The 55,659-nt window shown below is 68.5% G+C and carries 50 protein-coding genes, 1 tRNA gene and 1 riboswitch (2 of these 52 cut by a window edge); of the genes, 19 read left to right on the top strand and 32 right to left on the bottom strand.

What is annotated here, in order from left to right:
- Positions 1–349 carry the 3' portion of an NUDIX domain-containing protein gene (locus tag ACILR4_RS02430; RefSeq protein WP_395699227.1) on the top strand. Its footprint begins 194 nt before the window's first position, so only the last 349 of its 543 coding nucleotides appear in the window; its start codon lies off the left edge, out of view; it ends in the stop codon at positions 347–349.
- A gap of 26 nt (positions 350–375) precedes the next feature.
- On the top strand, positions 376–603 hold the full coding sequence (locus ACILR4_RS02425) for a sulfurtransferase TusA family protein (RefSeq protein WP_395699226.1): 228 nt from the start codon (positions 376–378) through the stop codon (positions 601–603).
- Between the two features lie 4 nt (positions 604–607).
- On the opposite strand, the gene galU is transcribed toward ACILR4_RS02425, so the two are convergent.
- Positions 608–1,474 (bottom strand): UTP--glucose-1-phosphate uridylyltransferase GalU, encoded by an 867-nt coding sequence (gene galU / locus ACILR4_RS02420; RefSeq protein WP_395699225.1) that lies wholly within the window; start codon positions 1,472–1,474, stop codon positions 608–610.
- 87 nt (positions 1,475–1,561) lie between these two features.
- On the opposite strand from galU, the gene ACILR4_RS02415 reads away from it, so the two are divergent.
- Positions 1,562–2,542, top strand: a complete 981-nt coding sequence (locus tag ACILR4_RS02415) for an NAD(P)-dependent oxidoreductase (protein WP_395699224.1) — start codon at positions 1,562–1,564, stop codon at positions 2,540–2,542.
- Here the strand turns inward: ACILR4_RS02415 and ACILR4_RS02410 are convergent.
- The 4 genes from ACILR4_RS02410 to ACILR4_RS02395 all read right to left on the bottom strand — a co-directional run bounded on the left by ACILR4_RS02410 (position 2,478) and on the right by ACILR4_RS02395 (position 9,841).
- Entirely contained in the window at positions 2,478–5,336 is a 2,859-nt protein-coding gene (locus ACILR4_RS02410) for a valine--tRNA ligase (RefSeq protein ID WP_395699223.1), read from the bottom strand. The genes ACILR4_RS02415 and ACILR4_RS02410 overlap by 65 nt on opposite strands.
- A 108-nt stretch (positions 5,337–5,444) precedes the next feature.
- A complete protein-coding gene (locus ACILR4_RS02405; RefSeq protein ID WP_395699222.1) occupies positions 5,445–7,673 on the bottom strand; it encodes a TonB-dependent receptor in 2,229 nt (742 codons plus the stop codon).
- Positions 7,674–7,858: 185 nt separating this feature from the next.
- Positions 7,859–8,836, bottom strand: coding sequence for a GMP reductase (locus tag ACILR4_RS02400; RefSeq protein WP_395699221.1), 978 nt, complete (start codon positions 8,834–8,836; stop codon positions 7,859–7,861).
- A gap of 297 nt (positions 8,837–9,133) precedes the next feature.
- Positions 9,134–9,841, bottom strand: a complete 708-nt coding sequence (locus ACILR4_RS02395) for a hypothetical protein (RefSeq protein ID WP_395699220.1) — start codon at positions 9,839–9,841, stop codon at positions 9,134–9,136.
- Positions 9,842–9,898: 57 nt separating this feature from the next.
- On the opposite strand from ACILR4_RS02395, the gene ACILR4_RS02390 reads away from it, so the two are divergent.
- Together ACILR4_RS02390 and ACILR4_RS02385 are read left to right on the top strand one after the other, a co-directional pair.
- Positions 9,899–12,316 carry a UvrD-helicase domain-containing protein gene (locus ACILR4_RS02390; RefSeq protein ID WP_395699219.1) on the top strand — a complete coding sequence of 806 codons (2,418 nt, stop codon included), beginning with the start codon at positions 9,899–9,901 and terminating at the stop codon, positions 12,314–12,316.
- Entirely contained in the window at positions 12,316–14,220 is a 1,905-nt protein-coding gene (locus ACILR4_RS02385; RefSeq protein ID WP_395699218.1) for a CHASE domain-containing protein, read from the top strand. Before ACILR4_RS02390 ends, ACILR4_RS02385 begins: the two co-directional genes overlap by 1 nt.
- A gap of 60 nt (positions 14,221–14,280) precedes the next feature.
- Here ACILR4_RS02385 and ACILR4_RS02380 read toward each other — a convergent pair whose 3' ends face one another.
- Both ACILR4_RS02380 and ACILR4_RS02375 read right to left on the bottom strand, forming a co-directional pair.
- Entirely contained in the window at positions 14,281–15,105 is an 825-nt protein-coding gene (locus tag ACILR4_RS02380) for a BPSS1780 family membrane protein (RefSeq protein WP_395699217.1), read from the bottom strand.
- A gap of 25 nt (positions 15,106–15,130) precedes the next feature.
- Complete coding sequence (locus ACILR4_RS02375; protein WP_395699216.1) at positions 15,131–16,099, bottom strand: homoserine kinase; 969 nt, start codon at positions 16,097–16,099, stop codon at positions 15,131–15,133.
- A gap of 56 nt (positions 16,100–16,155) precedes the next feature.
- Between ACILR4_RS02375 and polA the strand changes: the two genes are divergently transcribed.
- Positions 16,156–18,936, top strand: coding sequence for a DNA polymerase I (gene polA / locus ACILR4_RS02370; protein ID WP_395699215.1), 2,781 nt, complete (start codon positions 16,156–16,158; stop codon positions 18,934–18,936).
- A gap of 9 nt (positions 18,937–18,945) precedes the next feature.
- Here polA and ACILR4_RS02365 read toward each other — a convergent pair whose 3' ends face one another.
- Positions 18,946–19,299 carry an EF-hand domain-containing protein gene (locus ACILR4_RS02365; RefSeq protein ID WP_395699214.1) on the bottom strand — a complete coding sequence of 118 codons (354 nt, stop codon included), beginning with the start codon at positions 19,297–19,299 and terminating at the stop codon, positions 18,946–18,948.
- Positions 19,296–20,882 carry a S10 family peptidase gene (locus tag ACILR4_RS02360; RefSeq protein WP_395699213.1) on the bottom strand — a complete coding sequence of 529 codons (1,587 nt, stop codon included), beginning with the start codon at positions 20,880–20,882 and terminating at the stop codon, positions 19,296–19,298. Before ACILR4_RS02360 ends, ACILR4_RS02365 begins: the two co-directional genes overlap by 4 nt.
- Before the next feature lie 146 nt (positions 20,883–21,028).
- Between ACILR4_RS02360 and ppk1 the strand changes: the two genes are divergently transcribed.
- Positions 21,029–23,113, top strand: a complete 2,085-nt coding sequence (gene ppk1 / locus ACILR4_RS02355) for a polyphosphate kinase 1 (protein ID WP_395699212.1) — start codon at positions 21,029–21,031, stop codon at positions 23,111–23,113.
- 19 nt (positions 23,114–23,132) lie between these two features.
- Positions 23,133–23,606, top strand: coding sequence for a SixA phosphatase family protein (locus ACILR4_RS02350; RefSeq protein ID WP_395699211.1), 474 nt, complete (start codon positions 23,133–23,135; stop codon positions 23,604–23,606).
- Between the two features lie 40 nt (positions 23,607–23,646).
- Here the strand turns inward: ACILR4_RS02350 and ppx are convergent, their stop codons facing one another.
- Complete coding sequence (gene ppx, locus ACILR4_RS02345; RefSeq protein WP_395699210.1) at positions 23,647–25,158, bottom strand: exopolyphosphatase; 1,512 nt, start codon at positions 25,156–25,158, stop codon at positions 23,647–23,649.
- Between the two features lie 88 nt (positions 25,159–25,246).
- Between ppx and ACILR4_RS02340 the strand changes: the two genes are divergently transcribed.
- The 3 genes from ACILR4_RS02340 (at position 25,247) to ACILR4_RS02330 (ending at position 28,179) form a co-directional block, all read left to right on the top strand.
- Entirely contained in the window at positions 25,247–26,122 is an 876-nt protein-coding gene (locus ACILR4_RS02340; RefSeq protein WP_395699209.1) for a dienelactone hydrolase family protein, read from the top strand.
- Positions 26,123–26,138: 16 nt separating this feature from the next.
- Positions 26,139–26,915, top strand: a complete 777-nt coding sequence (locus ACILR4_RS02335) for a ZIP family metal transporter (protein WP_395699208.1) — start codon at positions 26,139–26,141, stop codon at positions 26,913–26,915.
- A 94-nt stretch (positions 26,916–27,009) separates the two neighbouring features.
- Complete coding sequence (locus tag ACILR4_RS02330; RefSeq protein ID WP_395699207.1) at positions 27,010–28,179, top strand: HD-GYP domain-containing protein; 1,170 nt, start codon at positions 27,010–27,012, stop codon at positions 28,177–28,179.
- On the opposite strand, the gene ACILR4_RS02325 is transcribed toward ACILR4_RS02330, so the two are convergent.
- Positions 28,172–28,522: a universal stress protein gene (locus ACILR4_RS02325; RefSeq protein WP_395699300.1), complete on the bottom strand. Its 351-nt coding sequence runs from the start codon at positions 28,520–28,522 to the stop codon at positions 28,172–28,174. The genes ACILR4_RS02330 and ACILR4_RS02325 overlap by 8 nt on opposite strands.
- Before the next feature lie 29 nt (positions 28,523–28,551).
- Positions 28,552–29,439 (bottom strand): DMT family transporter, encoded by an 888-nt coding sequence (locus tag ACILR4_RS02320; protein ID WP_395699206.1) that lies wholly within the window; start codon positions 29,437–29,439, stop codon positions 28,552–28,554.
- A 95-nt stretch (positions 29,440–29,534) separates the two neighbouring features.
- Between ACILR4_RS02320 and ACILR4_RS02315 the strand changes: the two genes are divergently transcribed.
- Positions 29,535–29,611: transfer RNA gene (locus ACILR4_RS02315), tRNA-Asp, on the top strand.
- Between the two features lie 219 nt (positions 29,612–29,830).
- Positions 29,831–30,049: a hypothetical protein gene (locus ACILR4_RS02310; RefSeq protein ID WP_395699205.1), complete on the top strand. Its 219-nt coding sequence runs from the start codon at positions 29,831–29,833 to the stop codon at positions 30,047–30,049.
- 14 nt (positions 30,050–30,063) lie between these two features.
- Here ACILR4_RS02310 and ribD read toward each other — a convergent pair whose 3' ends face one another.
- The 10 genes from ribD to ACILR4_RS02260 all read right to left on the bottom strand — a co-directional run bounded on the left by ribD (position 30,064) and on the right by ACILR4_RS02260 (position 39,378).
- Positions 30,064–31,194: a bifunctional diaminohydroxyphosphoribosylaminopyrimidine deaminase/5-amino-6-(5-phosphoribosylamino)uracil reductase RibD gene (ribD, locus tag ACILR4_RS02305; RefSeq protein WP_395699204.1), complete on the bottom strand. Its 1,131-nt coding sequence runs from the start codon at positions 31,192–31,194 to the stop codon at positions 30,064–30,066.
- 27 nt (positions 31,195–31,221) lie between these two features.
- On the bottom strand, positions 31,222–32,712 hold the full coding sequence (locus ACILR4_RS02300) for a prepilin-type N-terminal cleavage/methylation domain-containing protein (RefSeq protein ID WP_395699203.1): 1,491 nt from the start codon (positions 32,710–32,712) through the stop codon (positions 31,222–31,224).
- Positions 32,712–34,064: a PilX N-terminal domain-containing pilus assembly protein gene (locus ACILR4_RS02295; protein ID WP_395699202.1), complete on the bottom strand. Its 1,353-nt coding sequence runs from the start codon at positions 34,062–34,064 to the stop codon at positions 32,712–32,714. The genes ACILR4_RS02300 and ACILR4_RS02295 overlap by 1 nt, the downstream gene beginning before the upstream one ends.
- Entirely contained in the window at positions 34,061–34,765 is a 705-nt protein-coding gene (locus ACILR4_RS02290; RefSeq protein WP_395699201.1) for a PilW family protein, read from the bottom strand. Before ACILR4_RS02290 ends, ACILR4_RS02295 begins: the two co-directional genes overlap by 4 nt.
- On the bottom strand, positions 34,756–35,343 hold the full coding sequence (locus tag ACILR4_RS02285; RefSeq protein WP_395699200.1) for a GspH/FimT family pseudopilin: 588 nt from the start codon (positions 35,341–35,343) through the stop codon (positions 34,756–34,758). Before ACILR4_RS02285 ends, ACILR4_RS02290 begins: the two co-directional genes overlap by 10 nt.
- The gene (locus ACILR4_RS02280) at positions 35,328–35,774 is read right to left on the bottom strand and encodes a type IV pilin protein (RefSeq protein ID WP_395699199.1); all 447 of its coding nucleotides are present in this window, start codon (positions 35,772–35,774) and stop codon (positions 35,328–35,330) included. The genes ACILR4_RS02285 and ACILR4_RS02280 overlap by 16 nt, the downstream gene beginning before the upstream one ends.
- Before the next feature lie 100 nt (positions 35,775–35,874).
- Positions 35,875–36,435, bottom strand: a complete 561-nt coding sequence (locus tag ACILR4_RS02275) for a GspH/FimT family pseudopilin (protein WP_395699198.1) — start codon at positions 36,433–36,435, stop codon at positions 35,875–35,877.
- 108 nt (positions 36,436–36,543) lie between these two features.
- Positions 36,544–36,987, bottom strand: a complete 444-nt coding sequence (gene nrdR / locus ACILR4_RS02270) for a transcriptional regulator NrdR (RefSeq protein ID WP_395699197.1) — start codon at positions 36,985–36,987, stop codon at positions 36,544–36,546.
- Between the two features lie 41 nt (positions 36,988–37,028).
- Positions 37,029–38,276, bottom strand: a complete 1,248-nt coding sequence (glyA, locus tag ACILR4_RS02265) for a serine hydroxymethyltransferase (protein WP_395699196.1) — start codon at positions 38,274–38,276, stop codon at positions 37,029–37,031.
- Positions 38,277–38,349: 73 nt separating this feature from the next.
- A riboswitch (ZMP/ZTP riboswitch) is annotated at positions 38,350–38,462 on the bottom strand.
- Between the two features lie 22 nt (positions 38,463–38,484).
- Complete coding sequence (locus tag ACILR4_RS02260) at positions 38,485–39,378, bottom strand: transglycosylase SLT domain-containing protein (RefSeq protein ID WP_395699195.1); 894 nt, start codon at positions 39,376–39,378, stop codon at positions 38,485–38,487.
- Between the two features lie 226 nt (positions 39,379–39,604).
- Here ACILR4_RS02260 and ACILR4_RS02255 point away from each other — a divergent pair, with 226 nt between their 5' ends.
- Positions 39,605–41,167, top strand: a complete 1,563-nt coding sequence (locus tag ACILR4_RS02255) for a UbiD family decarboxylase domain-containing protein (RefSeq protein WP_395699194.1) — start codon at positions 39,605–39,607, stop codon at positions 41,165–41,167.
- A gap of 229 nt (positions 41,168–41,396) precedes the next feature.
- Here ACILR4_RS02255 and ACILR4_RS02250 read toward each other — a convergent pair whose 3' ends face one another.
- Positions 41,397–42,209 (bottom strand): YdcF family protein, encoded by an 813-nt coding sequence (locus ACILR4_RS02250; protein WP_395699193.1) that lies wholly within the window; start codon positions 42,207–42,209, stop codon positions 41,397–41,399.
- 137 nt (positions 42,210–42,346) lie between these two features.
- On the opposite strand from ACILR4_RS02250, the gene msrA reads away from it, so the two are divergent.
- Positions 42,347–42,877 carry a peptide-methionine (S)-S-oxide reductase MsrA gene (gene msrA, locus ACILR4_RS02245; protein ID WP_395699192.1) on the top strand — a complete coding sequence of 177 codons (531 nt, stop codon included), beginning with the start codon at positions 42,347–42,349 and terminating at the stop codon, positions 42,875–42,877.
- Positions 42,878–42,956: 79 nt separating this feature from the next.
- A complete protein-coding gene (locus ACILR4_RS02240; RefSeq protein WP_395699191.1) occupies positions 42,957–45,533 on the top strand; it encodes a PAS domain-containing protein in 2,577 nt (858 codons plus the stop codon).
- Between the two features lie 13 nt (positions 45,534–45,546).
- On the opposite strand, the gene pdxH is transcribed toward ACILR4_RS02240, so the two are convergent.
- Entirely contained in the window at positions 45,547–46,188 is a 642-nt protein-coding gene (gene pdxH, locus ACILR4_RS02235) for a pyridoxamine 5'-phosphate oxidase (RefSeq protein ID WP_395699190.1), read from the bottom strand.
- A gap of 157 nt (positions 46,189–46,345) precedes the next feature.
- On the opposite strand from pdxH, the gene ACILR4_RS02230 reads away from it, so the two are divergent.
- Positions 46,346–46,978: an NTP transferase domain-containing protein gene (locus tag ACILR4_RS02230; RefSeq protein ID WP_395699189.1), complete on the top strand. Its 633-nt coding sequence runs from the start codon at positions 46,346–46,348 to the stop codon at positions 46,976–46,978.
- Position 46,979: 1 nt separating this feature from the next.
- On the opposite strand, the gene ACILR4_RS02225 is transcribed toward ACILR4_RS02230, so the two are convergent.
- On the bottom strand, positions 46,980–47,573 hold the full coding sequence (locus ACILR4_RS02225) for a gamma-glutamylcyclotransferase (RefSeq protein WP_395699188.1): 594 nt from the start codon (positions 47,571–47,573) through the stop codon (positions 46,980–46,982).
- A 105-nt stretch (positions 47,574–47,678) separates the two neighbouring features.
- Here ACILR4_RS02225 and edd point away from each other — a divergent pair, with 105 nt between their 5' ends.
- Both edd and eda read left to right on the top strand, forming a co-directional pair.
- Positions 47,679–49,493 carry a phosphogluconate dehydratase gene (gene edd / locus ACILR4_RS02220; RefSeq protein WP_395699187.1) on the top strand — a complete coding sequence of 605 codons (1,815 nt, stop codon included), beginning with the start codon at positions 47,679–47,681 and terminating at the stop codon, positions 49,491–49,493.
- Between the two features lie 23 nt (positions 49,494–49,516).
- Positions 49,517–50,140 carry a bifunctional 4-hydroxy-2-oxoglutarate aldolase/2-dehydro-3-deoxy-phosphogluconate aldolase gene (gene eda / locus ACILR4_RS02215; protein WP_395699186.1) on the top strand — a complete coding sequence of 208 codons (624 nt, stop codon included), beginning with the start codon at positions 49,517–49,519 and terminating at the stop codon, positions 50,138–50,140.
- A 47-nt stretch (positions 50,141–50,187) separates the two neighbouring features.
- Here eda and ACILR4_RS02210 read toward each other — a convergent pair whose 3' ends face one another.
- The 7 genes from ACILR4_RS02210 to ACILR4_RS02180 all read right to left on the bottom strand — a co-directional run.
- Positions 50,188–51,159 carry an MBL fold metallo-hydrolase gene (locus tag ACILR4_RS02210; protein ID WP_395699185.1) on the bottom strand — a complete coding sequence of 324 codons (972 nt, stop codon included), beginning with the start codon at positions 51,157–51,159 and terminating at the stop codon, positions 50,188–50,190.
- Positions 51,156–52,364 (bottom strand): tetratricopeptide repeat protein, encoded by a 1,209-nt coding sequence (locus ACILR4_RS02205; protein ID WP_395699184.1) that lies wholly within the window; start codon positions 52,362–52,364, stop codon positions 51,156–51,158. The genes ACILR4_RS02210 and ACILR4_RS02205 overlap by 4 nt, the downstream gene beginning before the upstream one ends.
- A gap of 7 nt (positions 52,365–52,371) precedes the next feature.
- A complete protein-coding gene (locus ACILR4_RS02200) occupies positions 52,372–52,794 on the bottom strand; it encodes an ExbD/TolR family protein (RefSeq protein ID WP_395699183.1) in 423 nt (140 codons plus the stop codon).
- Between the two features lie 33 nt (positions 52,795–52,827).
- A complete protein-coding gene (locus ACILR4_RS02195; RefSeq protein WP_395699182.1) occupies positions 52,828–53,262 on the bottom strand; it encodes an ExbD/TolR family protein in 435 nt (144 codons plus the stop codon).
- 74 nt (positions 53,263–53,336) lie between these two features.
- A complete protein-coding gene (locus ACILR4_RS02190; RefSeq protein WP_395699181.1) occupies positions 53,337–54,179 on the bottom strand; it encodes a MotA/TolQ/ExbB proton channel family protein in 843 nt (280 codons plus the stop codon).
- 110 nt (positions 54,180–54,289) lie between these two features.
- Entirely contained in the window at positions 54,290–54,970 is a 681-nt protein-coding gene (locus ACILR4_RS02185; RefSeq protein ID WP_395699180.1) for an energy transducer TonB, read from the bottom strand.
- A gap of 325 nt (positions 54,971–55,295) precedes the next feature.
- Positions 55,296–55,659 carry the end of a class I adenylate-forming enzyme family protein gene (locus tag ACILR4_RS02180; RefSeq protein ID WP_395699179.1) on the bottom strand. It continues 1,208 nt past the right edge of the window, so 364 of the gene's 1,572 nt are visible here — the last part of the coding sequence; its start codon lies off the right edge, out of view; the stop codon is at positions 55,296–55,298.

Here is a 55,659-nt window from a genome sequence, read left to right as displayed (position 1 = left end):
TGCCGCCTGGGGTGGCCGGCTGTTCGGCCTGATCACCGGCTTCATGGAAGCTGGCGAGACGCCCGAGGAGGGCCTGACGCGCGAGGTGGCCGAGGAGACCGCGCTCGAGGCACTGAGCACGAAGCTGATTGGCGTCTACGACTTCCAGCGCATGAACCAGGTCATCATCGCCTACCATGTGCTCGCGCGTGGCGAAGTGCGCCTGTCGCCCGAACTGGCCGAGTACAAGCTGTACGCGCCGTCCGAGGTGCTGTGCTGGCCCGCCGGCACCGGCTACGCGCTGGCCGATTGGCTGACATCGCGCGGGCATGAGCCGCGCTTCATGGAATGGCCGCCGAGGCGCGGCTGAGAGACACCTGCAAGGCAGATCCGACGATGCAAGCCCAGAAGGAAATCGACACCCGCGGCCTCAACTGCCCGCTGCCCATCCTGAAGGCCAAGAAGGCGCTGGCCGAGATGACCAGCGGCGAGGTGCTGAAGGTGCTGGCCACCGATCCCGGCTCGGTGCGCGACTTCCAGGCCTTCGCGCGGCAGACCGGCAACGAACTCGTCGAGCAGTCGAACGCCGGCGACGAGTTCGTGCACTACTTGCGCAGGCGATAGCCCTTCACAGCGCCAGCGATTTCAGGAACTCGCGCGTGGTCTCGCCGAGTTCCGGGTGCTGCAGCGAGAGTTCGATGTTGGCCTGCAGGAAGCCTTCCTTGCTGCCGCAGTCGTAGCGCTTGCCCTCGTAGCGGTAGGCGAACACCTTTTCGCGGCGCAGCAGCGAGGCAATGCCGTCGGTCAGCTGAATCTCGCCGCCCACCCCCCGCGGCTGGGTGGCGATCTCGTGGAACACGCCGGGCGTCAGGATGTAGCGGCCGGCCACGCCCAGGCGCGATGGCGCTGACGCGGGGTCGGGTTTCTCGACGATGCGGGTGATGTCCATCAGGCGCTCGTTCACCGGCGTGCCGGCGACGATGCCGTAGCGCTTGGTCTGGTCGGCCGGCACTTCCTGCACCGCCAGGATCGAGGCCCGCCACTCGGCAAACTGGTCCACCATCTGCTTGAGCACCGGCGGGTTGCCCACCATCAGGTCGTCGGCCAGCAGCACCGCGAACGGTTCGTTGCCGACCAGCCGCTGGCCACACAGCACCGCATGGCCCAGGCCCAGCGCCTGGGCCTGGCGCACGTAGATGCATTCCATGTCGGCCGGTTTGACGCTGCGCACCACCTCCAGCAACGCGGTCTTGCCCGCTTGTTCGAGGGCTACCTCGAGTTCGAAGGTCATGTCAAAGTGGTCTTCGATCGGTCGCTTGTGGCGGCCTGTCACGAAGATCATCTCGCGCACGCCGGCGGCGTAAGCCTCCTCCACCGCGTACTGGATCAGCGGCTTGTCGACCACCGGCAACATTTCTTTCGGCTGGGCCTTGGTGGCGGGCAGGAAACGGGTGCCCAATCCGGCTACTGGAAAGATCGCCTTCTTGATCAACATCTGCTTACATAGAATGGGGGTTGCGGATCAAAACCATTCTGGCACGCCCTGTGCTGTGAATGCGTGGCAGTGATCCCGCGAAAGCAGATGGATGTCCTGATCGTCGAGCCGCTGGACCCGGAGGTGATGCACTGGCTGGTGGCCCGTCACGCCGTGCGCTATGCACCGGACCTCGCGCGGGACCCACGCGCCTTCCGCCAGGCGCTGTACAACGTGCGCTCGCTGATCCTGCCGCCCTCCGTGGCGCTGGACGCTGACGCGCTGCGCCATGCGCCGATGCTGCGCGCGGTCGGGCGCATCAGTGCCGGTGCCGAGAACATCGACCTCGATGCCTGCTCGCGCGCCGGGGTCGAGGTGGTGCGGCCGAGCAATGCCACCGCGGCCGCCGAGGCCGAATTCGTCATCGGGGCGATGCTGCAGATGCTGCGCCGGGTGCCGGTGGTCAACGCCGAGGGGCTGCTGGTCGGCCGCGAGCTTGGCGGTTCGACGATCGGCCTGATCGGCATGACGCCGACCGCGCGGCCGCTGGCCCAGCTGCTGGGCGCCTTCGGCGCGCGCGTGGTCGGCTACGACCCGGCGGTGCACGCCAGCGATCCGCTGTGGCACCGCTGGAAGGTCGAGCCGGTTGGCCTGCGCGAGCTGCTCGAGGAAAGCGAGGCCACCAGCGTGATGCTCAGCTACTTCAGCCGCTACCACGGCCTGCTGGGCGAGCGCTTCCTGCCGTTCTGCCGGCCGAATCAGGTGATGGTGTGCATCGCCCCTTCGAGCGTGTTCGACGAAGCGGCGTTGGCCGAGGCGTTGGCCACCGGCCGCATGGCTGCTGCCTGGTTCGACAGCATGGAGCCCGGCATGCTCGAGCCCGGCCGGCCGCTGCACGACATCGACACCTTGCAGATCACGCCGCGCGTGGCCAGCACCACGCGCGAGTCGCGCGTGCGCAGCGCCTGGGGCGTGGCGCGGCGCATCGACGAGCTGCTGTCGCAGCCCGCCGGCCGCGCCGACATCAGGTCGGCTGACCCTGCTTCAGGCGAGCCGCTTGATCTTGCAGCCGGCGGAGCGTCTGCTTGAAATCGGCCAGGCGCTGACGCATCTCGGCCACCACGGTTTCCGGCGCCCGCGCGACGAAGCGTTCGTTGCCCAGCTGGGCCTCGGCCTTCGTGATCTCGCCTTCGAGGCGGGCGGTCTCCTTGCCGATGCGCGCCAGTTCGGCCGCGACATCGATCTCGACGTGCAGCGCGAGCCGGATGTCGCCGACCACCGCCACCGGGCTCAAGGCACTGGCTTGGTCGAAAGCCGCCTCGTCCTCGAAGGACTTCAGCTCCGACAGCTTGGCCAGGGCCTTCAGCACCGGCGCAGCCTGCACGACGAAGGCGTAGTCGCCGATCGCGTACAGCGGCTTGCGGTCGCCCGGCGACAGGTTCATCTCGCTGCGCAGGCTGCGCACCGCGGCCACCAGCGACTTCATCTTCGCGACCCAGGCATCGGCCGCCGGGTCGATCTTCTCGAGCTGCGCCTGCGGGTAGGCCGCCGCGGCGATGGTGCCCTCGGTCGGGCGCCCCGCCACGGGTGCCACGCTCTGCCACAGCTCGGCGGTGATGAAGGGCGCGATCGGGTGCAGCAGGCGCAGCACGGTTTCCAGCGTGCGGATCAGCGTGCGGCGCGTCGCGCGCTGCTCGGCCTCGGTGCCGTTGGCGATCTGCACCTTGGCGATTTCCAGGTACCAGTCGCAGTACTCGTCCCACACGAACTGGTAGATGGCGTTGGCGACCAGGTCGAGTCGATAACCCGCGAAGCCCTCGGCCACCGCGGCCTCGACGCGCTGCAGTTCGCCGGCAATCCAGCGGTCGGCCGGCGAGAAGCGCATGTAGCCGTGGAACGGGCCGCCGGGCGCGCACTCGGCTTTCGTGTGCTCCTTCAGCCCGCAGTCCTGGCCTTCGCAGTTCATCAGCACGAAGCGCGTCGCGTTCCAGAGCTTGTTGCAGAAGTTGCGGTAACCCTCGCAGCGCTTGGAGTCGAAGTTCACGCTGCGGCCCAGCGTGGCCATCGCCGCGAAGGTGAAGCGCAGCGCATCGGCGCCGTAGCCTGGAATGCCTTCGGGGAATTCCTTCTCGGTCGCCTTGCGCACCTTCGGCGCGGTCTCGGGCTTGCGCAGACCGGTGGTGCGCTTGTCCAGCAGCGGCGCCAGTGCGATGCCGTCGATCAGGTCCACCGGGTCGAGCACGTTGCCTTCGCTCTTGCTCATCTTGTGGCCGTGCGCGTCGAGCACCAGGCCATGGATGTAGACGTCGCGGAACGGCACCTGGCCGGTGAAGTGCTTGGTCATCATGATCATCCGGGCGACCCAGAAGAAGATGATGTCGTAGCCGGTGACCAGCACGCTCGAAGGCAGGAAGAGATCCTGCTCGATGGTCTTCTCGGGCCAGCCCAGCGTGGAGAAGGGCACCAGGGCCGACGAGTACCAGGTGTCCAGCACGTCCTCGTCGCGCTTGAGCGGGCCGCTGTAGCCGGCGGCCTGCGCCTTCAAGCGCGCCTCGGCCTCGTCATGCGCGACGAACAGCTCGCCGCCCGTGCCGTACCAGGCCGGGATCTGGTGGCCCCACCACAGTTGGCGGCTGATGCACCAGTCCTGGATGTTCTTCATCCACTGGTTGTAGGTGTTGACCCACTGCTCGGGCACGAAGCGCACCTCGCCCGCGGCCACCACCTCGATCGCTTCCTGCGCGATCGACTTGCCATTGGCGCCTGGCTTGCTCATCGCGACGAACCACTGGTCGGTCAGCATCGGCTCGATCACCTGGCCGGTGCGGGCGCAGCGCGGCACCATCAGCTTGTGCTTCTTGGTGTCGACCAGCAGGCCCTCGGCCTCGAGCTGCTCGACGATCTTCTTGCGCGCGACGAAGCGGTCCAGGCCGCGGTAGGCCTCGGGCGCCTCGTCGTTGACCTTCGCGTCGAGGGTGAAGATCGTGATCATCGGCAGCCGGTGCCGCTGTCCGACCGCGTAGTCGTTGGTGTCGTGCGCCGGCGTGACCTTCACGACGCCGGTGCCGAAGCTCTTGTCGACGTACTCGTCGGCAATCACCGGGATCAGCCGGTCGGCGATCGGCAGGCGCACCTGCCGGCCAATGAGATGCGCATAGCGCTCGTCCTCGGGGTGCACCATCACCGCGGTGTCGCCAAGCATGGTCTCGGGCCGGGTGGTGGCCACCACCAGGTCGCCCGTGCCGTCGGCCAGCGGATAGCGGATGTGCCACAGGAAGCCGTCTTCCTCCTCGCTCTCGACCTCGAGGTCGGACACGGCGCTCTTCAACACCGGGTCCCAGCTCACCAGGCGCTTGCCGCGGTAGATCAGGCCCTCGTCGTACAGCTTCACGAAGGTGTCGGTGACGATGGCCGAGAGCTTCTCGTCCATCGTGAAGTACTCGTGCGCCCAGCTCACGCTGGCGCCCATGCGGCGCATCTGGCGCGTGATGGTCGCGCCCGAGCTCTGCTTCCAGTCCCACACCTGCTTCAGGAAGGCCTCGCGGCCCAGGTCGTGGCGCGACAGCCCGGCCTCCTGCAGCTGGCGCTCGACGACGATCTGCGTCGCGATGCCGGCATGGTCGGTGCCCGGCACCCACAGCGTATTGAAGCCGCGCATCCGGTGGTAGCGCGTCAGCGAGTCCATGATCGTCTGGTTGAACGCATGGCCCATGTGCAGCGTGCCGGTGACGTTCGGCGGCGGCAGCTGGATCGAGAACGAGGGCTTGCTGCGGTCGAGCGTGGGCGCGTACAGCCCCGACTGCTCCCACAGCGGGCCCCAATGGGCCTCGATGGCAGCCGGCTCGAAGGACTTGGACAGTTCGGACTTGGGCTGTTCGGACATGGCGGCGACGGTTCAAGCGACGAAGCCAGGGGATCGCCCTGGCTTCGGATCAAGGTCTAGGGGAGCCCGCAATTGTAGAGGCGGGGTCTCCCGGCGGCGCCGTGGCCGTCAGAGGTTCATCTTGAACTGGACGCCCCAGGTGCGCGGGTCGTTGATGAAGCCGGTGTTGTTGTTGAAGTCGATGCCGCCGACTGCGCGGATCTGGTTGGTGATGTTGCGGCCGAACAGCGCGGCTTCGTACTTGCCGTTGCCCCAGTTGTAGCCGACGCGCACGCCGCCTTCGGTCAGCGACTTGCCGGTGAACTCGACCGCTTCGTACAGGAAGAAATTGATCTTGCTGCGGTAGACCCAGTCGGTGTAGACGAACACCTCGGCGCCCGGGCCCACCGGGAAGGCGTAGCGCGCGGTGAAGTTCAGCGTGTACTTCGGCGCCTGCGGCAGCGCGTTGCCGTTGATGTAGTAGAAGTTGCCGGTGCCCGGGCGCTTCGGGTCGATCATCGTGCACTGCGAGCAGCCGGCCACCGCCAGGTCCGAATCCTTGATCTTGGTGTCGTTGACGCTACCGCCCAAAGTGACCAGCAGGTTTTCCATCAGGTAGGCGTCGAGGTTGAACTCGATGCCGTCGCCGGTGGCCTTCTTCGCGCTCTTCAACTCGGTGACGTTGGCCGCGCCGCCCACCGCGGTGAGCTGCAGGTTCTTCACGTCGTAGTGGAAGACGCCGATCGCGATGCGGGCGCGCTTGTCGAGCAGGTCGCCCTTCAGGCCGGCTTCATACGAGGTGGTGGTCTCGGGACCGGCCTGGGTCTGGCCGCCGAAGGCCGAAGCCGCCTGGATGCTGGAGCCGCGGAAGCCGGTGGCCACGCGTGCGTAGGCATTCAGTGCCGGGCTCAGCGCATAGCTGCCGCTGAGGTCGCCGCTGACCTTCGAGTCCTTGGTATGAGCGGTGAGCCCATTGCTGGTGTTCACCGTGCCGAGGATCGGCGTGGTCGCGAAGTCCTTCTTGTCGCTGGTGTAGCGCAGGCCGGCGCGCAGGTTCAGTTCCTTGCTCACCGCGTAGTTCACCGAGCCGAAGGCGGCCCAGGCATTGTTCTTCTGCTCCGTCACCACCAGGCCCTGCAGCGTGCCGCCGCCCAGCGTGTTGTAGTCGTAGCTGTCGATCGCGTACTTCTCGTGGAACAGGTAGACGCCGGCCTGCCACGCGAGCTGGCCGCCGGTGGGCGACTCGACCCGGAACTCCTGCGACACCTGGCGGTGGCCATGGATGCCGCCGGCGGTTTCGGACGGGAAGGGGATCAGGCCTGGCCCGCCGCCGCTGGGCAGGAAGGCGGCGCCGTAGCCGCCGTCGATGTCGCCGCGGCTGTAGGCGTGCACGGTCTCGAGGCCGGTGATCGAGTGCAGGCGCAGGCCGCCCAGGTCCCAGGTCAGGCGGGCGCTGGCGCCGGTGTTCTCGAGCTGCTGTTCATTCTTGCCGTCGGTCGAGATCTTGCGCTCGTCGAAACCGTCGACCAGGTCGTTGGTGCCCTTCTTGATGATGTTGGCGCGGAACAGGCGGGCCGATCCGTCGAGCGAGCGGTTGTGGATGTTGAACAGCGCGCTGAAGTCCTTGCTCGGGGCCAGCAGGGCCTGCACGCGGATCGCACGGTCGTCATAGCCCTCGAGATCGTGGGTCGGCGCGTTGGCGACGGTGTTGGTGACCCAGTCGTTGCGGTGCTGCACCTGCGCCGAGATGCGCATCGAGGCGCTGTCACCAAGCTGGATGTTGCCCGCGCCCTCGGCATTCACGGTGCCGAAGGTGCCGTAGGAGATGCTGCCGTAGGCGTTCTGCTTCTTCGAGGGCTTGACCGAATCGAACTTCACCACGCCGGCCGGCGTGTTGCGGCCGAACAGCGTGCCCTGCGGGCCGGCCAGCACTTCCACCGCCGCCAGGTCGAACACCGGGTAGCCCTTGAGAATCGGGTTCTCCTGCACCACGTCGTCATAGATCAGCGAGACGGGCTGCGAGGCATTGCTGCGGAAGTCGGTGTTGCCATAGCCGCGGATGTAGAAGCGCGGGAAGGCGCGGCCGAAGGACGACTCGATGTTCAGGCTGGGCACGCGGCCGGCGAGCATGCGCACGTCCTGGCCGCTGGAGTTGATGACGTCGAGCTTCTCGCCGGAGAGGGAGAACACCGAGCTCGGCACGTCCTTGATGTTCTCGGTGCGGCGCTCGGCGGTGACGGTCACCGTCTGCAGCTTGCCGGTTTCCACCGGTTCGGCGGACTGGGCGAAGGCCGGGGCCGCGAAGGCCAGCGCCAGCGCGGCGGCCAAAGGATGACGGGCAAGGGTGGGGCGCAACATCGTGGGGCTTCCTGGTTGGAAAAGGGTCGCCCACCGATGCAAGCCCTGTGCCGCTGACGAGGCGGGCCAGACCCGTGGGACATCACAGAAGCATTTCATTCTGCATGTCAGGTCGCCTCAAAAGATGACCAAACGGTCAGGTGTTGCGCGGGCAACACGCCGGCCCCGGCGGGCCGGCCCATGGGTCACATGAACAAGTGCTCGCCGGCGTTCTCGCCGCCCAGCACCACGTAGTTCACCTTGCGCAGGTCGGCCAGCGCCCGGCCGCCGGCATAGCTGATCGAGCTCTGCAGGTCCTCGCGCATCTCGCGCAGGGTGTCCTCCAGTCGTCCCTTCACCGGCTCGAGGATGCGCTTGCCCTCGACGTGCTTGTACTCGCCCTTGTTGAAGTCGCTGGCCGAGCCGTAGTACTCCTTGTACAGCTTGCCGTCGACCTCGACCGTCTGTCCGGGCGACTCCTCGTGGCCCGCGAACAACGAGCCGACCATCACCATCGCGGCGCCGAAGCGCACGCTCTTGGCGATGTCGCCATGGTGACGGATGCCGCCGTCGGCAATGATGGGCTTGGTCGCGACGCGCGCGCACCATTTCAGCGCGGAGAGCTGCCACCCGCCAGTGCCGAAGCCGGTCTTCAGCCGCGTGATGCACACCTTGCCGGGGCCGATGCCCACCTTGGTGGCGTCGGCCCCCCAGTTCTCGAGGTCGATCACGCCCTCGGGCGTGCCGACATTGCCGGCGATCACGAAGGCCTGCGGCAGCTTCTGCTTGATGTGCTCGATCATGCGGCGCACGCTCTCGGCATGGCCGTGCGCGATGTCGATCGTGATGTAGTCGGCGCCCACGCCCTCGGCCGCCAGCTGGTCGACGACCGCGATGTCGGCCGGCTTCACGCCCGAGCTGATCGAGACGAACAGCCCCTGCTCGCGCATGCGCCGCGCATAGGCCACGTTGTCGAGGTCGAAGCGATGCATCACGTAGAAGTGGCCGCTGCGGGCCAGCTGTTCGGTGATGGTCTCGTCGACCACCGTCTTCATGTTGGCCGGCACCACCGGCAGCTTGAAGCGGCGGCCGCCGAATTCCACCGAGGGGTCGCACTCGGCGCGGCTGTCGACGCGGCATTTGCGCGGCAGCAGCAGGATGTTGTCGTAGTCGAAGATTTCCATGGCTCGGGTCTCGTCAGTTGACGCGGCGGCGTTGGGGCAGTGCCGCCACTGGGGCTGCGAGCGCTTGACCTGGGAACCCGGCACGGGCTGCGAGAGCCGTCCAGCGGGGAACGGTGCGGCCACGGAAAACCGGGCGCCAGAATTTGGGCCCGGTGGCTGATTCTACGCGGCGCCCAGGGCCAGCGGCGGCTGCGGGTTATCGGTGCCGAACGAGGCCTCGATGCCTGCGCCGAGGGTCGGCCGTTGTCGGCGCCCGAGAGATCACGCGCCTAGCGCCCAAAAGACGCGTCACGGACCTCAGCGCCGGCCGATCCTGCTGCCGCAGCGCGCTTCCGTCACTGCCAGCAGCCGGCCGTCGCGATCCTCGACCCAGCCACGCGCCTCGAAGCGCGTGGGGTCGGCACCCGACGGCCAGCGCAGCGCCCGCAGGTGCTTGGTGCCCTGGGCGCCGGCGGCGCCTTCCACCGGCAGCGGGCCGACGACCGTGCGCATCAGCGAGCGCTCGATCGCCGACCCCTCGCTGCCGGCGGGGATCTTCTCCACCAGCGCCATCCAGGCGCTGCTGCCGGGCGGCAGCGGGCCGCGCAGCTCGATCTGCAGCCCGAAGTAGCCGTTCCAGGCCGGGCCGGACACCATACGCAGGCGCAGCTTCGTGCGCGGCAGCGGCTGCGGCGGCGCGCTGCGCTCACCGGCCGGTGGCGGCGGGCCGCCGAAGCGCTGCGCGCGCTCGAGCGCTTCGCCGGAGGCGGCGGCCGACAGTGCGGCCTCGTCGCCCTGCGGTGTCGGCACGATCCAGTCGAACACCCAGGCCCCGGCGGGGGCGGCGGCATCGGGGCGGGCGGCCCAGCACTCGGGGCAATCGGCGCCGATGAAGCGCTCGACCACCGGTGCACCGGCGCGCGGGCAGGCCGGCGCCACTGGCGCCGCTGGCGCGGCCGACACGGTGCTCGAAGCGAGGGCCGAACCGAGGACCAGCCCGAGGGCGGCGAAGGCATGTCTTGACATGCGGCGCATTGTGGCGCCGGCACCGGGCGCGCGGGGAGCGGCTCCTAGAATCCCCCGATGCACCCTGATGTTCCCGATCGGCAGGCCGCGCTGGACGGCACCGGCACGCTGCTGCACAACCTGAACCCCGAGCAACTGGCCGCGGTGACGCTGCCGGCCAGGCCCGCGCTGATCCTGGCCGGCGCCGGCTCGGGCAAGACGCGGGTGCTGACCACGCGCATCGCCTGGCTGCTGGCCACCGGCCAGGTCTCGCCTGGCGGGCTGATGGCGGTGACCTTCACGAACAAGGCCGCCAAGGAAATGCTGACCCGGCTGCAGGCAATGCTGCCGATCGCCGTGCGCGGCATGTGGATCGGCACCTTCCACGGCCTGTGCAACCGCTTCCTGCGCGCGCACTGGAAGCTGGCCAACCTGCCGCAGTCGTTCCAGATCCTCGATTCGGCCGACCAGCTCTCGGCCGTCAAGCGCGTGATCAAGGCGATGAACCTGGACGAGCAGCGCTTCGTGCCCAAGCAGGTGAGCTGGTTCATCGCCGGCAGCAAGGAAGAGGGCCAGCGTCCAAAGGACGTGGAGGCACGCGACCCGCAGACGCGCACGATGGTCGAGGTCTACCAGGCCTACGAAGACCAGTGCCAGCGCGAAGGCGTGGTCGACTTCGCCGAGCTGATGCTGCGCACCTACGAGCTGCTGCGCGACAACGCCGCGCTGCGCGAGCACTACCAGCACCGCTTCCGCCACATCCTGGTCGACGAGTTCCAGGACACCAACCGGCTGCAGTACCGCTGGCTGCAGATGTTCGCACCGCCGCCCGGGCGCCAGGGGACGCACGGCCCGCTGGCGCAGGGCGTGTTCGCGGTCGGCGACGACGACCAGAGCATCTACGCCTTCCGCGGCGCGCAGGTGGGCAACATGGCCGACTTCGAGCGCGAGTACCACGTCGAGCGGGTGATCAAGCTGGAGCGCAACTACCGCTCCTTCGGCAACATCCTCGACAGTGCGAACGCGCTGATCTCGCACAACAGCCGGCGCCTGGGCAAGAACCTGCGCACCGAGGCCGGCCCTGGCGAGCCGGTGCGGGTGAGCGAGGCCACCAGCGACTATGCCGAGGCGCAGTGGCTGCTGGAAGAGGCGCAGCAGCTGCACCGCAGCGGCACGCCGCGCAGCGAGATCGCGGTGCTGTACCGCAGCAACGCCCAAAGCCGCGTGATCGAGAGCGCGCTGTTCAATGCCGGCATTCCCTACCGCGTGTACGGCGGCCTGCGCTTCTTCGAGCGTGCCGAGGTCAAGCATGCGCTGGCCTACCTGCGCCTGGTCGAGAACCCGAACGACGACACCTCGTTCCTGCGCGTCGTCAACTTCCCGGCGCGCGGCATCGGCGCGCGCAGCGTCGAGCAGCTGCAGGACGCGGCGCGCCAGAGCGGCCGCAGCCTGTACCAGAGCGTGGGCGCGCTCAGCGGCAAGGCCGGCGCCAACCTGGCCGCCTTCAATGCGCTGGTCGACGGCCTGCGCGAGCGCACGCGCGGGCTCACGCTGCGCCAGATCATCGACGAGATGCTCAAGGACAGCGGCCTCGTCGAGTTCTATCGCACCGAGAAGGAGGGGGCCGAGCGCATCGAGAACCTGCAGGAACTGGTCAATGCCGCCGAGGCCTTCGTCACGCAGGAAGGCTTCGGCAAGGACGCGGTGGCCTTGCCGGTGGACGAGACCGCGCCCGGCACCATCGCCGAGGGCACGCCCACCGCGGTGGCGGCGGTGACGCTGACGCCCGATGCCGAGACCGGCGAGATCCTGTCGCCGCTGGCGGCCTTCCTGACCCATGCCGCGCTGGAGGCCGGCGACAACCAGGCCCAGGCCGGCCAGGACGCGCTGCAGCTGATGACGGTGCATGCCGCCAAGGGCCTGGAGTTCGACTGCGTCTTCATCACCGGGCTGGAAGAGGGCCTGTGCCCGCACGAGAACGCGCTGTCCGATGCCGACGGGCTGGAGGAAGAGCGCAGGCTGATGTACGTGGCCATCACCCGCGCTCGCAAGCGCCTGTACCTGAGCTTCAGCCAGACCCGGCTGCTGCATGGGCAGACGCGCTACAACGTCAAGAGCCGCTTCCTCGAAGAGCTGCCCGAGGGTGCGCTGAAATGGCTGACGCCGAAGAACCAGGGCTTCGGCTCGGGCTATGCGCGCGAGTACCAGAGCGCCTGGGCGCGCGGCTCGGGCCTGGGTTCGGTGGTGGGCGCCGGGCGGGTCGAAGGCCGGCCGGCCTATGCCGCACCACCCCCGCCGCCGATGATGCCCAGCAAGACCGCCGCGCCGGCGCACGGCCTGCGCGTGGGCCAGTCGGTGTTCCACAACAAGTTCGGTGAAGGCGTGGTGCTGACGCTCGAAGGCAGCGGCACCGATGCGCGGGCCCAGGTGCACTTCAACCGCCATGGCGCGAAGTGGCTGGCGCTGTCGGTGGCCAAGCTGACGCCGGTGAGCTGATGCCTGCCAGCGCGCCGCGGGCCCGACACCTCGCCGCCTGGGGGGTGCTGGCGGCGGCGCTCGTGGTGTCGGCCGTGTCGTTCTGGCTGGTGCGCACGCTGGTCCAGCGGGAAGCGGCGGCGCGCTTCGAGGCCCAGGCCACCGACACCGCCGCACGCATCCAGGCCAGGCTGCTGGCCTACGAGGCGGTGCTCGACGGTCTGCGTGCGCTGATGATGAGCCGCCCGGAGGTGAGCCGCGGGGATTTCAGGCGTTATGTCGAGACGCTGGACCTGCCACAGCGCTACCCGGCCATCCTCACCGCCAACTTCGCGCGACGCGTGCTGCAGGCCGAAAAGGCCCGCTACGAGGCCGCGGTGCGGGCCGACAGCAGCCGCGACCCCGGCGGCTACCCGGGCTTTGCGATCTACCCGCCCGGCGAGCGCGACGAGTACCTGGTGATCGACTACATCGAGCCCTTCGACGAACCGGGCCGCAATGCCACGTTCGGCCGCGACGTCTACGGCGTGCAGCCGCATGCCGAGCAGCGCATCCGCGCCAGCGAGCTGGCGCGCGACAGCGGGCTGCCCTACAGCTCGGGCCGTCCGATCGACGATCCGCGGGTGCTGGCCACGCCGGTGCTCGGTGTGCGCCTGGCGGTGTACCGCGCCGGCGCACCCATCGACACCGTCGTGCAGCGGCGCGCGGCCTTCAGTGGCTCGGTGGGCTATGCGCTGTCGATCAACCACCTGCTGGAGGTGGCGATCGGCCAGTCCGCGGCGCGGCGCTTCGATCTGCGGCTGGAAGATGCCGGACCGGTGGGCGTGACGGGCGAGCCCGCATCCGAAGCGTTCGTGCTGTTCGACAGTCACGACCCCGATGCGCCGGCCGGCCATGCGATGCCCTTGCAGGCCCAGCGCGAGCTGGCGATGGCCGGCCGCCGCTGGCGCCTGGAGTTCACCGACCGCGCCCCGCCCGACATGGCGGCCACCTTGCTGGTGTGGGGCACGCTGCTGGGGGGGGCCTGCATCGGCCTGCTGCTGTTCTCGCTGGTGCGCTCGCTCGAATCCTCGCGCCAGGTGGCCGTGCTGCGCGAGCGCGAGGCACAGCTGGCCGCGCACCGGGATGCACTGGAACAGCAGGTGCACGAACGCACGCTGCAGCTGCAGGCGGCCAAGGAGCGCGCCGAGGCCGCCAGCGAGGCCAAGACCGGCTTCCTCACCCGCATGAGCCACGAGCTGCGCACGCCGCTGAATGCCGTGCTGGGCTATGCCCAGCTGCTGCAGATGGACCCGGCGCTCGGTGCGCGCCAGCGCCATGGCGTCGACACCATCCGGCTCAGTGGCGAGCACCTGCTCGGGCTGGTGAACGACATCCTGGACCTCGCGCGCATCGAGGCCGGCAAGGCCGAGCTGCTGCCCGCGCCGCTGTGGCTGGCGCCGTTCCTGCAGGGCGTGGCCGACATCGCCCGCGTGAAGATCGAGGAAAAGGGCGTGGCCTTTGCGGTCGAGATCGATCCGGCGCTGCCGCCCGGCGTGCTGGCCGACGAACAGCGCCTGCGCCAGGTGCTGCTGAACCTGCTGGGCAACGCCGCGAAGTTCACCGATCACGGCCAGGTGCGCCTGGCTGTCCGGCGAGATGTCGATGCGCCGCCCGAAGCCGAAGGCCGGGTGGCCATCGCCTTCAGCGTCGAGGACAGCGGGGTAGGCATCGGGCCCGAGCACCTGGAGTCGATCTTCCAACCCTTCGAGCAGGCGGGCGAGGCGCGCCGCCGCGCCGGTGGCAGCGGGCTGGGCCTGGCGATCACGCGCCAGTTGCTGAGACTGATGGGCAGCGACATCGCGGTGCACAGCACGCCGGGCGCGGGCAGCCGCTTCGCCTTCACGTTGCGGCTGCCGGCGCTGACCGCCGTTGCGAGCGCCTGAGCGCCACAGGGTCGCGGCCCGCGCCGCTGGATCGCCCTGGTCGGGACCAGCGTTCAGGCGTCAGGGCGCCGATGTCCCCGCGCCGGCATCGTCCGGCGCGAAGGTGTCGATGAACATGAACCACAGCGAGGCATAGAACGCCGAGCTCAGCGACAGCATGATCAGCAGGCCCGGCAGCAGGGCCAGCGCGCCACCGCCGCCCGCCGCGAGCAGCGCGCTCAGCAGGCCGGCCAGCAGGCTGCCCAGCAGCGTGCAGCCGATCCATGACAGTCCGTACAGCAGCACCGCGCCGCGCGTGCGCCACAGCGCGATGGTGCTGGAGAACAGCGCCTGGAAGGCGCCCTGGCCGCCCCAGCGCACCAGCGCCAGCGCATGCCAGTACGGCACCGAGACCAGCGCGACCAGCAGCGTGATGGTGTTGGCCAGCCGCGCCACCGCGGCGCTGCCGAACACCTCCATCATGTCCTGCGCTCCCGACTGCGGCCGGGCCAGGGGCTTGAAGGCCTGCCGCAGTTCGTCGCCGCCGCTCCAGAAGGCCAGGGCGACGATGGCGGTCACGAGCAGGCCGTAGGCGCCACACAGCAGCAGCATCGTGCGCAGGCGGCGCGGCGGCTCGCGCCACAGCGCGAACCAGTGCGCCAGGCCGATCGGCCGGCCCTGCTGCACGTCCTGCGTGGCGCCCATGAACAGCAGCGACAGCAGCGGCAGCAGGCTGGTCGCCAGCCAGGGGCCCAGCAGCGGAATCGAGCCCAGCAGCGCGCTCGTCAGCAGGAAGGCGAAGAACAGCAGGCTGTAGCCCAGCGGGTGGTGGAAGTAGGCGCGAAAGCCCTCGCGCAGCCAGGCCTGGCCTCGCGAAGCAGCTACCGGACGCAGGCGCAGTCCCATCGTGGTCAATCGGTCAGGTGTCGGATCAGCGCGGCGGATGCCACGGGGCGTCGAGCCGTGCACGCAGCACGCGCTCGAAGTGCTGCGGGTCCTTGGGCTGCAGCAGCGCGGCCTCGCGCGGCAGGAACCAGTCCCCCAGCCGCGAGAGCCAGAAGCGCAGCGCCGCGGCGCGCAGCAGGGCGGGCATCAGCCGCACCTCGGCCGGCGACAGCGGGCGTTCGCGCTCGTAGGCCTGCACCAGCGCAGCGGCCAGCGGCTCGTCGAGCCGGCCGGATTCGTCGTCGACGCACCAGTCGTTCAGGCACACCGCCAGGTCGTAGCCGAAGGTGTCGGTGCCGGCGAAGTAGAAGTCGAAGCAGGCGGTGAGCTTCTCGTGGCCGGGCAGGCCGTCGAACAGCACGTTGTCGCGGAACAGGTCGGCATGCACCGCGCCGCGCGGCAGCGCCTGGTAGGCCGCCGAGGCGGCGAGCTGCTGCTGGAACGCCAGTTCGTCGGCCAGCAGTGCGCGCTGCGTGTCGGCCAGGTGGGGCTGCAGGCGCGGCGCGATCTGCTGCCACCAGTCCAGCCCGCGCAGGTTGGGCTGCTGCAGCGGGAAGTCGGCCACGGCCAGGTGCATGCGCGCGAGCATCGCGCCCAGCTGTGCGCAGTGGTGCAGGTCGGGCGCCAGCTGGTGATGGCCGGGCAGCGCATTGACCAGCGCGGCCGGCTTGCCGGCCAGGCGGTGCACGATCTCGCCGGCGGCGTCGGCGCGCGGCTCGGGCACCGGCAGGCCGTGGCGCGCCAGATGCTGCATCAGCCGCAGGTAGAACGGCAGCTGCTCGAAGCCCAGGCGCTCGAACACCGTCAGCACCCAGCGGCCGCGGCTGGAGTCGACGAAGTAGTTGGTGTTCTCGATGCCCGCGCCGATGCCCTGCATCGCGATGAACTCGCCGGCATCCAGGCGAGCCAGCAGCGCGGCGGCATCCGCCTCGGAAATCGGTGTGAAGACGGCCATGAGCGGGCGGATTCTACGCAGCGGGTGCCGGCGATCCGCTCACGCACAATCGCCCGATGAACTCTCCCGCGCACGTGCCGACCCTGCTGCTGGTCGACGGCTCCAGCTACCTCTACCGCGCCTACCATGCGCTGCCAGACCTGCGCGGGCCGGACGGCTTTCCCACCGGCGCGATCCACGGCCTGGTGGCGATGATGAAGCGACTGCGCGAGCAGGTCGGCGCCGGCCATGCCTGCTGCGTGTTCGACGCGCCCGGCAAGACCTTCCGCGACGACTGGTACCCCGAGTACAAGGCGCATCGCGCGCCGATGCCCGACGACCTGCGGCTGCAGATCGAGCCGATCCACGAGGTGGTGAAGCTGCTCGGCTGGCCGGTGCTGCAGGTGCCGGGCATCGAGGCCGACGATGCGATCGGCACGTTGGCGCGGGTCGGCGCGGCCAGCGGCCACCGGGTGGTCATCTCCACCGGCGACAAGGACCTGGCCCAGCTGGTCAACGAGCAGGTCACGCTGATCAACACGATGAGCAACGAGCGCCTGGACATCGAGGGCGTGAAGGCCAAGTTCGGGGTGGCGCCCGATCGCATCATCGACTACCTCACGCTGATCGGCGACACGGTGGACAACGTGCCCGGCGTCGACAAGGTCGGTCCGAAGACCGCCGCGAAGTGGATCGCCGAGCACGGTTCGCTCGACGGCGTGATCGCCGCCGCGCCGGGCATCAAGGGCGCCGCCGGCGAGAACCTGCGCAAGGCGCTGGACTGGCTGCCGCAGGGCCGGCGGCTGATCACCGTGGTGACCGACTGCGACCTCGGCGGCCACCTGCCCGGCTGGCCCTCGATCGAGCAGCTGGCGCTGAAGGAGGTCGACAAGCCCGGGCTGCTGGATTTCTACCAGCGCTTCGGCTTCCGCGCCTGGCGCAAGGAGCTCGAGACCGACCTGGGCGTGGCGCCACCGCCTGCCGCCGCAGCCACGGTGGGCACCGTGGGCGCCGACGACGATCCGCCACCGCCGCCCGATAACACCGGATTGACGCGGCACTACGAAACCGTGCTGACGATGGAGCGGCTGCAGCACTGGATCGGCGTGCTGCAGCGGGCCGAGCTCGCGGCGCTGGACACCGAGACCGATTCGTTGGACCCGATGCGCGCGCGCATCGTCGGCGTTTCGTTCGCGGTGACGCCCGGGGAGGCGGCCTACGTGCCCCTGCGCCACGACTACCCCGGCGCGCCCGACCAGCTGCCGCTGGACGCGGTGCTGGCCGCGCTGCGCCCCTGGCTCGAAGACGAGCGCTTTGCCAAGGTCGGGCAGAACACCAAGTACGACACGCACGTGCTGGCCAACCATGGCATCACGGTGCGCGGCTGGCGCTTCGACACCTTGCTGGAAAGCTACGTCTTCGAGGCGCATCTCGCGCACAGCCTGGAGAAGCTGGCGCAGCGGCATCTGAACCGCCAGGGCCTGAGCTACGAGGACCTGTGCGGCAAGGGCGCGAACCAGATCCCGTTCTCGCAGGTCGACATCGCGCGCGCCACCGAATACAGCGGCGAGGACAGCGAGATGACGCTGCAGGTGCACCAGGTGCTGTACCCGCGCATCGCGGCGCAGCCCGGCCTGCTGAAGGTGTACGGCGAGATCGAGATGCCGGTGTCGGCGCTGCTGGCGCGCATCGAGCGCCATGGCGTGCTGATCGACAGCGCGCTGCTCGCGCAGCAGAGCCGCGAGCTGGCCGAGCGCATGGTGCAGCTCGAGCAGCAGGCCTACGAGATCGCCGGCCAGCCCTTCAACCTGGGCTCGCCCAAGCAGATCGGCGAGATCCTGTTCGGCCGGCTCGGCCTGCCGGTGAAGAAGAAGACCGCCTCGGGCGCGCCGAGCACCGATGAAGACGTGCTGCAGGAGCTGGCCGCCGACTTCCCGCTGCCGGCGCGCATCCTCGAGCACCGCAGCCTGGCCAAGCTGAAGGGTACCTACACCGACAAGCTGCCGCAGATGGTGAACCCGGCCACCGGCCGCGTGCACACCAACTATGCGCAGGCGGTGGCGGTGACCGGCCGGCTGTCGAGCAACGACCCGAACCTGCAGAACATTCCCATCCGCACGCCCGAAGGCCGGCGCGTGCGCGAAGCCTTCATCGCGCCGCCGGGGCATGTGGTGGCCTCGGCCGACTACTCGCAGATCGAGCTGCGCATCATGGCCCACATCAGCGGCGACCCCGGGCTGACGCGCGCCTTCGCCGAAGGCATGGACGTGCACCGCGCCACGGCGTCCGAGGTGTTCAACATTGCGCCTGATGCGGTCACCAGCGAGCAGCGGCGCTATGCCAAGACCATCAACTTCGGCCTGATCTACGGCATGGGCGCGTTCGGGCTGGCGCAGTCGCTGGGCATCGAGCAGAAGGCGGCGCGCGACTACATCGACCGCTACTTCGCGCGCTTTGCCGGCGTCAAGCGCTACATGGACGAGACCAAGGCGCAGGCCGCGGCGCGTGGCTATGTCGAGACGCTGTTCGGCCGCCGCATCGAGCTGCCGGACATCCGCGGCGGCAATGGCCCGCGCCGCTCGGGCGCCGAGCGCCAGGCCATCAATGCGCCGATGCAGGGCACCGCAGCCGACCTGATCAAGCTGGCGATGATCGCGGTGCAGGGCGCGCTGGATGCGCAGCAGCGGCGCACCGCGATCGTGATGCAGGTGCACGACGAGCTGGTCTTCGAGGTGCCGGAAGACGAGCTGGACTGGGTGCGCACCGAGGTGCCGCGGCTGATGGCCGGCGTGGCGCAGCTGAGCGTGCCTTTGCTGGCGGAGATCGGCATCGGTCCCAATTGGGACCAGGCACATTGAGCGCCGTCCTCAGCGCTCGGCCGCTGACTTTGCCAGGTACCGCTGCAGCTCGTCGAAGCTGACGCTGCCGCTGCCCTGCGTGTCGATGCGCTCGAAGTGGCGGCTGACGAAGCCGAGGCCGGCGCGTTCGGCCTGCGCGCGGCTGATGGCGCCGTAGCCGCGCGGGTCGGCGGCGTCGAAGCGGCGGCGCAGCGTGTCGGTCACCTGCGCCTGCAGCGCGGCGCCCGAGGTCGGCGGCTCGGCGCTGCGGATGCGCGCGGCGGGGGGCACCCAGGGATCGGCGCGGCGCGGCGCGGGCGGGTCAGCCGCGTGCAGCGTGGCCGGCAGCAGCAGGACCAGCCAGGCCAGGCGGGTGGCGTTCATGGCGTGGTCCTCAGGCTGCGGTAGAAGTCGGCCAGCACGGCACGCTGGGCGCGGCGGCCGTCGTCGTCCAGGTAGGTCATGTGCCCGCCAGCGACATGGTGGAAGGTGATGCGCGACTGCGCGGACAGGCGCCGCAGGTCGCTGCGCGTCTGCTGGAACGGCGTGGCCAGATCGTGGTGGCCGTTGAGCGACAGCACGCGCAGCCGCGGGTTCAGGGTCATCGCGGTGGCGAGGTCGGGCACCGTGTCGGGCAGCGACTTGCCGTTGTGCGAAAAGCGCCATGCGTCGATCGCGTTGCTGAAATCCGTGTAGGTCGTCGGGCTGGTGTAGGCCAGGTCCTGCGCCAGGTAGCGGCGTGTCGCGGCGATGTAGGCCGACTGGATGACGGTCAGCGAGGGGTCGCCGTCCACCGCCAGCGGGCCGTTGGCCGCACCGGCAATGCGGGCGTCGTAACGGCCGAGCAACTGGCCCGGCAGCAGCTCGGCGCGGAACACGTCCGGCTGGAGGTTCAGTCGCGCCTGCCATTGCGTTGCCGGCAGGCCGGTGAGGGCGGCCAGGTCGGTGTAGAGCTGCGGCGTCGGCAGCGCCTGGCCCACCAGGTAGGCCGACAGCGCGGGGCCGTAGCGCTCGTCGGCAAAGCTCATCGCCTGCAACACGAAGGCCGTCACATCGGCCGGCGCCGGCTGGGTGCGGTTGAACCAGGCGCCGGTGGCCGCGTAACTGGGCAGGTAGCCCCCGCACGAGGCGCCGGCATCGTCGACCACCCCGCAATTGGTGTTGTAGTTCAGCACCGAGGACAGCAACACCACCCCATCGACGCCGATGCCGGCGGCCTCCAGTTCCTCGGCCAGCACCGCCGAGCGCGTGGTGCCATAGGACTCGCCGAAGATCACTCGTGGCGCGGCCGCGCGGCCATTGGCTTCGAGGTAGCGCGCGATGAAGTCGCGGAACACCTTGGCATCGGCATCCACGCCCCAATAGCTGCGGTTGGTGGCCGGCGCAATGGCCTGCGAATAGCCGGTGCCCACCGCGTCGACGAACACCAGGTCGCTGACATCGAGCAGCGTCTCGGCATTGTCGACCAGCGTGAAGGCGCCGGCGATCTGGTTGCTCGGCATGCGCGTGTCCAGCCGCTTCGGGCCGAAGGAGCCCATGTGCAGCCACAGCGAGGCCGAGCCCGGACCGCCGTTGTAGAAGAAGGTGACCGGCCGCGTGGCCGGGTTCGCGCCATTGAGCGTGTAGGCGACGTAGAAGAACGAGGCCTGCGGCTTGCCGGTGCCGACCTCGTTGGCAATGAGGTGGCCGGCGGTGGCGCTGTAGTCCAACGTCCCGCTGGCCAGCACCACGCGGTGCTGCGTGACGGAGCGGGCTTCGCTGGGCACGGCCAGCGTGGCGTTGGCATCGGTGGCATACAGCGTCGGGTCGGTGAACGGGGTGCTCACCGGCGGCGGGGTGCTGGTGTCGCCGCTGGTGCCGCCGCCCCCACCGCCGCAACCCGGCAACGGGGCCAGGCAGGCGATCGCGAGCCAGGCCGCCAGCCGGCGCCGGCCACGCGGTGACAGAAGCAGGTCAGGCACTGTCATGAGCGATCTCCCCGCGCGATGATCGCAGCATGCCGGCACCTGACCAAGACAGGGATTTTCCGCTCCTGCCGCCTGTGGCCGCGACGCCGCAGGCGCGTGCCATCGGTGTCACAGACTTGTCGCACGAGCGTCATATGCTCCCGTCAATGACGTCCGCCAGCCCCGAGCAGCCGGGCCTGCCGCCGCTGCTGAACCGCGAACAGGCCATCCTCGAATTCAACCGCCGCGTGCTGGCCCAGGCCAGCCGTGCGGACGTGCCGCTGCTCGAGCGGCTGCGCTACATCACGATCGTCTCGTCCAACCTCGACGAGTTTTTCGAGGTGCGCTTCGCCGATGCGCTGGAAGCCATGCGCGAGGCGCCCGGCGGCGGCCCGCAGCGCGACGCCCTGCGGGCGGTGGCCGCCGAGGCGCACGCGATCATCGACCGCCAGTACGCGGTGTTCAACGACGACCTGATGCCCGCGCTGCAGCGCGAAGGCATCGTGATCCTGAACCATGCCGAGCGCAATGCGGCGCAACGCCAGTGGGTGGCGCGCTTCTTCGAGGCGCAGGTGCGGCCGCTGCTGGTGCCGGTGGGGCTGGACCCGGCGCATCCGTTTCCGCAGGTCGCGAACAAGTCGCTGAACTTCATCGTTCACCTCGGTGGCAAGGACGCCTTCGGGCGCGAGAACCCGATCGCCATTGTCAAGGTGCCGCGCGTGCTGCCCCGCGTGATCGCGCTGCCGCGCGAGCTGTGTCCGCCGGGCACGCAGGGTTTCGTGCTGCTGACCAGCGTGATCCGTGCGCACCTGGAAACCCTGTTCGGTGGCCGGCCGGTCGACGCGTTCTCGCAGTTCCGCGTGACACGCGATTCGGACCTCGATGTCGACGAGGAGGACGTGGCCAACCTGCGGCAGGCCTTGCGCACCGGCCTGACGACGCGGCACTTCGGCCAGGCCATCCGCATCGAGGTGGTGAAGAGCTGCCCCGAGTCGCTGTGGCGTTTCCTGCTCGACCAGTACGCGCTGCCCGAGGCGGCGCTGTACCGCGTCAACGGTCCGGTCAACCTGGTGCGGCTGAACCAGCTGATCGACCAGGTCGATGCGCCGCACCTGCGCTTCCCGCCCTTCGAGCCCCGCTGGCCGGCCTTGGGCCTGCCGCCCGGCGAGTCGATCCTGGCGCAGGTGCGCGAGCGTGACGTGCTGCTGCACCACCCCTTCGAGAGCTTCGAGCCGGTGGTGCAGTTCCTGCGCGAGGCGGTGCAGGACCCCGACGTGCTGGCCATCAAGCAGACCATCTACCGCACCGGCAACCGCTCGGTGCTGATGGAGCTGCTGATCGAGGCCGCGCGTCGCGGCAAGGAAGTGATCGCGGTCGTCGAGTTGAAGGCCCGCTTCGACGAGGAAGCCAACATCAACTGGGCCGAGCGGCTGGAGGCGGTGGGCGCGCAGGTGGTCTACGGCATCGTCGGATTCAAGACCCACGCCAAGCTGCTGCTGGTGACGCGGCGGGAAACCGGCCCGCGCGGTGCCACGTTCTTGAGGCGTTATGTGCATCTGTCGACCGGCAACTACAACCCGTCCACCGCAAAGCTCTACACCGATGTCGGCATGTTCACCGCCGACCCGCACCTGACGGCCGACGCCGATGCGGTGTTCCACCAGCTCACCAGCCTGACGCGGGTGCGCTCGCAGCGCCACCTGCTGACCGCGCCCTTCGTGCTGCACCGCCGGCTGATGGCCCACCTGGCCGAGGTCGCCAAGGCCGCGCGTGCAGGCCGGCCGGCGCGGGTGGTGGTGAAGATCAACGCGCTGACCGATCCGGCCCTGATCGGTGCACTGGTGGCCGCGGCGCAGGCCGGTGCCGAGGTCGACCTGATCGTGCGCGGCGCCTGCATGCTGCCCGCGGGCCTGCCTGGCCTCACCGACCGGGTGCGCGTGCGCTCGGTGGTCGGCCGTTTCCTCGAGCACACCCGGGTGCTGTACTTCCGCTGGGGCGCCAGCGAAGAGGAGGAGGTGCTGTACCTGTCGAGTGCCGACTGGATGGGCCGCAACATGTTCCGCCGCATCGAGCTGGCCTGGGCGGTGCGCGATGCGCAGCTGCGCCAGCGGGTGATCGACGAATGCCTGGTGCCCTACCTGCACGACGAGCGCGATGCCTGGCTGCAGGCGCCCGACGGCAGCTACCGCCGCGTGGCCGAGAGCGGCAAGAGCGCCCAGGCCGCGCTGATGGCGCGCTATCGCAGTGCCTGACCGGCCTGGCGGACGGACGATGGACCTGATCCTCTGGCGCCATGCCGAAGCCCGCGACGTTACCGAGGGCGAGGACGACCTGCAGCGGCCGCTGACCCTGCGCGGGCAGAAGCAGGCGCAACGCATGGCCGAGTGGCTGAACCGCTTCCTGCCGGCAAGCACCAGGGTGCTGGTGAGCCCCGCCCTGCGCACGCGGCAGACCGCCGATGCGCTGGGCCGCAAGTACCGGCTGATCGAGAGCCTCGCGCCGGGCGCCGGTTCGAGCCAGCTGCTGACGGCCGCGCGCTGGCCCGACAGCCGCGAGCCGGTGCTGGTCGTGGGCCACCAGCCGACGCTGGGCCAGACCGCGGCCTACCTGATGGCGGGTGCCGATGCGTTGCAGAGCCCGGCCTGGGGCGTCAAGAAGGGCGCGGTGTGGTGGCTGCGCCACCGGGTGCGCGACGGCGTGCCCGATGTCGTGCTGGTCTCGGTGCGCACGCCGGACAAGCTGTAGCCGCTGGCGCCGGGGCGTGGCCCTGCGGCCGGCGGATGCTTCAGCCGCCGACCTGCAGCTGCAGGCGCGGCGCCTCGTGGCGGCTCCAGGCCTCGACCTCTTCATGCAGCTGGTGCAGCGTGCGCGGATGGGTTTCGGCCCACGCGCCATTGCATCGGAGCAACGCATGGCGGCCGCTGCGCGCCAGGCGCAGTGCGCCGGGTTCGAGGTCGCCACGCGCATGGCAGGAGATAACACCCAAACGCAGCGTCATCACCTGCCAGGCGAAGCGCTCGCTGCACAGCTGGGCCTCCAGCTTGCGCAGGCCGCCGCGCTGGCCCAGCACCAGCTCGGCGATGCGGCGCTGCTGGCTCTGCGAGAAGCCGGCGGCGTCCGCATGCGACAGCAGGTAGGCACTGTGGCGGTGATGGTCGTGGTGCGAGACCATCAGGCCGATCTCGTGCAGGTCGCAGGCCCAGCCCAGCTCGCGCAGGGCCTCGTCGTCGCTGTGCGGCAGCGCCTGCGCGAACAGCTGCGTGGCCACCTGGCGCACGCGTGCGGCCTGCTCGACATCGACGTCGAAGCGCTGCTGCAGCTCGGCGATCGTGTGCTCGCGCACGTCGGCGCCGCCGCTGCCCCGCTGCGTGGCGTGGCGCTCGTGCAGGTCGACGATCACGCCCTGGCGCAACGCGCCCTTGGCCGGGTACAGCGCCTCGACGCCGAAGTGCGTCAGCAGCGTGTACAGCAGCGACAGGCCGCCGCCGATGATGGGCTTGCGGTCTTCGCTGAGCGAAGGCAGCTTCAGCCGGTCGACATGGCCGGCGGCCAGGCACTGCGCGATGCACCAGCGCAGGCCGTCGGGGGTGATGCGGCCATCGCTCAAGCCCGCCGCCTGCAGCACCTGCGAGACCGCGCCGGCCGTGCCCGAGGAGCCCAGCGCCTGCTGCCAATGCCGCGGCGCAAAGGGCTCCAGCGCTTCCTCGAGCTCGGCGCCGGCGGCCACCTGCGCATCGCGGAACATCTGCTCGGTGAAGCGCCCATCGGGAAACCAGCGCATCGACAGGCTGACGCTGCCGGTCTTGAACGATTCGGCCACCATCGGCACGCGCCCGCGCCCCAGGATCATCTCGGTGCTGCGGCCGCCGATGTCGATCACCAGCCGCGACGATTCGCTGGGCTGCAGGTGCGCCACGCCGGCATAGATCAGGCGCGCCTCCTCGCGGCCCGAGATCACCTCGATCGGATGGCCCAGCGTGGCCTCGGCGCGCACCAGGAAGGCATCGCGGTTGCGGGCTTCGCGCAGCGTCTGGGTGGCCACCGCGCGCACCTGCGCGCTCTCGAAGCCCTGCAGGCGCTGGGCGAAGGTGGCCAGGCACTGCAGCCCGCGCTGGGCGGCTTCTTCGGTGAGGTAGCCGTTCTCGTCCAGGCCGGCACCCAGGCGCACGGTCTCCTTCAGGTAGGCGATGCGGCGGTAGCGACCATGCTGGAGTTGACCGATCTCGAGTCGAAAGCTGTTCGACCCCATGTCGATCGCGGCAAGGGGCGCATTGGCCCGCGGCAGGCGAGAAGGCATGGGCCGAGATGCTAGCGGCTATTCGTGGCACGGCCGGGTGGCGGCGAAGCCCTCTCTAGAATGATCGCCCCCAGGAGGAGATCTGCCCATGCTGCAACAGGACCTCGACAGCCTCGTGCCGTCGCGTGACTTCAGCCGCCGTGGTTTCGTGCGCGGCGGGCTGGGCGTGGGCTTCGCGGCCGCGGTGCTGCCGATCGCAGCGCAGACCGTGGTGAAGACCGATGCCGAGGGCCTGCTGGTCGGCGAGGTGACGATTCCCGTGGGCGACTTCAAGATGCCGGCCTACCGCGCTGCGCCGGCGGGCAAGGCCGATGCGCCGGTGCTGCTGCTGGTCAGCGAGATCTTCGGCGTGCACGAGCACATCGCCGATGTGGCGCGGCGCTTCGCGAAGCAGGGCTACTTCACGATTGCGCCCGAGCTGTTCGTGCGCCAGGGCGATGCCGGTGCGTACGGCGAGGTCGCCAAGCTGCTGGCCGAGGTGGTCGACAAGGTGCCCGATGCCCAGGTGATGGGTGACCTGGATGCGTCCGTGGCCTGGGCCCGCGGGCAAGGCGCCGATGCGTCGAAGCTGGCCATCACCGGCTTCTGCTGGGGCGGGCGCATCACCTGGCTGTACAGCGCGCACAACCCTGCCGTGAAGGCCGCGGTGGCCTGGTATGGCCGACTGGTCGGCGCCCGCAGTGCATTGATGCCGAGGCAGCCGATCGACCTGGCCGGCGAGCTGAAGGCGCCGGTGCTGGGCCTGTACGGCGGGCAGGATGGCGGCATTCCGCTCGAGAGCGTTGAGCAGATGAAGGCCGCGCTGGCCGGCGGCAGCGCGGCGGCCAGGCGATCGGCGTTCGTCGTCTACCCCGATGCGCCGCATGCCTTCCATGCCGACTACCGGCCCAGTTACCGCCAGGCGGCCGCCGAAGACGGCTGGCGGCGCTGCCTGGCCTGGTTCAAGGCCCAGGGCGTGGCCTGAGCGTGTTGAAGCACCGATGACCTTGTTCTACATCGTGCTGGCCACCACGGCCGGCGGCCTGCTGTCGGTGGTGATCGCGGCCTCCTTGACGCTCAGCCTGCTCGGCCGGGTCGTGCGGCACCTGGTCAGCCTGTCGGTCGGCGTGCTACTGGGGACGGCCTTGCTGCATGTGTTGCCCGAGGCCTTCGAGTCGTCGGTCCCGCCGCAACGGCTCTTCGTCACCTTGCTGGTGGGCCTGCTGTTCTTCTTCCTGCTCGAGAAGGCGGAGCTCTATCGCCATGGCCATCACCACGAAGGCGATGGCCACCACCACCACCATCACTTCGACGCCGAGCAGGCCGGCCGTGGCGGCTGGAGCGTGCTGGTGGGCGACAGCATCCACAACTTCTGCGACGGCATCATCATCGCCGCCGCCTTCCTGGCCGATACGCGCCTGGGCCTGGTGACCTCGCTGGCGATCATCGCGCACGAGATCCCGCAGGAAGTCGGCGACTACATCGTGTTGCTCAATGCCGGCTTCAGCCGCGGCAAGGCGCTGCTGTACAACGCACTGTCGGGGCTGTCGTCGGTGGTCGGCGGGGTGCTGGGCTACTTCATCGTCGGGCCCTGGGAAGCGCTGTTTCCCTACCTGCTGGTGGCCGCGAGCAGCAGCTTCGTCTACGTGGCCGTGGCGGATCTGCTGCCGCAGCTGCAGCGGCGGCTGCCTTGGCGATCGACGATGGCGCAGCTGGCGTGGATTGGGGCCGGCCTGGCGGTGGTGGTGCTGGCGCGCAGCCTGTTGCACGAACACTGACCGGCAGCGACAGGCGCTGACACTTCGGCGCTCAAGTGACGCGGTCCACGGCCGATAGTGCGAGGCAGATGCACTCCCTTTGCGCTGCCTCGCGATGAAGCTGCTGCCGCTTGCCGACCTGAAGGACGCGCTGGCCCCTGGCCAGCCGCTGCCCTGGGGCGTGCGCGACCAGCGCGGCAACCTGCTGCTGGGCCAGGGCCATGTGGTCGGCAGCGAAGCGATGCTGCAGGCGCTGCTGGACCGCGGGGTGTTCGTCGATGCACAGGAGGCGGCCGCGCTTGCGCCGGTGTCGACTGCGGCACCGGCTGCTGCACCGGCCACGGCGATCACCGGCACGCCGTTCGAGCGCTGGGACCGGCTGTGCGAGAACCTTGCCGCGGTGCTGTCCAGCCCCCGCGAGCAGCATTTCCTGCGGCGCGTGCGCGAAGCGGCCCTGCACGTGCAGGCCCTCAGTGAGATCAACGCCGACCTGCTGCTGTTCCTGATCCTGCGCCAGGACCACGGCCAGTTCCAGCACTACGGCACCATGCATGCGCTGCACGTGGCCTGCGTCTGCAGCCTGATGGCGCGCCGGCTGGGCTGGGACGAGGGTGACCGCCAGCGTGCCATCGGGGCCGCCCTGACGATGAACCTGTCGATCATCGAGTTGCAGGGCAGGCTGGCCGCGCAGGGCACCCCGCTGACGCGCCGGCAGCGCGAGCAGATTGCCGACCATCCGGCGCAGGCGTCGATGATGCTGCGGGCCGCCGGCCTCGACGACGAACCCTGGTTGACCGCGGTGGAAGACCACCACGAACGCAGCGGCGGCGGTGGCTATCCGACCGGGCGGGCCGAGCCGGGCACGCTGTCGCAGCTGCTGCGGCTGTCCGACCAGTTCACCGCGAAGCACAGCGCGCGGGCCACCCGGCCGCCGTTGCCGGCCCAGCTGGCCGCGCAGCAGCTGTTCATCGAGAACCCCGGTGACCCGCTGGCGGCGATGCTGATCAAGGAATTCGGCATCTACCCACCGGGTTGCCTGGTGCGGCTGGTGAGCGGCGAACTCGGCATCGTGGTGCGACGAGGGGTGAGCGCCAACACGCCCATCGTGGCCACCTTGACCGATGCGCGCGGCCGCGCCGTCGCCACGCCGGCCCAGCGAGACACCGCGCGGCCCGCACACGCCATCGTCGGCAGCGTGCCCGAGCCGGCACAACGGCTGCGCATTGCCGCGCAGGCGCTGTACCCGGAGGCGCTGGCGCTGGAAGAAGACGCCGCGGCTACTTGACGATCAGCACCGGCAGCGGGCTGTGCGTCAGCACCCGGCTGGTTTCGCTGCCCAGCAGCAAGGCGGCCACGCCACGACGGCCGTGCGAGGCCATGACGATCAGGTCGCAGCCCTGTTGCTTGGCCTGGTCCAGGATGGCCTCCCACGGATGCAGCGCGACCGTGAAGCCTTCGCAGGCCAGGCCGGCTGCTTGGCGGCATCGACCACTGCCCGCACGCGTTCGGCGGCAATGCGTTCCTGGGCGTCGTAGAACTCCTGCGGCGGTACCGGCTGCATCTCGCTCCGTTGACGGCAATGGGTACGGGCCTGATGCCCGGCATGCCAGGCAGTGTGCGCCGGCCATCGCCATGCCGGTTGAGCGGTATCAAGCCATCAGGATTCTGCCGTCGGCGTGACCGACCGCGGTGCGGTCTCGTGGCGCAGCGCGGTGGCCGCGACCCCGGCACCGATGATGGTCAGCATGCCCGCCAGGGCCAGGCCGGTGATCGGGTCCTTGAACAGCCAGACGCCGTAGCCGAACGAGAACACGATGCCCAAGTACTGCAGGCTGGCATTCACCAGCGGCCGGCCGATCGCGTAGGCACGTGTCATCAGCAGCTGCGCCAGGCTGGCCAGCAGGCCCGTGGCCAGCAACAGCGCTGCGCCAGACGCCGTGTGCGCATGCGGGCCCTCGATCAGGGCGATGACCGCCCCGACGACCATGCCGCCAAGCGAGAAGTAGAAGACGACCCGCAGTTCGGGCTCGCCCGCCCGGCCCAGGGCGGTGACCTGCAGGTAGGCCGTGGCCGACAGGATGCCCGAGAGCAGGCCGGTCAGGCCATGCCAGAGCTGGTTCTGCTCGATGGTCGGTCGCAGGATCATCGCGACGCCGGCAAAGCCCAGCAGCACCGTCAGCACCAGGCGGCCGTCGACACGGTTCGCACCCATCAGCACCGCGCCGCCCAGCAGGAACAGCGCCATCCACACCGAGGACATGTAGTTCAGGGTCACTGCGGTGGCCAGGGGCAGGTTGCCGATGGCGTAGAACCAGAGGGTCAGCGCGCTGACGCCGCTGAAGCCGCGCCAGAAGTGCATGGCGGGCACCGGCGTGCGCAGCGAGATGCCGCGGTGGCGTGCCAGCAATGCCATCAGGCTGGCGCCCACCAGGCCGCGATAGAACACGATCTCCCCGGTGCCGTAGTGGGCCGAGGCGAGCTTGACCGTCACGCCCATGGTCGCGAACAGCAGCGTGGAGAACAACATCAGCAAGGCAGCAGGCATGGCGTGCATTGTCGCCACGCATCGATTTACTTTCGCGTCAGCTTGCGAAAGCCTTTGATGCCATGCTATAGTCTAAGACTCGCTTGAACAGCCATGGAGTGGTAGTTCAGTTGGTTAGAATACCGGCCTGTCACGCCGGGGGTCGCGGGTTCGAGCCCCGTCCACTCCGCCAATAACAAGAGCAAACGGGCCCCTGAAAAGGGGCCCGTTTTGCATTGGTCCCATCGCCTTGCTCCGATGAGGCGGCGCCGCTGTCAGCCGGATTCCTACTTCAAGTCGCGAATCCGTCCGACCCGCGCCATCGGCAGGCGCCCAGCGTCAGGCGCGCGCACTTTGCCTAAGCTGTGGGCATCGAACTTCCGATCATCCCCCTGCGCCGAGCGAGCCCATCATGTCCAGCAAGCTGCCCATGGAGTCCGGCAACGGCTACGAATTGCGGTTCGACTCCCTCTTCGTCGAAGGACGGGGCATGTCGTTCCCCTGTGACGCCGGCGGGCATGTCGACCTCGACAACCTGACCGAGCGCGCGCGCCGCAATTACCTGTATGCGCGTGCCGTCGTGGGGCGCGAGTTCCGCACGCCGGCTGTGCGGCTGCGCGACCTGCACTGACCGGCACTGCGCTGTCAGGTCAGGAACGCATCGCGGTCCACCAGGCGGCCGAGCACTGCCAGATCGTCGCCGATCCGATCGATGGCGACGAATCGCAGCGTGATGGCCTGCGACAGGGCGGACAGTGGCAGCAGCGCAGCAATGTCCCGGCCGGGGCCCAGCAGCTTGGGTGCGAGGTAGATCAGCAGCTCGTCAACCAGTCCGGCCTGCAGCAGTGCGCCGTTCAATCGCGCGCCGGCCTCCACATGCAACTCATTGACGCCGCGGTCGGCCAGCAGCGGCATCAAGGCCTGCAGGTCCACCTGGCCGTGGCCATCGGGCAAGACCAGCGTCTGGGCGCCCGCGGCGTGTAGCGCCGCGATGCGTTGCGAGGGCGTGTCCGTCGCGCCCACCACCAGCACCTCGCCCGGCGGGGCGAGGAGGCGCGCCGCGGGCGGCGTGGCGAAGCCCGAGTCGAGCACCACGCGCAGAGGTTGCTTCGCGGTGTCGACCAGGCGCACATCGAGCCGCGGGTCGTCCGCACGCACGGTTCCGATGCCGGTGAGCACGGCGCCCGCGCGGCGTCGCCATCGGTGGCCATCGGCCCGGGCCTCGGGACCGGTGATCCATTGGCTGGTGCCACTGGGCAGGGCCGTCCGGCCATCCAGGGACGCGGCAGCCTTCATGCGAACCCACGGGCGGCCGCGCAGCACGCGCGAAAAGAATCCGATGTTCAGCTCGCGCGCAGTCTGCGCCACCGCGCCGTCAGCGACATCGACCTGGATGCCGGCGGCGCGCAGGCGCGCGATGCCCTGGCCTGACACCAGGGGGAACGGATCGGTCGTTGCCACCACGACGCGCGCGAGTCCCGCGGCGATCAGGGCATCGCAGCAAGGCGGCGTGCGGCCATGGTGCGCGCAGGGCTCCAGGCTGACCCAGGCTGTGCCGCCGCGCAGGTCGTGCCCGGCAGCGGCGGCCGCGCGCAGCGCCATCACCTCTGCATGGGGGCCGCCGGCCTGCTGGGTGAAACCTTCACCGACCAGCCGGCCTTCGGCGTCGTGCAATACGCAACCGACTCGCGGGTTCGGATCCGACAGACCGATCGCGCACCGGCCCAAGTCGACTGAGCGCTGCAGCAGCGCGATATCGGCTGGAGTCAAGGCCACGTCAGGCCTCTTCGGCAGGCGCCCGCCTCAAGGCTGGTGCTGCAAGGTGTTGCTGTTGACCAGATCGCCCGCCGCGGGATTGATCGCGGTGTCGGTCGGGCAGGTCTTGGTGCCGTCAATGATCAGGAAATTCTGATTGATCAGGTTGCCCTTGACCGGTGTGCAGGCAGGTTGGCCGCCGCCGCCGCAAGTCGAACTCCATTTGGAGTAATAGGCGGGATGATCGGCATTGTCGGTGAAGTCGGTACTCGCGGTCGTGTATCGGCACACCCGATAGTTGCCAGCAGCCGTTCCGATGGTCCAGGCGGTCACGCCATCGCCATCGGAGAAGGCTGCCGGTGCGATGGTGCTCTTGCCAAACCACGATTGCGTCGAATTCGGATAAATGATGCAGAAATACTCGACGGTATAAGGCGCATTGGCCTCGACTGAGCTGCCCGGCGCATTCGTCACGCATTGCGCGGGACTGGCATGGCCGGTGCTGTCGACTTGCAGAGACACCGAGAGATTCATCGCGGGCCAGGCCGGGAATTCCGAATCATTCGCGGTCAAGACGTAGGACGCCGAATCGGCTGGATCAAAGGTTCCGATGGGCAGATCGAACGACGGATTCACCGAGGCGCATCCGGGCGGTACATCGCTTGCGAGCAGTGCTGCAGTCGATGTGCCGGCTGGCACATTGCAGCTGCGCACGACCTTGGACTGGCTGTTGTCGATGACCCACGCAATCGTGTCGCCGGCGACCGGCTTGTAGACGCTGATGCTGCCGAGGTTGTTTGTCACGCCACGGAGATTGAATCGCACGAAGCCCGACAGCAACTGCGCATTGGTCGTGCTGCACGACACGAGGTCGCCCGATGAAATGGTGCCGGACTGGCTGCCGGCAGACACGACGCAGACCCGCGTGATCACGCCGGTGGTGTTGTTGAAGACCCAGGCCAGAGTCCCGCCTTCCTTGGGCTTGAAGACACTCTCGTTGCCCCCGATCTGGTCGCCCGCCCGGAGGGGGATCGATGGATGACGATTCTTGCGCTGTCCGACGACCGTGACCGTTCTCATCGCGGACACCAGTCCTGACAGGGTCGGGGCTGTTCTGGAAATCACATCCCGCAAGACGACTCGCCGCTCCACGTCGTAGCGATCAGTCCACGTCACCAGGACCTTCACGGTCTGCTGAATGCCGTCCGCCTGGGGCGTGATCGCGACAGTACGCTGGTAGCTGGTGTTGCTTTCCGGCAGCGTGATGGTGGCGGGTGTTCCTTGGCTCACCAGGTTGTCGTATTCCGAGGCTCCCGCGTTCCCGCTGCCTACCGTGCGAAACGCTCGGATGGCTTCGATCTGCTGCTCCGCGATGCGCGTCGCTTCGGCACGCTGCTTGGCGAGGTCGGCATTGATGCGCAACGTGGATTGCACGCCCACAATGGCGAGCATCCCGAACGCCATCACGGCCATTGCCACCAGGGCCTCGATCAGCGTCACGCCACGCTGGCGGCTCGTCTGCTTCGGAAAGGGTCTCATCAGAGAACACTCCAGGAGCCCGGCACCCGCACGAACGAGCCGTAGGATTGCTGCAGTCGGCGAACAACCTTCGCGTCATAGGCGAGGTTCACGTCCGAGTTCGCATTGAAATTGTTGCGCGCCACGACGGCGCCGGACACGGAGGCCGCACTGTTCGACCAGTTGATGCTGCCGTGGCTGTAGATCACGCCGGTGAAGGCGGCGCCCTGCGAGATGGTCACATCGCCATTCACCACGACCATGGCGGGCAGGTTGGCGCTGCCGATGGCGGTGGCTTGATCGATGTTCAAATCGCCATTGACCCAGATGATGCGTGTGGGACTGCTGGCCAGTGCGGGAATCAGGTCCGCACTGGCTGTGCAAGCACTCGCACACGTCAACCGCAGTGCGGCCGGCTGGTTCTGATAATCCGACCGCATCATGCCGAAGAGGCTCTGGAAGAGGTTCTCGCCCGATCCTGACGATGCCGCGCTGGACAAGGCGCTGTCGCCCTGCTGCTCCAATCCGGAGGTGGAAGACCCCGCGGGTCCGCTGAAACTGGTGGTGGCACTGGCCTTCTGAATGGCTCCTCCGGCATGCAGGACCTCGCCGGTCGCCGAATCGGTGTTGCTTGCACGCATGGTGGTACCGCCAGACAACACGATGTCGGCGCCTGCCGTCACCGCCGCAACCGGCGCCACTGGCAGCGCACTGACCAGCCCCAGCACGGTTCCCATCCGGGCCTGGCCATCCACATCGGCCGACTCGGTCGGCTGCCTCATGTGGCATGCCAACGTGGAGTTCAAGTTGGCGGCGCTGACGTCTCCCGTCAGCGCACTTGTGCAACCCTTGACCGTGAGTTGAATCGCTCCTGGCACGCCCACAGCGTCCCAGGCAGACATCTTGACGGAAAAGACAACCGGCGCTTCTGCGGTCGACGGGGCAGGCAAGGACGTGTCGCCGCTGCTCGGACAGCCACAGATCCAGCCCGTGTCGGTCATCGTGCAGCTTGGCCTGGGCGTCTGGACCGGACCCGCGGCGGACGCCCATGTGGACAATTGGAATGCGCCGCTGGGAAGCAGATTCAGATAGCGGCTGCGGAAGTCATTGGTGGCACCGGCACCGCCTTGGCAATTGCTGTCGATGATGCCGCCGTTGAGCATGGCGACTGTCCAGTCGACACCAGCATCCGCAGCAGCCAGGGCCTGCGCGCTGCGGTAGCTGTTGGCAGCCGTGCGCTGCTCGAAGACCAGATTGCGGTTGGTGTAGGCGGCCACCATGGCCACGACAAAGAACAGGATCATCACGACCGCCAGGGTCGCCATGCCCTGGCCCGAAGATCGAGTTTTGTACAGGCGCTGCGAGGGCTTCATTGGCACACCTGATCGTTTCTCACCCGAACGGTGCTTTCGAGACTCCGTCTCACGCTCGGGTCGTGCACTGCTTCGCCGACGATCGTGATCGTCACGTCCCGCACCAGCGCACGACTCTTGCCCCCGCATGCGGCGGTCACCGCACTGACGGGCGCCGTCATCGCGCAGGGCGGGGAAGCACACACCGGCAGATCGAGCGGCGTGGTGTTGACCGTGGCGGAAAACTGCGTGATTCGCACCACACTCGGATCGGTCAGCGCTTGGTAGTTGCCAGCCCCGAGTTGCACGTCGATCGTCCCTGCGCCGCTGTTGAAGACAAACCCGTTCTGTTCGTTGGACGAGACGACGTTGTCGTCCGGATTCACCGTTTCTCGATTCAGGGTGTACGAGACGATGTCAGGCGTCGTCGAGAACGCGCCAGCGGGCGAATACGGATTGATCACCGGGCCTGTCGTCGGTGCGATGGAGGTATACGAATTCCCCCAGTAGCCGCTGCGCCGAATGTCCCGGGCGATGATGTCCATCGCCGCTCGCAAGTCCTGTTGGATTTGCGTTTCGAGCAGCAAGCGTCGGTTCTCCACCATCTGATTGGTCGTCACCATGGTCGCGCCAGCCAGGACGAACATGCCAACGGCGATGCCGACCAGCAGTTCAACGATCGACAAGCCCGCATTGGACTGGTGGCGCGGCGTCATGGGCATGCATGCACTCCTGTCATGATGGAGCCCGAAGGGACGCAGACGGAGGGTCGCTGCACGAATGCTGAAGCCTGCACGGTCAGGGCCTTGTTCCCGCCGTCGGAAATGGATACGACCAATGGGGTGACATCCGTCGAAAAGACGCCACCGGCCAGGAGCTTCTCAGTCTGGTTGGCGGTGATGGTGACCCCTGTGTCTCGAAGCACCGAGACTGTCTTGACCTCTTTCAAAGTCACGGAAGCCCCGCAAGCCGTTCCGAGGGGCTTGGTGCAGTCGCAACCGCCACCGAAACTGGTGCCCGTGAAGATCGTGTAGCAAGTCTGGGCTGAATTGCCATTGAATTTCACGGAGGTTTGCAGGTTCGTCCGAATCGCCTCGGAGCGGGCCAGTTGCAGGTCCGTCACCAGCTCGGCAGCGATCGACGACACACGCTGCTTCATCATCCATTCGCGCATCGAGGGAATTCCCAGCCCCAGCACGATCGCCAGGATGGCCACCGTCACCAGGATTTCGATCAAGGTCATGCCGCGACGCGGAGGGAACCCGATGTGCTTCGCCATGCCGACTACCTCGACCAGCAAGGGCTGTTTCCGGTGACTTCGGCGGATCCGTCTGAGGAGCCGTAGACCGGTGTGCCGCCCGTCTGCGTGACAAACAGGATCTTGCACTTCGTGTCGTTCGCCTGACTGCCCGTCGCAGTCGCGGTGATGCGAAACTGCTTCGCCGTCACCGCCCCGTCGATGGAGAGCGTGTAGCGCCCATCAGGCGACGTCGAAGGCATACCCAGGTCAGACAGACTTGCCGAATAGGTGGCATTGCTGGAACGCCAACGCTCCTGGGCTTGTTGCACGCGAACGATGCCCGCGATCCCGTCGGAGCGGCGACTCTTGTAGATCGAGGCCATCAGGCTCGGGTACGCCAGCGCACCGATGATGGCAAGAATCGCCAGGCCGACCAGGAGTTCAATCAAGGTGAAGCCGCGACCGCGACTCGGCGCAGAGTGAAGATTCATCGGGCAATTATTCTCCCGGCCTCTGGATTCGTCGGTGAGGTCGCACTCCGTTCGTCGAGAGCGCTCGACCGTCTGTCGGCGGCCCCCATGTTCGAGGGGCTCAGCAGGCCCTGACACCCAAGGCCGCAGGCTGTGGCGAGCAGCTGCGCACGCGCCCCATGATGTTGACGATTTGGTGGAGGGCACGGCCCTGCGCGTCCGCCAGCTTGAGCGTCGCCGTCGGCGTGACAGTGCCGCGTTGAGGGTCGAAGGCAAGGGAGACCTTGGTCGTCGTGAGCCGGACCGAACCGTCGCGCCGCTGTTCCGAGACGCGCAGGATCTGGGCGTCTCCCGTGCAGTGCGCCAATCCTTGTCCGCTGCATTCGCAGGCGTGGGCGCTCCCCGTGTGGACGATGTAGCAGCTGCTGCCGCCGAGGGCCTGCGTGTCCAGCCTCACGATCTGGTTCATCGCCACCGCGCTGGACCGGGCCAGGTGGATGTCGGTTTCCAGCGCGGCCGCCTCGGCATGCAGCGCCTGCCGGAGCTTCCACGACTCCATCGCCGGGGCCGCCAAGCCGACAGCGGTGGCCAGCACCGAGGCGGCGCAGAGGGTTTCGATCAACGTGACGCCGCGCTGGTGGCTGACGGCGACCGATGGACGAACGAAGGAATGCTTGGACATGTGAACGCTCCCTGTGTTGGTATGCGTCCACTGTAGAAATCGGCGCCGCGCGGCGCTTCGCCCTGAGGTGGGGGTTGGGCGGATTTCCCCCTTTTGGGGGTGAGCGGATCAGATGTCGCGGATCAACTGCCGGAATTCGTCCACGTCCTCGAAACTGCGGTACACGGAAGCAAAGCGGACGTAGGCGACCTTGTCGATGCGTTTGAGTTCACGCATCACCAGTTCGCCCAGACGGGCGCTGGGGACCTCGCGCGCGCCGGTGGCAAGCAGTTTGTCCTGGATGCGGTCCATCGCCGCATCCACTTGCTCGACACTGACCGGCCGCTTGCGCAGCGCCAGCATCATCGAGCCACGGAGCTTGACCGGGTCATATTCGGTGCGCGCGCCGTCCTTCTTCACCACCGCCGGCATGGCGATCTCTGCCCGCTCGTAGGTGGTGAAGCGCTTGTCGCAGCGCAGGCATCGCCGGCGCCGGCGGATGACATCGCCCTCGTCGGATTCACGGGTCTCGACGACCTGTGTCTCGTCATGGCTGCAGTAGGGGCAGCGCATGGTTCAGACGAGGGGATGGCAGCCTTGCCGGCCTTGCCGCGTCAGCGGTAGACCGGGAAGTCGCGCGTCAACGCGGCGACCTTGGCGCGGACGGCGGCGATATTGCCGTCATCGGCCGGCTTGTCCAACACGTCGGCAATCAGGTGCGCGGTTGCGCGGGCCTGTTCTTCGCCGAAGCCGCGCGTCGTCATGGCGGGCGAACCCAGTCGGATGCCGCTGGTGACCATTGGCTTCTGCGGGTCGTTCGGGATGGCGTTCTTGTTGCAGGTCATGTGGGCGCGGCCCAGCACGGCCTCCGCTTCCTTGCCGGTGATGCCCTTGGCTCGCAGGTCCACCAACATCACGTGGCTTTCAGTGCGACCCGAGACGATGCGCAAGCCGCGCTGCACCAGCGTCTCGGCCATTGCGGCGGCGTTCTTCACCACCTGCTGCTGGTACGCCCTGAACTCAGGCGCCAGCGCTTCCTTGAAGGCCACGGCCTTGGCAGCGATCACGTGCATCAGCGGTCCGCCCTGAATGCCAGGGAAGATGGCGCTGTTGATCTGCTTGGCGACATGGTCCTTCATCAGGATGACGCCGCCACGCGGGCCTCGCAGGGTCTTGTGCGTGGTGGAGGTGACCACGTCGGCGTGCGGTACCGGGTTCGGGTAGACGCCGGCAGCAATGAGGCCGGCGTAGTGGGCCATGTCGACCATGAAATAGGCGCCGACGTCCTTGGCCACCCTGGCAAACCGCTCGAAGTCGATGCGCAGCGCGTAGGCAGACGCACCGGCGATGATGAGTTTCGGTTTCTCGGCGTGGGCCTGGCGCTCCATGGCGTCGTAGTCGATGGCCTCGTTGGCGTCTAGTCCGTAGCTGACCACCTTGAACCACTTGCCGCTCATGTTCAGCGGCATGCCATGGGTGAGGTGGCCGCCTTCGGCCAGGCTCATGCCCATGATCTTGTCGCCCGGCTGCAGGAGGCCGAAAAACACACCCTGGTTGGCCTGGGAGCCGGAATTCGGCTGGACATTGGCATGGTCGGCGCCGAAGAGCTGCTTCACCCGGTCGATCGCCAACTGCTCGACCACGTCGACATGTTCGCAGCCGCCGTAGTAGCGCTTGCCGGGATAGCCCTCGGCATACTTGTTGGTGAGCTGGGTGCCCTGGGCCTGCATCACCGCCGGCGACGCATAGTTCTCGGACGCGATCAGCTCGATGTGGTCTTCCTGGCGCCGGTTCTCCGCCTGGATGGTGGACCAGAGCTCGGGATCGACGTGGGCAATGGTGGAGATGGAGCGGTCGAACATGACGGGCAATCCTCGAAGAAGATGTTGTCCTGCGTGGAGCCCAAACCACCCTGGGCGGGCGGCGGGCTCGGCGGCAGATTGCCCAGGCGAACGGCTGACAGGACGGCGGCCTCGGGCCACCGGTCGCGCTCCACGGTGGTGATCCACCTCGGGCCGCAGGCCCTATCGCCAGTCGCGCAACGTTCGGAGTGTATCGGAGAGCCTGCGCTCAGCGCAGAAGGGCGACTTGCTCGGCGGCCGGCTTGGGCGTGCTGGTCTCGGCAGGCGCGGCAACCGCTGCGGCAGCACTCGCCGCGCTCGGCAGCGGCGTGTTCACGGCCACAAGCTTCCCGTCGGCCACCCGGCGCAGGTTCAGCTGCTCGGCCAGCACCTTGACGACATAACCACCATCCTCACCCAAGGTGGCGGCCCCGACGTAGTGGCGCAGCCCGGCTTCCAGGCTTCCGGCTCGGGCAATGCACTCCTTCAGCACCAAGGCGCCGACGCGCAGGTTGGTGACCGGGTCGAAGGCCGCCCGCGTGCCGCCGAAGGCTTCGTACTTGTCGTCATGAATCCGCGTCATCACCTGCATCAAGCCCTGGGCCCCCACCGGACTCTGGGCGAACGGATTGAAGCTCGATTCGATTGCCATCACGGCCAGGATCAGCGTGGGCTCGATGCCCGTGCGCTGGCCCACTTGCCAGGCTTCCTGAACCAGTGCGCCCACCGGTTCGGGCGCCACGCGGTAGCGCCGCGAAAGCCATTGAACGACGGCCTTCTGCTGGCGCGGCAGCGCGTTGAGATCCACTGCGGTGGCGCGCGCCACTGCATCGGGCTCGGCCAGTTCGGTCACCGGAGACACCGGCTCACGGGCTTCCTGGCGCGCCAGCAGCCACCCGAGGGCCTGCTGCTCGATGCTGTCGCGCACATCGGCACGGCCGCCGGCAAAGACGGCCGCGGCCACGACGCACAGGCCCAGCAAGGCCAGCGAGTTGTGGCTGACTTCCAGCAGTCCGGCGCCGACGTCACGCATGAAGACCCCGGCGGATCGCGCCACGAGACTGTTGAGCGCCCGCAGCTTGCTGATCGCTGTCATGTTCTTCCTTTCCACGGCACCACCCATCACGGCCGACAGGGCAGTCGGTTCCGCGTGATCAGGTGACGACGATAATGGCCGTTAGCTGGAAAGACCGCTGGTACGCGGCGCCCGCACGGCTCTGGCAGCGAGAGCCCCCTTCCCAACGAAGGGGGCACGGGAAAACCCTGAAGAATCAGGAACGGGCGAATTCTAGGAAGGCCAAAAATAACCGGTCAACCATAAGAGGTCGATTTCTCATGTCTGATTCGCCATGAAGTACCGTGATTTGAGGGACTTCATCACCCAGTTGGAGGGGATGAGTGAACTGCGACGGGTAACCGAGCCGGTGTCGCCGGTGCTGGAAATCACTGCACTGGCCGACCGCGTGCTGCGGGCCGAGGGCCCGGCGCTGCTGATCGAGCAGCCCTCGCCCTGGCGGGTGCCGGTGCTGGCCAACCTGTTCGGTACGCCTAGGCGCGTGGCCTTGGGAATGGGGGTCGACAATCTGGCCGAGTTGCGCGAGATCGGCGCATTGCTCGCCCGTCTGAAGGAGCCGGATCCGCCTCAGGGATTGAAGGATGCCGGCCGGCTGTGGCAGATGGCCAAGGCGCTCTGGGACATGAAACCGGTACGCCGTCGCGACGGGCCGTGCCGCGAGATCGAGCAGCAGGGCGACGAGGTCGATCTCACCGCCTGGCCGATCCAGACCTGCTGGCCAGGCGATGTTGCGCCTCTGATCACTTGGGGCTTGGTGGTCACCCGCGGGCCGCAGGCTGGCGTAGCCAGGCCCCGCTTGCGGCAGAACATCGGCATCTACCGGCAGCAGTTGATCGGCCGGCGCGAGCTCATCATGCGCTGGCTCGCTCACCGAGGTGGGGCGCTGGACTTCCGCGAGTTCGCGCTGGCGCGTCCGGGACAGCCATTTCCGATTGCGGTGGCCCTCGGCGCAGACCCGGCCACCACGCTGGGCGCGGTGACGCCGGTACCGGACACCCTCTCCGAATATCAGTTCGCCGGCCTGCTGCGCGGCAGTGCCACCGAACTGGTCGATTGCGCCGTCGGCGAAGCCGGGCGCCCCCTGCAGGTGCCAGCCACGGCAGAAATCATTCTCGAGGGCCACATTCCGCCGGCGCCGGCCGGTTTCTCAGGCCACAGCGAGCATGGTGTGCCGCTGCAAGAGCGCGGTGGCTACCTGCACGCGCTGGAAGGGCCCTATGGCGACCACACCGGCTATTACAACGAGCAGGACTGGTTTCCCGTGTTCCGGGTCGACCGGCTGACGCACCGCCGGGACCCGATCTATCACTCGACCTACACCGGCAAGCCGCCGGACGAACCCGCGGTGCTCGGGGTTGCGCTGAACGAGGTGTTCGTGCCGATCCTTCAGCGGCAGTTTCCGGAGATCGTCGACTTCTACCTGCCGCCCGAGGGCTGCAGCTACAGGATGGCGGTGATATCAATGCGCAAGGCCTATGCGGGCCACGCGAAGCGGCTCATGTTCGGGCTGTGGAGCTTTCTGCGCCAGTTCATGTACACCAAGTTCATCGTCGTCACCGACGACGACGTCAACATCCGGGACTGGAAGGACGTCGTCTGGGCCATCACGACCCGCATGGACCCCGTGCGCGACGCCACGCTGGTCAGTGACACGCCGATCGACTACCTGGACTTTGCATCGCCGGTCAGCGGCCTGGGCGGCAAGATGGGTCTGGACGCCACCAACAAGTGGCCCGGCGAGACCCAGCGGGAATGGGGGCGGCCGATCACCATGACACCTGAAGTCGAGCAACGCGCCGGGGCATTGTTCGACCGCCTGATGGGCGGCGGCCGCTGAGCGGGGCGAGCGGGGAGCCCGTTGCTGAGCCGAATCAAGGCACGCGCGGAAATCCGGGCTTGAAAGGCCGCGCCGGCTGCACTAAGGTTGTCATGCCTTCTGTTGAAGGTAACACCCGTTGCGCAGTCTCTGCGCTACAGGGGCCCTGGACCCATTTCCTCCGGAGCTCCATACGGTGGCTGGTGGCCACCCACCCCTCCGCGCCGCAAGGTTCGGAGGGGTTTGACTTTCAGGCCCCGAGCAGGCGTCCGAAGACTTCGCGCACGACCAGTCGCACTTGGGCAAAACCCTCGTGGCTGGGCAGCCAGTTCAGCGTCGGCCGGTCGAGCGGAGCAGCCAGACCCATCGGCGCCGGGATGATCTGGATGGCCTGGCTTCGGCGCGCCGCGGCTTCCTCGAAGGCTCGCACGGCTCTTGGCATGTGCCAGCCGTGCGTCACGAGGACAAGCTCGGTGATGCCCTGGTCCGCCAGCATGGCCAGGCTGGCGCTGGCGTTCTCGCGGGTGTCCCGAGAGGTGTTCTCGACCCAGCGCAGGCGCCGGCCATAGTCGCGCTCCGCCACACGCGCGGCGATGTCGGCCTCCGCAGGTCCGGGCGCCTGCGCGAGGCCGGTACCGCCGGAGAACATCACCGGCGCATTCAGCCTTCGCGCGAGCCACAGGCCGTAGTGCAGCCGCTGCATCGACCTGGCGGACAGGTGTGCTTCGCCGTACTCCGGCGCCAGTGATTCGCGGCCGCCGCCGAGGATCAGCACCACCGCCTTGCCGCGGGCCGCGGCATCCTGGCGGGTCGCCTGGATGCGGGCCTCGCTCAGCGCAGGCGGTGGGTGCAGCAGCCCGCGTTCCAGCGCGTGACCGACCGCTGCGCAGCAGCTCAGCCACAGCAGCAACACGCCGGACAGCAACAGCATGGCTCCCCACTCGCGGCGCCGGCTTGAGGTCAGCAGGCGCGCGCCGGCCAGCACCAGCACCAGCAGCGGTACCGGCGGCAGCAGCAGCGCGGTGAGCATGGGTTTGAGGTCGGACAGGCCCAGGGTCACCATCAGACTGTCCACAGCAATTCCTCCGGTGCCCGCCACCGCAATCCGCGCGGATTGTGACGCGATCGTCCGCCCGGCCTGTAAGCATTTCGCCGCACGGCCGACAATCGTTCATCGTTGAACCAGTTCGGGAAGCCAGGATGTCGATTCAAACCATCACGCTCGGCGGCGGGTGCTTCTGGTGCCTGGAAGCGGTGTACGAACAGGTCGAGGGCGTGCTCGCCGTCGAATCTGGCTACAGCAACGGCCAGGTTCCCAATCCCACCTACGAGCAGGTCTGCACCGGCGACACCGGCCATGCCGAGGTGGTGCGGGTGCAGTTCGACGATCAACAGATCAGCCTGCGCGAGATCCTCGAAATCTTCTTCGTCATCCACGACCCCACCACCCTGAACCGGCAGGGCAATGACGTCGGCTCCCAATACCGATCAGGCATCTACTGGCACACACCGGAACAGCAGGCCGTGGCCCGCGAGGTGCTCGCGCAGCTGAATGCGGCCAACGGTGGCCGTGCCGTGACCGAGTTGCTGCCCGAGGCGGGCTACAGCCGCGCCGAGGCCTACCACCAGCATTACTTTGCCAACCACCCGGGGCAAGGCTATTGCGCCTTCGTGGTGGCGCCGAAGGTCGAGAAATTCCGCCGCACCTTCGCGGCCCGGGTCAGACGCTGAGTCGGGCCCGCGGCCCGGGCGTTACACTGGAATTCGTGCATGCATCGCCGCAGGCGACACGAACTTCTCTGGGTGGCCGATGGAGCAGGTGTGGCGTCTGGCGCCGACGCCGGCCGTGCGCGTGCGCACTGGCGCCGGTGGCGCGCGTCATGAACTGAACGACGCGGCGCTGCAATGGCAGCGCGACTGCGGGCTCGATGCTGCCCAGATCGAGCAACTCGTCGCCAGCCTCGAGAGCCCCGGTGACACCGACCGCCTGCTGGGCCCGGACAACCGGCGCGTTCGATGCCGCGTGGTCGCGCTGGATGACGGACGCCTGATCTGGCTTCAGCCCGACATCGTTTCGCAAGCCCAGTGGGACGACGACCGTGCGCTGATCGAGCGCGCGCTGTACATGTCGGATGTTTCGGTGTGGTGGGTGGACGCCGAGATGAAGCGCATCCATTTCTTTCGCCGTGGCCCCGGCTCGCTGGGCTCCAGCGGCAACAGCGCCAGCGTCCCGCTGGCCGACCACCGTGCGCAGATGCATCCCGACGACGTGGCCGGCATCGCCGAGGCCGCCCGGCAGGCGCTGGCGGGCGATCGTGTGGCCGACGCGATGGTGCGTTACGCCCTGCCGGCCGGCGGCTGGCGCTCGCTGCTCACCCGCCGGGTGGCCCACCGCGACGCCCAGGGCAGGCTGCTCGGGCTGCTCGGCGTGTCGATCGATCTGAGCGATCTGGTGGCCGAGCGCGAACGCGGCCTGCACCTGTCCGAGCGCATGCGCCTGGCGGCCGAGACCATCGGCCTCGGATTCTGGTCGCGCAACATCGACACCGGCGTCGGTGAGTGGGATGACCAGATGTACCGGCTCCACCATCGCCGCCCCGAGGAGGGTCCACCGACTTTCGAGGAATGGGTGACGCGCCACGTGCATCCGCTCGACCGCGATTGGATGCGCGAGCGCCAGCTGCTGACCAACGCCAACTGGCCCCGCGTCGACGATGTGGTGTTTCGCATTCCGGTGCCCGGCAGCGATGCCATGCGGTGGATTCATGCCCGGTCACGCCAGCTGATGCAGGGCGGCCAGCGCGTGATGGTGGGCGTGCATGTGGACGTGACCGAGCAGGAGCTGTCGCGTCTGGCGCTCGAGCGCGAGCGGGAGCGGATCGGATTCGTGCTCGCGGCGGCCGGGGTGGGGGTCTGGGAGCGCCGGTTCGATGGCGGCAACTCCTACCTCAGCGATGTGGGCTACCGGCTGCGCGGGCGTGAGCCTTCGCGCTTGCCGGTCGAGGAGGTGGTGGCGGAGTCGACCGATCCGCTCGACCTGCAGGCCTACGAGCAGGCGTTGCAGCGCCACGTCGAGCAGGGCGAGACCTTCCGCCACGAGTTCCGCGTGCGCTGGCCGAATGGCGAGCAGCGCTGGCTGGCCGCTTTCGGCCGCGCCGTGCGCGATGCCGCGGGCCATGCGACCTACGTGGCGGGTGTCGACATCGATGTCACCGAGCGCCGCGTGGCAGAAGCCATCGCCCGCGAGACCCAGCGCGCTGAGCAGGTCAGCCGCGCGAAGAACGAGTTCCTGGCGCGCATGAGCCACGAATTGCGCACACCGTTGAACGCGGTGCTGGGTTTTGGCCAGCTGCTGCTGCACGACGACGAGGACGCGCCCAGCCCGCGGCAGCGCGAACGCCTGCTGCGCATCGAGACCGCGGCCCGCAAGCTGCTGTCGATGATCGAAGAGGTGCTGGAGCTTACCGGTGACTCGGAAGGCCCGGCGGCGCTGGTGCTGGAGCCGGTGGCGCTGGAAGACGTGGCGGCGGACGCGGTGTCGCAGGCGGAATCGGCCGCCCGCGAGGCAGGCGTCGAGCTGCGCTGGCACCGTCGGCCGTTGCCCGGCCGCGTGTTGAGCGACCGCCTGCGACTGACCCGCGTGCTGGGTCAGCTGCTGGACAACGCGATCCGCTACAACTGGCCTGGCGGCCATGTCGAGATTGACAGCTGGGCCGAGCCACGCGGTGAGGCGCCAGGCTGGGTGGTCGCAGTGCGCGACAACGGTCGCGGCATGAGCGCCGAGCAGTTGCAGGCGGCGTTCGAGCCCTTCCAGCGTCTGGGCGTCGAGGCGGAGGCCATCGATGGCCCCGGCATCGGCCTGACCCTGGTGCGGCGGCATGTCGCCCGCCTCCGGGGCGAGGTCACGGTCGACAGCCGTCCGGGGCGGGGCAGCGAGTTCCGGGTCTGGCTGCCCCAGGCGCAGGCGATGCCGCTGCCCCTGCAGGCCACGGACGACCCTGCGCCGGCGCTCAGGCTGCTGTGCGTGGAGGACAACCCGGTCAACCTGCTGTTGCTGCGCGAGGTGTTCGGCATGCGGCCGGCGCTGGCGGTACAGATGTGCGAGGACGGTGCCAGCGCGCTGGCCTGCGCCGCGCAGTTCGGGCCCGATGTGGTGCTGCTCGATCTGCAACTGCCCGATCTCCCGGGCATCGAGGTGATGCGGCGCCTTCGTGCCGACCCACGCCATGCGCATTGCCGCTTCATCGCGCTGTCGGCCAACGCGATGCCGGATGACGTGAAGGCCGCACGCGACGCCGGCTTCGACGACTACTGGACCAAGCCGATCGACGTGCGGCGCTTTCTCGCGTCGATCGACACGCTGATGATGCAGGCCGAGCGTAGCTGAGGCCGCGCGCGCGTCAAGGCGCCAGGCGTTCCCGCACCCACTGGCCCGCGTCGAGCCGGTAGCGCAGCCGATCGTGCAGCCGGCTGCGGCGACCCTGCCAGAACTCCCAGCGGTCGGGCACCAGTCGGAAACCACCCCAGTGGGGCGGCCGCGGCGGCGATAGCGCGAACTGTGCCGCATAGCGCGCGGCATTGGCCACCAGCACCGCCCGCGAGCTGATCACCTGGCTTTGCGGCGAGGCCCAGGCGCCGATGCGTGAATCGAGCGGACGCGACGCGAAGTACGCGTCCGCCTCCTCGCCGCCGAAGGTCTGCACCAGGCCTTCGATGCGCACCACGCGCTCCAGTTCGACCCAATGGAATTGCAGTGCCGCCGCCGGATGCCCGGCGATCTCGCGGCCCTTGCGACTCTCGAAGTTCGAGTACCAGACGATGCCGCGCTCGTCATAACCCTTGATCAGCACGACACGCGTGGAAGGCCGGCCATCGGCGCCGACGGTGGCCAGCGTCATCGCATTCGGCTCCGGCAGCTGCCCGTCGATGGCCTGCTGCAACCACAGGGCGAACTGGCGCAGCGGCAGGGCCTCGGACGCCGATTCGTCGAGTTCGGCACGCTCGTAGCTCTTGCGCAGGCTGGCGATCTGGTGGCTGTCCATGCACGACAGTATGCCGCGCAGGGCGTGGCGCGCCCGTCAGCGGCTCGTGGGATCTTCGGGGTCTGCACCGGGTTGCGGGGCTTTCCCTACGTGGAAGGCCTTAAGTGATCCTCCGACTGTCGAAGGGCGGGTGCCGACCTCATGCTTGTGTTCATCCATGAAATCGCAACCCGTCGTCATCGTGCTTGCTGCCGGCCGCGGCAGTCGCTTTCGTGGCGCCGGGCACAAGCTCGAGCAGGGCCTGGGCGAGCAGAGCGTGCTTGGGCAGACGATCTCGCATGCCATCGAAAGCGGCCTGCCGGTGGTGGTGGTCACGACCGCGCCGCTCGCGTCGGAGGCCGCGCGCTGGGTGGCCCGGCGCGACGTGGTGGTGCTGCCCGAGGTGGGCAGCGGCAGTCCGGCCGCCCTCGGCATGGGGTACTCGATCGCCGCAGGTGTCACCGCCCGGCCCCATGCGCCGGGCTGGCTGGTGCTGCCCGGCGACATGCCGATGGTCAGCCCGGCCACCTTGAGCACGGTGGCGGGCTTGCTCGGCCAGCATCCGGTGGTCTTCGCGCAATACCGCGGCCGGCGCGGCCACCCGGTGGGTTTTGCCGCCGAATTGTTCTCGGACTTGGTGCAGCTCAGTGGCGACGAAGGGGCGCGGCGTGTCGTGGCCCGCTACCCGTCGTACGGCCTCGAGGTCGACGATCCCGGCGTGCTGGTGGACGTTGACACCGAAGCCGACCTGGACGCACTGCGCTCGGGCCACACGGTGCCCGGTGCCCTGCGCAGCGCCGGCCTGCCCTGATTCAGGTCAGCAGGCCCTGGCGCCGCGCCAGGTTCACGAGGCGCTCGATCTCGCGGTCGCGCACCTGCTGCATGCGCAGCGCGTGGGCTGTCTGAACCAAATAATCCAGCGTGCTGCCATAGCGTCCGTGCGCATGGCGCAGGATGTGCAGCATCTGGGCGTCATCGATGCGGCCGGTGAAGTTGGGGCTGCGACGGCTCAGGGTGAAGGCCAGCGCCTTCACCGGCCCCTGTGGCGTGTGGCAGCGCAGCCAGCGCGGGTCGTAGACGCCGGTGGGCATCTCGCGCTGCCACAGCCGCACCAGTTCCTCATCGGCCCGCTCGCGCGGAATGCGGAACACCACCCCGCGGCACATGCCGCCGGAGACCAGCGCGAACACCAGGCCCGGCTGCTCCGGCGAGCCGCGGTTGACGCGTGAACGCATCTGGAAGGCACGGTGCCAGCCGCGCACCCAGGCATGACGTCGCTCGGCCGCCTCGAACTCCGGGCGCCAGATCAGCGAGGCATAGCCAAAGACCCAGAGGTCTTGCTCGCCACCCCACTCGGCGAGGGTGCGTTCGAGCAGCGGGATCGGATCGCGCAGTGGCTTCAGCATGGTGGCGGCCCGCAAGCATGCCAGAACGCGGCCCTCATCCCGAGTGATCCGCATGGCAATGTAATTTGATTACCTGTTATGGGCGCCATGAGTTACCATTTCGCCATGAAGACACGCATCGCCGACATCACCGGGCGCATCCGCGAGCGCAGCGCGGGCACCCGGCGCGACTACCTGGACCGCATCGACGCCTTGGCCCAGCGTCCTGCCGGCAGCCAACGCATGGGCTGTGCCAACGTGGCGCATGCCTTCGCGGCGATGCCGGGCGACGAGCGCTTGCGCGTGGTGGCCGAGCGCGCGCCCAACCTGGCGGTGGTGACGGCCTACAACGACATGCTGTCGGCGCACCAGCCCTACGAGAACTACCCGGCGCTGATCCGCGACGAGGCGCGCCGCCATGGCGCCACCGCGCAGGTGGCCGGCGGGGTGCCGGCGATGTGCGACGGCGTGACGCAGGGCCTGCCGGGCATGGAGATGTCGCTGTTCTCGCGCGACACCATCGCGATGGCCACCGCGATCGCGCTGACCCATGACGTGTTCGACGGCGCGCTGCTGCTGGGCATCTGCGACAAGATCGTGCCGGGCCTGCTGATCGGGGCGCTGCACTTCGGCCACCTGCCCTGCGTCTTCGTGCCCGCCGGGCCGATGAGCTCGGGCTTGTCGAACAACGACAAGGCCAAGGTGCGTGAGCAGCATGCGCAAGGCCTGGTCGGTCGCGACCAGCTGCTGCAGGCCGAACAGGCCGCCTACCACGGCGCCGGCACCTGCACCTTCTACGGCACAGCCAACAGCAATCAGATGCTGCTGGAGGCGATGGGCCTGCATGTGCCTGGCGCAGCCTTCGTGCACCCGCATGCCCCGCTGCGCGAGGCGCTGACGCGCGAGGCGGTGCGTACCGTGCTGGGCATCACCCGCGCGCAGCGCTACACGCCGATCGGCCGGCTGGTCGACGAGCGGGTGATCGTCAATGCGATGGTCGCGCTGCTGGCCACCGGCGGGTCGACCAATCACCTGATCCACTGGGTCGCGGTGGCGCGCGCCGCCGGCATCCTGATCGACTGGACCGACTTCTCCGAGCTGTCGGCCGAAGTGCCGCTGCTGGCGCGCGTGTACCCGAACGGCAGTGCCGACGTGAACCAGTTCCAGGCGGCCGGTGGCACCGGCTTCGTGCTGCGCGAGCTGCTGGACAGCGGTTGCCTGCATCCCGATGTCGCCACGGTGGCCAGCGGCGGCCTCGCGGCCTACGGCCAGGTGCCGCGCCTGTCCGACGACGGTCTCCGCTGGCAGACGCTCCCGGCCGAGAGCGGCGACAGCGCGGTGGTGCGCAGCGCCACGGCGCCGTTCTCGCCGTCCGGCGGCCTGCGGCTGCTGACAGGCAACCTCGGCCGCTCGGTGATCAAGGTCTCGGCGGTGCCGGAAGACCGCCATGTGGTCGAGGCGCCGGCCATCGTGTTCGAAAGCCAGGAAGCGCTGCAGAAGGCGTTCAAGGCTGGCGAGCTCGAGCGCGACTTCGTCGCCGTGGTGCGCTTCCAGGGGCCGCGCGCCAACGGCATGCCCGAGCTGCACAAGCTGACGCCGCCGCTGGCCGTGCTGCAGGGCAAGGGCTTCAAGGTGGCGCTGGTGACCGATGGGCGCATGAGCGGCGCCTCCGGCAAGGTGCCGGCGGCGATCCATGTCAGCCCTGAAGCGCTGGCCGGCGGGCCGCTGGCCCGGGTGCGCACCGGCGACCGCATCCGGCTCGATGCGGTGCAGGGCCAGCTCGATGTGCTGGTCGACGAGGCCGAGTGGGCGGCACGCTCAGCGCAGACCCTTGACGCGGCGCAGGCCGTGGACAACGCCCACGGCCTGGGCCGCGAACTCTTCGGTGGCATGCGCCGCCATGTCAGCAGCGCCGAGCAGGGCGCCATCACCTGGTTGTGAGCCTGACGAGAATGAAGCCCGAGATGATCGATACCCTCAGCCTGGCCAGCCATGGCCCCGTGATTCCGGTGATCGTGCTGCAACAAGTGGCCGATGCGGTGCCGCTGGCCGAAGCGCTGCTCGCCGGCGGCGTGAAGGTGCTGGAAGTGACGCTGCGCACGCCGGTGGCGCTGGACTGCATCGAGGCCATTGCCAAGGCGCTGCCCGAGGCCATCGTCGGCGCCGGCACGATCCGCAGTGCGGCCGATGCGCGCGCGGCGCGCGATGCGGGCAGCCGCTTCGCCGTGAGCCCTGGCTACACCGCCGAAGTCGGCCGCGCCTGCCGCGAACTGGACCTGCCGCTGCTGCCCGGTGTGGCCACCGCCAGCGAGGTGATGAGCGCACACGGCGATGGACTGGACTTCCTGAAGTTCTTCCCGGCGCAGCAGGCCGGGGGCATCCCGATGCTGAAGGCGCTGGCCGGCCCGTTCCCCGATGTGGTGTTCTGCCCCACCGGGGGCATCACGCTCGAGACCGCGCCCCAGTTCCTGGCGCTGCCCAATGTCAAGGTCTGCGGCGGTTCGTGGCTGACGCCCGCCGATGCGGTGGCGGCGAAGGACTGGGCGCGCATCACGCGGCTGGCGCGCGAGGCGGCCGCCTTGCGCTGAAGCAGTTGGCCGCGCCGGATTGGCGTTAGGCCGGCGTCAGGTGCGCGTCAGCGCGGCCGCCGGTCGGCGCGCCGGTCGAGCCAGATGCCCAGGCCCTGGGCATTGAGCTCGATGTCCAGCGCCAGCGCCTCGGTCGCGCTGTCGGCCGTGATGCCATGGCGTTGCAGCTGGCCGCGGTACAGCGCGCGCAGGCCCTGCACCAGCTGGGCATGCCGATCGGCGGCGTGGCGCAGCGCCAGGCCCAGCGCCACCATCGCGTCGATCTGCTCGTGCAGCAGCTCGGCCAGCCGCGGCACACCCTGCACGCGGCTGTAATGCGTCAGGTACATGCAGCGTGGCTGGGCCGCCAGCAGCCGGTCGATCGAGCGGCGCAGCGGATCGGGCTCGAACTGCACCGGCGTGGTGGTCGGCAGGATCCAGGCGCCCTCGGTCGTGTCGAATTCGCGATAGGACAGGCCGAAGGTGTCGCCGGTGAACCAGCCGCCGGTGCGTTCGTCCCAGATGCAGTGGTGGTGGCGCGCGTGGCCCGGTGTGTCGATGAAGCGCAGCGGGCGGCCGGCCAGGTCCACCGTCTCGCCATCGGCCGGCGTGCGGACCCTCCGGGCGGGCACCGCGTGCAACTGGCCGTAGGCACGTTGCATCTCGTCGGCGCCGTAGACCGACAGCGCACTGAGGTACAGCGCAGTCGGGTCGATCATGTGTCGCGCGCCGCGCGGATGCACCAGCATCGTGGCCCGGGGCAGCGACTGCATCAACAGCCCGGCCCCGCCGGCATGGTCGAGGTGCACGTGTGTCGGGATCACGTAGTCCACGTCGTCCGGGGCGAGCCCCAGCGCGTGCAGGGCGGCCAGCAGGCGCGGCACCGCGAAGTTGGTGCCGGTGTCGATGAAGGCCGCGCGACCGGACTCCACCAACAAATAGGCCGCGTCGTAGCGCGGCCGATGGAAGCCGGTGTCGATGGCATAGACGCCATCGCCCAGCGCTTCGAGGTAGGGCAGCGCCAACGCGTCGAGATTCAACCGTTGGTTTGTGCGTACAGCGCCCACAGCCGGCCGAGGTCGGCGCCGCCGTCGTTGCCTTGCACGCTGCGCAGGGTCTGCACGGCCTTGGCCTTGGCCTTGCCGCCTTGCAGCAGGGCCAGGCCCAGCCGCAGCTTGGCGTCTTCGGGTCGCTTCAGGCCGCCCTTGGCGATGCCTTGTTCGATCAGCGGAATGCCCTTGTCGGCCTGACCCATCGTGACGTAGGCATAGCCGATCTGCACCAGGTCGTTGCCGTCCTTGGCGGTGGCCGCGTCCTTTGCGCGCTGTTCGATCGAAGCCTTGCTTTCGCCCTCCTGCTTGATGGCCAGGTCGCGCAGGCGCTTGTGGCGCTCGGCCTCGGGGCCTTGCCCCAGGGCGCCGCTGGCAAAACCCTTTTCGATGATGGCCTTGCCCTCGGCCGGGTAGCCGGCCTGCAGCGAGAGCTGGGCCATTTCCATGAATTCCTCGGTCTTGCTCAGGTTGCCGGTGGCCAGCTTCAGGCGCATCACGTCGAGCGAGAAACGGTCGGAGAAGCCGCTCTTGCGGGGCAGGCGGCCCAGGAAGATGGACCAGTATTCCTTCTTCGGATAGTAGGTCAGCAGCTTGTCCAGCGTGGCCGTCTGGCCGGCGGCATTGCCGGTGCGCTGCTGGGCATCGGCCAGGCGCAACAGGTCGCCTTCCTCGGGACGGCGGCCCGCCTGTTCGGCGGCGGACACGGCCGCGGCGGCTTCGCGCGCGATGGCGCTGTAGTCACCGCTCTGGCTCTGCACATAGGCCAGCAGCTGCTTCAGCTGCGGACTCGTGCTGCCGAGCGATTGGGCCTTCTGCGCCCACTGGCTGGTGCGCGGCCAGTCCTTCTGCTGCGAGAAGGCGAAGGCCAGCTGCTCGGCCACCTGAGCCGCATCTGCGCCCGACAGCTTTGGGAACAGCGCTTCGAAGGCCTGGATCGCGGTGGCAGTGTCACCGGCACGCTGTGCCGCGGCACCGCGCATGCGCTCGATCATCGTCTGCTCGGCGGCGGTCTTGCCGCCGACAGCATCGGCTTCGCGCACCTTGGCCAGCGCCTCCTTGGCCTTGCCCGCGCGCAGCAACTCGCTGGCCTGCTGCAGCGGCTTGCCGACCTCGGGGCGCACGGCCTGGGCCTGCGCCGCGCCGATTGCCACCGCCAGCATCGCAGCGGCGGCCAAGGCGTGGAGCTTTTTCATCGTGGGCTCAATTCAGGAATTGCTCGTTGCCGACCAGGCCGATCTTGGTGACACCCAGGCGCTGCGCGCTGGCCATCACCATCGCGACGACCTTGTAGCTCACCAGCTTGTTCGGGCGCAGGTGCACCTCCGGCTGATCGGGCTGTGCAGCCACCTGGGACAGGCGGGCCTCGAGGTCGTTGCGGTCCGGCACCAGGATGCCGTTCCAGCCGATCGTGCCGTCGAAGTCGACGTCGATGCGGATGATCTCGGGCGGCTTCGGCGGCGGCGCCGCATTGCTGTTGACCGGCATGTTCATCTTCACCGCATGCGTCTGCACGGGAATGGTGATGATGAACATGATCAGCAGCACCAGCATCACGTCGATCAGCGGCGTGGTGTTCATGTCCACCATCATGTCGTCGTCGCTGGCGCCCACACTCATGGCCATGTTCAGGCTCCTTCTGTCTTGTCGTTCGCGGGCTTACTGGCCGTTGGGCGGCGGCTCGGTGATGAAGCCCACCTTGGCGATGCCGGCCCGCTGGGCCGCCACCACGAGGCGGCCAACACTTTCGTAGCGCGCATCCTGGTCGCCGCGGATGTGCAGTTCGGGCTGCGGCTCCTTGACCGCTTCTTTCTTCAACTCGGTCACGATCGACTCGATGTCGGGCATCTTGCGCGTGTTCCAGTAGTAGTCGCCGTCCTTGCTCACGGCCAGCAGGATGTTCTCCGGCTTGGTCTGCGTGGGAACGTTGCGCTCCTTGGGCAGCTCGAGCTGGATGCTCTGCGTCACCACCGGAATCGTGATCAGGAAGATGATCAGCAGCACCAGCATCACGTCCACCAGGGGCGTGGTGTTGATGCTGGAATTCATCTGGTCTTCGCCGTCGCCATCAGGCGAGCCAACACTCATGGCCATAGCTCTACTCCTTGCTCGGCATCAGGCGCGCGACCCGCTCGTGACGGGCCGGTACGCGCCTGCTGGCAATGTCTTCAGCGCTTGCCGGCCAGCAGCACGTTGTGGATGTCGGCCGAGAACGCACGCACGCGCTCCATCACGCCCTTGTTGCGGCGGATCAGCCAGTTGTAGCCCATCACCGCGGGCACCGCGACGGCCAGGCCGAACGCGGTCATGATCAGCGCCTCGCCCACCGGGCCGGCCACCTTGTCGATCGAAGCCTGACCCGCAATGCCGATGGCCGTCAGCGCGTGGTAGATGCCCCACACCGTGCCGAACAGGCCGACGAACGGCGCGGTGGAGCCCACCGTCGCCAGGAAGGCCAGGCCGTCCTGCAGGCGGCTGTTGATGTTGTCGGTGGCGCGTTGCACGCTCATGCCGATCCAGGTGTGGCGGTCGATCTGTTCGACCAGGCTGCCTTCGTGGTGCTCGTCGGCCTTGATGCCTTGCTCGGCGATGTAGCGGAAGGCGCTGCTTTCGTCCAGCGAGCTGGCACCCTTGGCCACGGAACCGGCCTTCCAGAAGCTGTCGTTCACGCCGTCGGCGGCCTTGAACAGACGGCGCTGCTCCCAAAGCTTGGTGAAGATGATGTACCAGCTGCCCATCGACATGATGATCATGATGATCAGCGTGCCGCGGGTCACGAAGTCACCATCGCGCACCATCGTGGCGATGCCGTAAGGGTTCTCGACGCTTTCCTTGGCCACGGTGGCGGCCGGCGCGGGCGCGGGTGCCGGTGCTGCGGCCGGTGCCGGCGCTTCGGCCGCCGGCGCGGATGCCTGGGCCTGCGCCGTGGTCGGCAGCGTGGTCGAGGCGAGGGTGGCAAGGGCCATCAGTGCAGCAGCCAGCGGCGCACGCAGATACTTGTTCAGGAACATGGGTGACTCCAGGCAGGAACGGGCGCGCAAATCCCTCGGTAAGAGATCTTGCTGCGCGGTTGAAACAGGGTAGGGGAGAGGCGTGGCAACGAGCAGCGTATGGGCGTGCGCTACTCGATCTTCCAGACGTAGTCGACTTCGAACGTGCCGCCCGCGGGCTTGCCGTTCTCGTCGATGCCAGGCGTGAAATTGCAGCTGCTGAGCTTCTCGAGCGCGACGCGGTCCAGCAGGCGATGTTCGCGCGACGAGCCGGCCGACTTGACCACATCGGACTTGATGAGCTTGCCGGCGCCATCGATGACGAAGCGGACCTTGGTCGTGCCGGTGGCCTCGGCGCGCAGCGCGGCCGGCGGGTAGTCGTCACCCTTCGGCGCGCACTGCTGCACGTTGGCAATGGCCGGCTTCGCGGCAGCGCGCGGGGGCGGAGCCGGCGGCGTCGGCGGTCCGGGCGGCGGCGCAATCGTCACCGGAGCGGCGGGCGGCGGTACCTCACGCGTCACCGTGATGCTCGGCGCCGGCGGAGGGTTGGCGATCTGCACTTCCGGCGGCGGCACGAAGGAAGGCGGCGGCGGCGCCGTCTTCGGTGGCGGCGGCAGGTTCTCCGGCGGCGGGGGCGGAGGCGGCTTCACCTCCTCGATGATCTTGGTTTCGATCGGTGCCTTGACGACTTCGACGATCTTGCGGGCCAGACCGTTCACCAATGCCCATCCCAGAATGATGTGCAGAACGACGACCACTGAGAACCCGGTCAGGTGTTTGCCCGGGTTGCGTTGCTGTTGAGCGTAATCCACTCGTTAACCTCCAGAAGGCCCGTCGTTTTGACGTCGGGTCTCTGTGACTTTTTACGATACGTGGCCTTGTGGGCCAGCCGCAGCTCTCTCCACTGCGAAGGGGGGGAATATAGCTTGAAAGAATTCGCTGTTTTCTTGGTGCAACACCTTAAAGCGTCAAGGCGGTTACCAGCGTGTTTACGCTTGAAAGTTCATCGCAATTCGGATAAGCAAATACGTCCTCAAGAGGGAAAGAGATGCACGTGGCGTGCCAAGTGCGAGCCGCTGACCGCGCACTGAATTGGCGCGGGCCTGTGCCTGCTTGGAAACCGGCGCGAAGTCGCCGTCAATGGTCCGAGCTGCGGCCCCAGGCCTCGCGCAGTTCGCGCTTGAGCACCTTGCCGATCGCGCTGCGTGGCAGTTCATCGGTGAAGCGCAGCGCCGCCAGGCGCTGGGTCTTGCCCACCTGGGCATTGACCCATTCGCGGATGGCCTCTGGCGTGGCCTGGGCCTCCGGCCGCGGCACGACGCAGGCCACCGGCGTCTCGCCCCATTCGGCCGAGGGCACACCGATCACCGCGGCATCGGCCACCGCCGGGTGTCGGCGCAGCACGGCCTCCAGATCGCTCGGGTAGATGTTGAAGCCGCCGCTGATGATCATGTCCTTGCGACGGTCGAACAAGGTGAGGAAGCCATCGGCATCGAAGCGG

This window comes from Aquabacterium sp. (assembly GCF_044226965.1).
In the GTDB taxonomy this organism is placed as follows: domain Bacteria; phylum Pseudomonadota; class Gammaproteobacteria; order Burkholderiales; family Burkholderiaceae_C; genus Pseudaquabacterium.
This window is presented reverse-complemented; position numbering and strand designations above follow the sequence as displayed.

Bases quoted from the DNA above. Each gene is read 5' to 3' on its own strand.
- ACILR4_RS02425 (WP_395699226.1), top strand. From the start codon at position 376: ATGCAAGCCCAGAAGGAAATCGACACCCGCGGCCTCAACTGCCCGCTG.
- galU (WP_395699225.1), bottom strand. From the start codon at position 1,474: ATGTTGATCAAGAAGGCGATCTTTCCAGTAGCCGGATTGGGCACCCGT.
- ACILR4_RS02415 (WP_395699224.1), top strand. From the start codon at position 1,562: ATGGATGTCCTGATCGTCGAGCCGCTGGACCCGGAGGTGATGCACTGG.
- ACILR4_RS02410 (WP_395699223.1), bottom strand. From the start codon at position 5,336: ATGTCCGAACAGCCCAAGTCCGAACTGTCCAAGTCCTTCGAGCCGGCT.
- ACILR4_RS02405 (WP_395699222.1), bottom strand. From the start codon at position 7,673: ATGTTGCGCCCCACCCTTGCCCGTCATCCTTTGGCCGCCGCGCTGGCG.
- ACILR4_RS02400 (WP_395699221.1), bottom strand. From the start codon at position 8,836: ATGGAAATCTTCGACTACGACAACATCCTGCTGCTGCCGCGCAAATGC.
- ACILR4_RS02395 (WP_395699220.1), bottom strand. From the start codon at position 9,841: ATGTCAAGACATGCCTTCGCCGCCCTCGGGCTGGTCCTCGGTTCGGCC.
- ACILR4_RS02390 (WP_395699219.1), top strand. From the start codon at position 9,899: ATGCACCCTGATGTTCCCGATCGGCAGGCCGCGCTGGACGGCACCGGC.
- ACILR4_RS02385 (WP_395699218.1), top strand. From the start codon at position 12,316: ATGCCTGCCAGCGCGCCGCGGGCCCGACACCTCGCCGCCTGGGGGGTG.
- ACILR4_RS02380 (WP_395699217.1), bottom strand. From the start codon at position 15,105: ATGGGACTGCGCCTGCGTCCGGTAGCTGCTTCGCGAGGCCAGGCCTGG.
- ACILR4_RS02375 (WP_395699216.1), bottom strand. From the start codon at position 16,099: ATGGCCGTCTTCACACCGATTTCCGAGGCGGATGCCGCCGCGCTGCTG.
- polA (WP_395699215.1), top strand. From the start codon at position 16,156: ATGAACTCTCCCGCGCACGTGCCGACCCTGCTGCTGGTCGACGGCTCC.
- ACILR4_RS02365 (WP_395699214.1), bottom strand. From the start codon at position 19,299: ATGAACGCCACCCGCCTGGCCTGGCTGGTCCTGCTGCTGCCGGCCACG.
- ACILR4_RS02360 (WP_395699213.1), bottom strand. From the start codon at position 20,882: ATGACAGTGCCTGACCTGCTTCTGTCACCGCGTGGCCGGCGCCGGCTG.
- ppk1 (WP_395699212.1), top strand. From the start codon at position 21,029: ATGACGTCCGCCAGCCCCGAGCAGCCGGGCCTGCCGCCGCTGCTGAAC.
- ACILR4_RS02350 (WP_395699211.1), top strand. From the start codon at position 23,133: ATGGACCTGATCCTCTGGCGCCATGCCGAAGCCCGCGACGTTACCGAG.
- ppx (WP_395699210.1), bottom strand. From the start codon at position 25,158: ATGCCTTCTCGCCTGCCGCGGGCCAATGCGCCCCTTGCCGCGATCGAC.
- ACILR4_RS02340 (WP_395699209.1), top strand. From the start codon at position 25,247: ATGCTGCAACAGGACCTCGACAGCCTCGTGCCGTCGCGTGACTTCAGC.
- ACILR4_RS02335 (WP_395699208.1), top strand. From the start codon at position 26,139: ATGACCTTGTTCTACATCGTGCTGGCCACCACGGCCGGCGGCCTGCTG.
- ACILR4_RS02330 (WP_395699207.1), top strand. From the start codon at position 27,010: ATGAAGCTGCTGCCGCTTGCCGACCTGAAGGACGCGCTGGCCCCTGGC.
- ACILR4_RS02325 (WP_395699300.1), bottom strand. From the start codon at position 28,522: ATGGCCGGCGCACACTGCCTGGCATGCCGGGCATCAGGCCCGTACCCA.
- ACILR4_RS02320 (WP_395699206.1), bottom strand. From the start codon at position 29,439: ATGCCTGCTGCCTTGCTGATGTTGTTCTCCACGCTGCTGTTCGCGACC.
- ACILR4_RS02310 (WP_395699205.1), top strand. From the start codon at position 29,831: ATGTCCAGCAAGCTGCCCATGGAGTCCGGCAACGGCTACGAATTGCGG.
- ACILR4_RS02300 (WP_395699203.1), bottom strand. From the start codon at position 32,712: ATGAGACCCTTTCCGAAGCAGACGAGCCGCCAGCGTGGCGTGACGCTG.
- ACILR4_RS02295 (WP_395699202.1), bottom strand. From the start codon at position 34,064: ATGAAGCCCTCGCAGCGCCTGTACAAAACTCGATCTTCGGGCCAGGGC.
- ACILR4_RS02290 (WP_395699201.1), bottom strand. From the start codon at position 34,765: ATGCCCATGACGCCGCGCCACCAGTCCAATGCGGGCTTGTCGATCGTT.
- ACILR4_RS02280 (WP_395699199.1), bottom strand. From the start codon at position 35,774: ATGAATCTTCACTCTGCGCCGAGTCGCGGTCGCGGCTTCACCTTGATT.
- ACILR4_RS02275 (WP_395699198.1), bottom strand. From the start codon at position 36,435: ATGTCCAAGCATTCCTTCGTTCGTCCATCGGTCGCCGTCAGCCACCAG.
- nrdR (WP_395699197.1), bottom strand. From the start codon at position 36,987: ATGCGCTGCCCCTACTGCAGCCATGACGAGACACAGGTCGTCGAGACC.
- glyA (WP_395699196.1), bottom strand. From the start codon at position 38,276: ATGTTCGACCGCTCCATCTCCACCATTGCCCACGTCGATCCCGAGCTC.
- ACILR4_RS02260 (WP_395699195.1), bottom strand. From the start codon at position 39,378: ATGGGTGGTGCCGTGGAAAGGAAGAACATGACAGCGATCAGCAAGCTG.
- ACILR4_RS02255 (WP_395699194.1), top strand. From the start codon at position 39,605: ATGAAGTACCGTGATTTGAGGGACTTCATCACCCAGTTGGAGGGGATG.
- ACILR4_RS02250 (WP_395699193.1), bottom strand. From the start codon at position 42,209: ATGGTGACCCTGGGCCTGTCCGACCTCAAACCCATGCTCACCGCGCTG.
- msrA (WP_395699192.1), top strand. From the start codon at position 42,347: ATGTCGATTCAAACCATCACGCTCGGCGGCGGGTGCTTCTGGTGCCTG.
- ACILR4_RS02240 (WP_395699191.1), top strand. From the start codon at position 42,957: ATGGAGCAGGTGTGGCGTCTGGCGCCGACGCCGGCCGTGCGCGTGCGC.
- pdxH (WP_395699190.1), bottom strand. From the start codon at position 46,188: ATGGACAGCCACCAGATCGCCAGCCTGCGCAAGAGCTACGAGCGTGCC.
- ACILR4_RS02230 (WP_395699189.1), top strand. From the start codon at position 46,346: ATGAAATCGCAACCCGTCGTCATCGTGCTTGCTGCCGGCCGCGGCAGT.
- ACILR4_RS02225 (WP_395699188.1), bottom strand. From the start codon at position 47,573: ATGCTGAAGCCACTGCGCGATCCGATCCCGCTGCTCGAACGCACCCTC.
- edd (WP_395699187.1), top strand. From the start codon at position 47,679: ATGAAGACACGCATCGCCGACATCACCGGGCGCATCCGCGAGCGCAGC.
- eda (WP_395699186.1), top strand. From the start codon at position 49,517: ATGATCGATACCCTCAGCCTGGCCAGCCATGGCCCCGTGATTCCGGTG.
- ACILR4_RS02205 (WP_395699184.1), bottom strand. From the start codon at position 52,364: ATGAAAAAGCTCCACGCCTTGGCCGCCGCTGCGATGCTGGCGGTGGCA.
- ACILR4_RS02200 (WP_395699183.1), bottom strand. From the start codon at position 52,794: ATGGCCATGAGTGTGGGCGCCAGCGACGACGACATGATGGTGGACATG.
- ACILR4_RS02195 (WP_395699182.1), bottom strand. From the start codon at position 53,262: ATGGCCATGAGTGTTGGCTCGCCTGATGGCGACGGCGAAGACCAGATG.
- ACILR4_RS02190 (WP_395699181.1), bottom strand. From the start codon at position 54,179: ATGTTCCTGAACAAGTATCTGCGTGCGCCGCTGGCTGCTGCACTGATG.